Origin of the sequence: Novosphingobium olei (assembly GCF_012927405.1) — a bacterium.
GTDB classification, from domain to species: Bacteria; Pseudomonadota; Alphaproteobacteria; order Sphingomonadales; family Sphingomonadaceae; genus Novosphingobium; species Novosphingobium olei.
In genome coordinates this window covers 331339-387017 of record NZ_JABBGM010000003.1, presented here as the reverse complement: position 1 = coordinate 387017, position 55679 = coordinate 331339, and the positions used below count along the sequence as shown (strand labels likewise).

General features: G+C 65.6%; 52 protein-coding genes and 1 tRNA gene (2 of these 53 only partly in view). 26 read left to right on the top strand and 27 right to left on the bottom strand.

Annotated elements, in window-relative coordinates:
- A protein-coding gene (locus HHL27_RS09765) for a TetR/AcrR family transcriptional regulator (protein ID WP_169493206.1) crosses the window boundary here: on the bottom strand, positions 1-61 show its start. 521 nt of this gene lie to the left of the window's left edge; 61 of the gene's 582 nt are visible here — the first part of the coding sequence; it begins with the start codon at positions 59-61; its stop codon lies off the left edge, out of view.
- Complete coding sequence (locus HHL27_RS09760; protein WP_169493205.1) at positions 58-1686, bottom strand: phytoene desaturase family protein; 1629 nt, start codon at positions 1684-1686, stop codon at positions 58-60. The genes HHL27_RS09765 and HHL27_RS09760 overlap by 4 nt, the downstream gene beginning before the upstream one ends.
- Positions 1687-1863: 177 nt before the next feature.
- Between HHL27_RS09760 and HHL27_RS22210 the strand changes: the two genes are divergently transcribed.
- Both HHL27_RS22210 and HHL27_RS22205 read left to right on the top strand, forming a co-directional pair.
- Positions 1864-2175, top strand: coding sequence for an acyl-CoA dehydrogenase family protein (locus HHL27_RS22210; protein WP_206069491.1), 312 nt, complete (start codon positions 1864-1866; stop codon positions 2173-2175).
- Positions 2176-2228: 53 nt separating this feature from the next.
- Complete coding sequence (locus HHL27_RS22205; RefSeq protein ID WP_206069490.1) at positions 2229-2567, top strand: acyl-CoA dehydrogenase family protein; 339 nt, start codon at positions 2229-2231, stop codon at positions 2565-2567.
- A 193-nt stretch (positions 2568-2760) separates the two neighbouring features.
- Here HHL27_RS22205 and HHL27_RS09750 read toward each other — a convergent pair whose 3' ends face one another.
- Both HHL27_RS09750 and HHL27_RS09745 read right to left on the bottom strand, forming a co-directional pair.
- Positions 2761-4275: an ABC1 kinase family protein gene (locus HHL27_RS09750; RefSeq protein WP_240959602.1), complete on the bottom strand. Its 1515-nt coding sequence runs from the start codon at positions 4273-4275 to the stop codon at positions 2761-2763.
- A gap of 138 nt (positions 4276-4413) precedes the next feature.
- On the bottom strand, positions 4414-5301 hold the full coding sequence (locus HHL27_RS09745; protein WP_169493204.1) for a LysR family transcriptional regulator: 888 nt from the start codon (positions 5299-5301) through the stop codon (positions 4414-4416).
- Positions 5302-5409: 108 nt separating this feature from the next.
- Here HHL27_RS09745 and HHL27_RS09740 point away from each other — a divergent pair, with 108 nt between their 5' ends.
- Positions 5410-5946, top strand: coding sequence for an SRPBCC family protein (locus HHL27_RS09740; protein ID WP_169493293.1), 537 nt, complete (start codon positions 5410-5412; stop codon positions 5944-5946).
- A 1183-nt stretch (positions 5947-7129) separates the two neighbouring features.
- Here the strand turns inward: HHL27_RS09740 and HHL27_RS09735 are convergent.
- Positions 7130-7435 carry a hypothetical protein gene (locus tag HHL27_RS09735; protein ID WP_169493203.1) on the bottom strand — a complete coding sequence of 102 codons (306 nt, stop codon included), beginning with the start codon at positions 7433-7435 and terminating at the stop codon, positions 7130-7132.
- A 175-nt stretch (positions 7436-7610) separates the two neighbouring features.
- Between HHL27_RS09735 and HHL27_RS09730 the strand changes: the two genes are divergently transcribed.
- Positions 7611-10076 (top strand): TonB-dependent receptor domain-containing protein, encoded by a 2466-nt coding sequence (locus HHL27_RS09730; protein WP_240959599.1) that lies wholly within the window; start codon positions 7611-7613, stop codon positions 10074-10076.
- Between the two features lie 194 nt (positions 10077-10270).
- Here HHL27_RS09730 and HHL27_RS09725 read toward each other — a convergent pair whose 3' ends face one another.
- The 4 genes from HHL27_RS09725 to HHL27_RS09710 all read right to left on the bottom strand — a co-directional run bounded on the left by HHL27_RS09725 (position 10271) and on the right by HHL27_RS09710 (position 13200).
- Entirely contained in the window at positions 10271-10483 is a 213-nt protein-coding gene (locus HHL27_RS09725; protein ID WP_169493201.1) for a hypothetical protein, read from the bottom strand.
- A gap of 401 nt (positions 10484-10884) precedes the next feature.
- A tRNA-Thr gene (locus HHL27_RS09720) sits at positions 10885-10959 on the bottom strand.
- A 28-nt stretch (positions 10960-10987) separates the two neighbouring features.
- Positions 10988-11905, bottom strand: coding sequence for a hypothetical protein (locus tag HHL27_RS09715; protein WP_206069489.1), 918 nt, complete (start codon positions 11903-11905; stop codon positions 10988-10990).
- Positions 11872-13200, bottom strand: coding sequence for a replication-associated recombination protein A (locus HHL27_RS09710; protein WP_169493199.1), 1329 nt, complete (start codon positions 13198-13200; stop codon positions 11872-11874). Before HHL27_RS09710 ends, HHL27_RS09715 begins: the two co-directional genes overlap by 34 nt.
- Before the next feature lie 106 nt (positions 13201-13306).
- On the opposite strand from HHL27_RS09710, the gene HHL27_RS09705 reads away from it, so the two are divergent.
- From HHL27_RS09705 to HHL27_RS09695, 3 genes are all read left to right on the top strand, one after another.
- Complete coding sequence (locus tag HHL27_RS09705; protein WP_169493198.1) at positions 13307-13972, top strand: PadR family transcriptional regulator; 666 nt, start codon at positions 13307-13309, stop codon at positions 13970-13972.
- 5 nt (positions 13973-13977) lie between these two features.
- Positions 13978-14313, top strand: a complete 336-nt coding sequence (locus HHL27_RS09700) for a DUF2218 domain-containing protein (protein ID WP_169493197.1) — start codon at positions 13978-13980, stop codon at positions 14311-14313.
- 79 nt (positions 14314-14392) lie between these two features.
- Positions 14393-14839 carry a hypothetical protein gene (locus tag HHL27_RS09695; protein ID WP_169493196.1) on the top strand — a complete coding sequence of 149 codons (447 nt, stop codon included), beginning with the start codon at positions 14393-14395 and terminating at the stop codon, positions 14837-14839.
- A 6-nt stretch (positions 14840-14845) separates the two neighbouring features.
- Here HHL27_RS09695 and HHL27_RS09690 read toward each other — a convergent pair whose 3' ends face one another.
- From HHL27_RS09690 to HHL27_RS09680, 3 genes are all read right to left on the bottom strand, one after another.
- The gene (locus HHL27_RS09690; protein ID WP_206069488.1) at positions 14846-16042 is read right to left on the bottom strand and encodes a glycosyltransferase family 4 protein; all 1197 of its coding nucleotides are present in this window, start codon (positions 16040-16042) and stop codon (positions 14846-14848) included.
- 92 nt (positions 16043-16134) lie between these two features.
- Positions 16135-16536: a hypothetical protein gene (locus HHL27_RS09685; protein ID WP_169493194.1), complete on the bottom strand. Its 402-nt coding sequence runs from the start codon at positions 16534-16536 to the stop codon at positions 16135-16137.
- A 96-nt stretch (positions 16537-16632) separates the two neighbouring features.
- Positions 16633-17631 (bottom strand): hypothetical protein, encoded by a 999-nt coding sequence (locus HHL27_RS09680; protein ID WP_169493193.1) that lies wholly within the window; start codon positions 17629-17631, stop codon positions 16633-16635.
- 421 nt (positions 17632-18052) lie between these two features.
- Here HHL27_RS09680 and HHL27_RS09675 point away from each other — a divergent pair, with 421 nt between their 5' ends.
- Together HHL27_RS09675 and HHL27_RS09670 are read left to right on the top strand one after the other, a co-directional pair.
- On the top strand, positions 18053-19681 hold the full coding sequence (locus tag HHL27_RS09675) for a DUF262 domain-containing protein (RefSeq protein ID WP_169493192.1): 1629 nt from the start codon (positions 18053-18055) through the stop codon (positions 19679-19681).
- Positions 19674-20480, top strand: a complete 807-nt coding sequence (locus HHL27_RS09670; protein ID WP_169493191.1) for a PIN-like domain-containing protein — start codon at positions 19674-19676, stop codon at positions 20478-20480. Before HHL27_RS09675 ends, HHL27_RS09670 begins: the two co-directional genes overlap by 8 nt.
- 218 nt (positions 20481-20698) lie before the next feature.
- Here the strand turns inward: HHL27_RS09670 and HHL27_RS09665 are convergent, their stop codons facing one another.
- A complete protein-coding gene (locus HHL27_RS09665; protein ID WP_169493190.1) occupies positions 20699-22192 on the bottom strand; it encodes a M48 family metalloprotease in 1494 nt (497 codons plus the stop codon).
- 231 nt (positions 22193-22423) lie between these two features.
- Here HHL27_RS09665 and HHL27_RS09660 point away from each other — a divergent pair, with 231 nt between their 5' ends.
- Positions 22424-23356, top strand: a complete 933-nt coding sequence (locus HHL27_RS09660; protein ID WP_206069487.1) for an HWE histidine kinase domain-containing protein — start codon at positions 22424-22426, stop codon at positions 23354-23356.
- Positions 23357-23441: 85 nt separating this feature from the next.
- Here HHL27_RS09660 and typA read toward each other — a convergent pair whose 3' ends face one another.
- The gene (gene typA / locus HHL27_RS09655) at positions 23442-25262 is read right to left on the bottom strand and encodes a translational GTPase TypA (RefSeq protein ID WP_169493292.1); all 1821 of its coding nucleotides are present in this window, start codon (positions 25260-25262) and stop codon (positions 23442-23444) included.
- Between the two features lie 318 nt (positions 25263-25580).
- Between typA and HHL27_RS09650 the strand changes: the two genes are divergently transcribed.
- Positions 25581-28244 carry a TonB-dependent receptor gene (locus HHL27_RS09650; RefSeq protein ID WP_169493188.1) on the top strand — a complete coding sequence of 888 codons (2664 nt, stop codon included), beginning with the start codon at positions 25581-25583 and terminating at the stop codon, positions 28242-28244.
- Between the two features lie 49 nt (positions 28245-28293).
- Here the strand turns inward: HHL27_RS09650 and HHL27_RS09645 are convergent, their stop codons facing one another.
- A complete protein-coding gene (locus tag HHL27_RS09645; RefSeq protein WP_169493187.1) occupies positions 28294-28797 on the bottom strand; it encodes a nucleoside deaminase in 504 nt (167 codons plus the stop codon).
- Positions 28798-28946: 149 nt separating this feature from the next.
- Between HHL27_RS09645 and HHL27_RS09640 the strand changes: the two genes are divergently transcribed.
- The 3 genes from HHL27_RS09640 to HHL27_RS09630 all read left to right on the top strand — a co-directional run bounded on the left by HHL27_RS09640 (position 28947) and on the right by HHL27_RS09630 (position 30858).
- Positions 28947-29903, top strand: a complete 957-nt coding sequence (locus HHL27_RS09640; RefSeq protein ID WP_169493186.1) for an energy transducer TonB — start codon at positions 28947-28949, stop codon at positions 29901-29903.
- 87 nt (positions 29904-29990) lie between these two features.
- The gene (locus HHL27_RS09635; RefSeq protein ID WP_169493185.1) at positions 29991-30407 is read left to right on the top strand and encodes a DUF805 domain-containing protein; all 417 of its coding nucleotides are present in this window, start codon (positions 29991-29993) and stop codon (positions 30405-30407) included.
- A gap of 34 nt (positions 30408-30441) precedes the next feature.
- Positions 30442-30858, top strand: coding sequence for a DUF805 domain-containing protein (locus HHL27_RS09630; RefSeq protein WP_169493184.1), 417 nt, complete (start codon positions 30442-30444; stop codon positions 30856-30858).
- 53 nt (positions 30859-30911) lie between these two features.
- Here the strand turns inward: HHL27_RS09630 and HHL27_RS09625 are convergent, their stop codons facing one another.
- Both HHL27_RS09625 and HHL27_RS09620 read right to left on the bottom strand, forming a co-directional pair.
- Complete coding sequence (locus tag HHL27_RS09625; RefSeq protein ID WP_169493183.1) at positions 30912-32810, bottom strand: DUF885 domain-containing protein; 1899 nt, start codon at positions 32808-32810, stop codon at positions 30912-30914.
- Positions 32811-32863: 53 nt separating this feature from the next.
- Positions 32864-33295 (bottom strand): DUF3597 domain-containing protein, encoded by a 432-nt coding sequence (locus tag HHL27_RS09620; RefSeq protein WP_338642466.1) that lies wholly within the window; start codon positions 33293-33295, stop codon positions 32864-32866.
- A 97-nt stretch (positions 33296-33392) separates the two neighbouring features.
- Here HHL27_RS09620 and HHL27_RS09615 point away from each other — a divergent pair, with 97 nt between their 5' ends.
- Positions 33393-33593, top strand: coding sequence for a hypothetical protein (locus HHL27_RS09615; RefSeq protein WP_169493182.1), 201 nt, complete (start codon positions 33393-33395; stop codon positions 33591-33593).
- A 154-nt stretch (positions 33594-33747) separates the two neighbouring features.
- Here HHL27_RS09615 and HHL27_RS09610 read toward each other — a convergent pair whose 3' ends face one another.
- Positions 33748-34404, bottom strand: coding sequence for an alpha/beta hydrolase (locus tag HHL27_RS09610; protein ID WP_169493181.1), 657 nt, complete (start codon positions 34402-34404; stop codon positions 33748-33750).
- A gap of 160 nt (positions 34405-34564) precedes the next feature.
- Here HHL27_RS09610 and HHL27_RS09605 point away from each other — a divergent pair, with 160 nt between their 5' ends.
- The 3 genes from HHL27_RS09605 to HHL27_RS09595 are packed head-to-tail and all read left to right on the top strand — an operon-like array spanning position 34565 to position 36957.
- A complete protein-coding gene (locus HHL27_RS09605) occupies positions 34565-35545 on the top strand; it encodes a cysteine desulfurase family protein (RefSeq protein WP_240959639.1) in 981 nt (326 codons plus the stop codon).
- Positions 35542-36621: a cysteine desulfurase family protein gene (locus HHL27_RS09600; protein WP_169493179.1), complete on the top strand. Its 1080-nt coding sequence runs from the start codon at positions 35542-35544 to the stop codon at positions 36619-36621. The genes HHL27_RS09605 and HHL27_RS09600 overlap by 4 nt, the downstream gene beginning before the upstream one ends.
- A 3-nt stretch (positions 36622-36624) precedes the next feature.
- Complete coding sequence (locus HHL27_RS09595) at positions 36625-36957, top strand: 2Fe-2S iron-sulfur cluster-binding protein (RefSeq protein ID WP_169493178.1); 333 nt, start codon at positions 36625-36627, stop codon at positions 36955-36957.
- Between the two features lie 127 nt (positions 36958-37084).
- On the opposite strand, the gene HHL27_RS09590 is transcribed toward HHL27_RS09595, so the two are convergent.
- Positions 37085-37675, bottom strand: coding sequence for a type 1 glutamine amidotransferase domain-containing protein (locus tag HHL27_RS09590; RefSeq protein WP_169493177.1), 591 nt, complete (start codon positions 37673-37675; stop codon positions 37085-37087).
- 115 nt (positions 37676-37790) lie between these two features.
- Between HHL27_RS09590 and parC the strand changes: the two genes are divergently transcribed.
- Positions 37791-40076 (top strand): DNA topoisomerase IV subunit A, encoded by a 2286-nt coding sequence (parC, locus tag HHL27_RS09585; protein WP_169493176.1) that lies wholly within the window; start codon positions 37791-37793, stop codon positions 40074-40076.
- Between the two features lie 331 nt (positions 40077-40407).
- On the top strand, positions 40408-41181 hold the full coding sequence (locus HHL27_RS09580; protein ID WP_169493175.1) for an SDR family NAD(P)-dependent oxidoreductase: 774 nt from the start codon (positions 40408-40410) through the stop codon (positions 41179-41181).
- A gap of 114 nt (positions 41182-41295) precedes the next feature.
- On the opposite strand, the gene HHL27_RS09575 is transcribed toward HHL27_RS09580, so the two are convergent.
- Positions 41296-43344 carry a protein-disulfide reductase DsbD family protein gene (locus HHL27_RS09575; protein ID WP_169493174.1) on the bottom strand — a complete coding sequence of 683 codons (2049 nt, stop codon included), beginning with the start codon at positions 43342-43344 and terminating at the stop codon, positions 41296-41298.
- A gap of 134 nt (positions 43345-43478) precedes the next feature.
- Between HHL27_RS09575 and HHL27_RS09570 the strand changes: the two genes are divergently transcribed.
- Both HHL27_RS09570 and HHL27_RS09565 read left to right on the top strand, forming a co-directional pair.
- A complete protein-coding gene (locus HHL27_RS09570; RefSeq protein WP_169493173.1) occupies positions 43479-45269 on the top strand; it encodes an alkaline phosphatase family protein in 1791 nt (596 codons plus the stop codon).
- Complete coding sequence (locus HHL27_RS09565; protein ID WP_277350562.1) at positions 45266-46513, top strand: FAD-dependent monooxygenase; 1248 nt, start codon at positions 45266-45268, stop codon at positions 46511-46513. Before HHL27_RS09570 ends, HHL27_RS09565 begins: the two co-directional genes overlap by 4 nt.
- A gap of 11 nt (positions 46514-46524) precedes the next feature.
- Here the strand turns inward: HHL27_RS09565 and HHL27_RS09560 are convergent, their stop codons facing one another.
- The 3 genes from HHL27_RS09560 to hemC are packed head-to-tail and all read right to left on the bottom strand — an operon-like array spanning position 46525 to position 49151.
- On the bottom strand, positions 46525-47451 hold the full coding sequence (locus tag HHL27_RS09560; protein ID WP_169493171.1) for an MICOS complex subunit MIC60: 927 nt from the start codon (positions 47449-47451) through the stop codon (positions 46525-46527).
- Between the two features lie 30 nt (positions 47452-47481).
- Positions 47482-48159, bottom strand: a complete 678-nt coding sequence (locus tag HHL27_RS09555) for a uroporphyrinogen-III synthase (RefSeq protein ID WP_169493170.1) — start codon at positions 48157-48159, stop codon at positions 47482-47484.
- An 8-nt stretch (positions 48160-48167) separates the two neighbouring features.
- Positions 48168-49151, bottom strand: a complete 984-nt coding sequence (gene hemC / locus HHL27_RS09550) for a hydroxymethylbilane synthase (protein WP_169493169.1) — start codon at positions 49149-49151, stop codon at positions 48168-48170.
- Between the two features lie 45 nt (positions 49152-49196).
- Between hemC and tsaD the strand changes: the two genes are divergently transcribed.
- From tsaD to HHL27_RS09530, 4 genes are read left to right on the top strand one after another with little or no spacing between them, the layout of a single operon-like run.
- Positions 49197-50246, top strand: coding sequence for a tRNA (adenosine(37)-N6)-threonylcarbamoyltransferase complex transferase subunit TsaD (gene tsaD / locus HHL27_RS09545; protein ID WP_169493168.1), 1050 nt, complete (start codon positions 49197-49199; stop codon positions 50244-50246).
- A complete protein-coding gene (locus tag HHL27_RS09540; protein ID WP_169493167.1) occupies positions 50243-51253 on the top strand; it encodes an NAD(P)H-dependent glycerol-3-phosphate dehydrogenase in 1011 nt (336 codons plus the stop codon). Before tsaD ends, HHL27_RS09540 begins: the two co-directional genes overlap by 4 nt.
- A complete protein-coding gene (locus tag HHL27_RS09535; protein ID WP_206069486.1) occupies positions 51246-52742 on the top strand; it encodes a lipopolysaccharide biosynthesis protein in 1497 nt (498 codons plus the stop codon). Before HHL27_RS09540 ends, HHL27_RS09535 begins: the two co-directional genes overlap by 8 nt.
- A gap of 36 nt (positions 52743-52778) precedes the next feature.
- Positions 52779-53360 carry a hypothetical protein gene (locus HHL27_RS09530; protein ID WP_169493166.1) on the top strand — a complete coding sequence of 194 codons (582 nt, stop codon included), beginning with the start codon at positions 52779-52781 and terminating at the stop codon, positions 53358-53360.
- Between the two features lies 1 nt (position 53361).
- Here the strand turns inward: HHL27_RS09530 and HHL27_RS09525 are convergent, their stop codons facing one another.
- The 4 genes from HHL27_RS09525 to uvrB all read right to left on the bottom strand — a co-directional run.
- The gene (locus HHL27_RS09525) at positions 53362-53943 is read right to left on the bottom strand and encodes a hypothetical protein (protein WP_169493165.1); all 582 of its coding nucleotides are present in this window, start codon (positions 53941-53943) and stop codon (positions 53362-53364) included.
- A gap of 6 nt (positions 53944-53949) precedes the next feature.
- Positions 53950-54267, bottom strand: a complete 318-nt coding sequence (locus tag HHL27_RS09520; RefSeq protein ID WP_169493164.1) for a HigA family addiction module antitoxin — start codon at positions 54265-54267, stop codon at positions 53950-53952.
- Positions 54242-54523 (bottom strand): type II toxin-antitoxin system RelE/ParE family toxin, encoded by a 282-nt coding sequence (locus HHL27_RS09515; protein WP_169493163.1) that lies wholly within the window; start codon positions 54521-54523, stop codon positions 54242-54244. Before HHL27_RS09515 ends, HHL27_RS09520 begins: the two co-directional genes overlap by 26 nt.
- 122 nt (positions 54524-54645) lie before the next feature.
- Positions 54646-55679: the 3' portion of an excinuclease ABC subunit UvrB gene (uvrB, locus tag HHL27_RS09510; RefSeq protein ID WP_169493162.1), read on the bottom strand. It continues 1156 nt past the right edge of the window; 1034 of the gene's 2190 nt are visible here — the last part of the coding sequence; its start codon lies beyond the right edge, outside the window; it ends in the stop codon at positions 54646-54648.

The window sequence follows — 55679 nt, the reverse complement described above, 5'->3', positions numbered from 1 at the left end:
GAAAGGATTGCGCTGCAGCTTCCAGGATGCGCCGGGCGGTCTTAACGGTCTCGCGCTTCATTCCCCCGTGGTTAGTGCCGGCACTGCCTGTTCACGAGAGCGAATTTCGGAGACGAGATCTTTTCCGAGCACGGCGGATGCCGCGATGATGCCTCCGAACAGCGCTCCGATCATTCCGTCGTTGGTGACATCCTGCCCGGTGAGGAAGAGGCCCGGAACGGGCGTCCATGCCCCCAGCCATTCCTGCGCATACCGCGATGGGGAGCTCTCTATGCCAAGTATCTCTCCGCGCTCCCTGCGCAGGAACGTCCCATAGCTCACAGGTGTGTGGGTTTCGACATGGCGGACCTTCCCCTTGACCTGCGGAACCAGCCGGTAAAGTTCGGCCAGCAAGCGCTCCATTATCTGTTCCTTCAGCGCATCGTATTCGGCGCCTCGCTTCATCCAGCGCGTGTTTTCCCAGCGCTTGAAATGGCTGTAGTCCGTGAACGCATGAAGCTCGATCGTCGATCGACCGGGGAATTGCTCGTCCCAGGTCGGGTCCTTCGCGGAACCGAACGTGACGAAGCAGAATGGAAAAGGTGCCGAAAAGTCCGACTTGTGTGCAGCCAGGTTGGCCGTGAAGTCCGTGCCGGGATGAGACCATACATTGGCCGGCTCAAGGCCGAGTTCGCCCGCGCTGCCTTCGAGGCCGACGTGAATGCCGACGACAGTCCCGGTCGGCCTCACCTGTTCAAGCTTCTCCACCAGCCCGTATGATTGCGCCACCTGCCGATCGACAAGGCGGCCAAAGGTTGCGTGCATGCCGGCGTTTGAAATGACGGTTTTGCAAGTCACGGTGCTGCCGTCGCCAAGGCGCACGCCGACAACTCGCCCACCCTCGATCAGGATCTGTTCGACAGTTGCGCTGTGCAGGACAAGGCCTCCTGCGCTCTCGATGATCGGGACCATGGCATCGGCGAATGCCCCTCCGCCGCCGATAGGGTAGCTTGCGCCGTTGACGTAATGCTTGAAAAGCATTGCATGCATCGCGAACGAACTTCGCGAGGGCTCGATGCCGTAATCGCCCCAGTTCGCGCAGAGGATGGCGGTCAGCTCGGCGTTGGATGTCAGCTGGCCAATGACATCGCGTGTTATGCGGCGCGCAAGCCGGAAGAAGGGCAGCGCAGCCTCCTGAAGCTGGGCAGGCCGCTGGCCCTCGGGGTAGGCTTTGAGGGCAAAGTATGCCGGAGACGAGCGGGTCACTTCGCTGACCAGTTCCAGGTAGCGGTCGATCGCGCCGCGTTCGTCGGGGAACCATCCGGCGAGCGCCTCGCGATAGGCATCGATCCCCGCCGGAATTGCGTACTGGCGCCCCCCGATATCCATCCGATTGAAGATCGAAGGGAGGTGGGCCCACTCGATCGCATCGTTCGTCGCGTAGTCGAATATCTTGCGCGTCATCGTGTGGGGGCTGGCGACATCCCCGATGTAGTGCATTCCGACCGACCAGCGGTAGCCATTGCGCTCGAACGATTGGGCAAGGCCCCCCACCACATTGTGCTGTTCGAGAAGCAGCACCTTCCTGCCGTTCTTGGCGAGCGCAGATGCCACGCCCATGCCGCCCATTCCCGAGCCGACCACGATGACATCGAAGTCACCTTCGATCCCTGAGCCCTTGCGATAGGCCTTGCCTTGCGTCCTCATGATTTCCTCCCGAATGTATACACATGTATACTTCGTTCCGAATGACCGTCAATCTGGCTTGTGCTGGCGCACACCCGAGCCGGATCGCGATCGATGAACACATAGGTAATGGATGAGCCCTGGCTCTTGCGGGACTTCGGCCGATACCGGAAGTCGTCCGCAGGAGGACGACATCAGATGCGTGCGTTTACGGAAGAACAGGTTCTTTTTCGGGCATCCTATCGCAAGTTCCTTGAGAGCGAGATCGTGCCGCACATGGCCCGCTGGCGCGAGCAGGGGATCGTGGACCGATCGGCCTACGAAGCTGCGGGGCGGCAGGGTATGCTCATGCTGTGGCCGGACAAGAAGTACGGCGGAATTGGGGACAACGACTTCCGCTTCGAACAAGTGATCATCGAAGAGATCGCGCGGGCCGACGTCGGCGAGTTCTATGCGCCGCTCCCTTCGCGGCTTGTCGTTCCTTACTTCAAGCTCGGAACCGAGGAGTAGCGCAAACGATTTCTTCCCGACTGTGTCGCCGCAGGAAGATCCTTGCTGTCGGCATGACCGAAACGGGGGCAGGCAGCGATATGTCCGGGATGCGCACGTATGCACGCGACATGGTCGATGAAGGTGTCCAGCTTCACAGCGGTGCCCGCTACATGAAGGAATATGAGATCTGCCTCATGTTTATGGTTTCGCGGATTAACAGGATCCTGGCGGGATCGCCCGAAGTAATGAAAGACGTTATCGGCGGAGAACTTTATCTCGCTGAAGTATCAAAGTCTGCTGCAGTAAGCGCGGACAATGACGCAATGCTGCAGTGGAGCGGGTGTCGCGAGAACCTGTCGTTGAAGCTCACGGGCCACCAACTTTTTGATCGACCTCGATGCTGGCCTTGATGTCGGGATGATCGGATGGTTCAGCCCGATGTCAGTGATCAGTTCAATGTGCCCATTAACCTCGTCCGCATGAGCATGCCGGACATTGCCAGATCCGGCATGGCTGGCATCGCTCTGCTCACCTTTTGGCACGGCGATCTCAAGCGACTTTGCGGATGCCATGGGTCCGGATGAAAAAGACGGGCTCGTGAACTCAATTCAGTTTTATCGCCACGGCAATGATAAGCGACCCGACTAAGATCGCAGCAGCAATGATGTTTCCTGATCGGCGGATTGCGTTGGTGTTGTCGGGTGCCGGTGCGGCTGGCTCAGCCTCGAGCCGGCGGACGAGACTGCGAACAAGGCGTGGAGCGTCCTCGCCAAGGCGGGACAGTTCCATGCTCAGGGCAGCGCCCAGCGGCAGCCAATAGCCCGGGTCAAGCTTTCGGCGGGATGTCCTTGCAACCGCTCCTTGCATCGCGCTGGTCAGGTCGAAGTCGGGTTGGATCGTGGACAGCACGCCATCCATGGTCAGGAGAGCCTTGAACATCAGCATCAGATCGAGTGGCATAGTCAGCCCCTCGTCCCGCATCAGCGTCATAAAGGAGCGGATCAGCGGGCCGATGATCAACTTGCCGCCATGGCTGGCAATCAGCCTGTCGCTAGCCCGGCGAGCCGCTTCGCGCGATGCGCCGCCCTCGGACGTCCAGCTGTACAACACGTCCGTCAACAATGCAGCGTCGCCGGTTGTCATCGCCTGACCGAACGCGATGAACTCCTCGCGTCGTCTGCGCGATACGTGGCCGATCATACCCAGATCAATCAGCGCTAGCCGGTTGCCGGGAAGGCATAGGAGATTGCCTGGATGGGGGTCGCCATGGAAGCGTCCGTTGACCAGGATCATGTCGAGCACCATGTCCGCGCCGACGGCAGCGATCGTCTCGGGATCGAGGCCGGCGGCTCGAAGCGCAACAGCGTCCCTTGGCGGCATGCCGGCGATGAAATCCATCACCAGCACGGTCGGCGTCGTGAATTGCCAGTGGATCGCCGGCAGGACGACCTGTTCATTCCGGGCAAAGTCGGCCTTCAGCAATTCAGCGTTGCGGGCCTCGCTGGTGAAGTCCAGTTCTTCCAGCAGGGCAGCGGCCAGTTGACGTACCAGTGCCGCTGGCTGAAATTGCCGTGCCGCAGTGCTGGCCTGCTCTATCAACTCGGCCAGCTGCGTCATAAGCCGAAGATCGGCCTCCATTCGCGGGCGGATGCCCGGACGCTGGATCTTTACGACGACAGCCGTGCCGTCCTTCAGGGTTGCGCGGTGGACTTGAGCCATGGAGGCAGCGGCCAGAGGCTGTTCATCAAAAGTCTCAAACGCTTCTTCGGGTGCCATCCCGAGTGCGTCCTCCACGATCGAGCGAAGCTCCACAAAGGGAACTGTCGGGGCCTGGCTGTGCAACTGCTCCAGCTCCGCAATCCATTCCGGCCCCAGCATATCGCTGCGAGTGGCAAGGATCTGCCCCAGCTTGACGAACGTCGGGCCCAGTTCCTCAAGCGCGAGCCGCACCCGGCGCGGCGGGCTGGCCGGATGGACCGCCGCACCGTCGTCGCCGCGCGCGCCTTCGATCCCGAACTTGTTGAGCAGTACGCCCAGACCAAACCGCGAGGCGACCCCGCTCAATTCCTGAAGGCGGTCACGGTCACGCGCGGCAACAGCAAGAGTGGAGATCAACATCGGATATGGCTGCGTCCTGTTCTAAGCTTGGTATCATGTTCGGTCGCGATGGCCGATAGCAAAGCCCCAGCTTTTGCGAAACGGCTGGCTTTCCCTCGTCGCCGTGACGTGACCGATCTTCGAGCAGCTCGGCCGCCATCAGGCGGCTAGTCGCACCAGCTGGTCCCTCAGCCAGATATGCGCGGGATCGTGTTGCATCCGCTCGTGCCAGGTCAGGATTTTGGTGAACCCCTTTAGCGCGATGGGAGGTTCGCGCAGCACGAGGCCGTTTGCACCTGCCGTAAGACGCCGCGGCACAAGCGCGATGGTGTCGGAACCCCGGACGATGTCCATGAGCACCAGAAAGCTCGGCACGGTTGCAATCACCTTGCGGCTGCGGCCGATGCGGTCCAGTGCCACATCAGTGGCGCCCCGAAATCGCGTACCGTCATGCGACATGATGGCATGATCAAGTCCGCAGAATCGATCAAGGTCAAGCTGGTCGGCAGCGGGGTGCCCTGGGCGCAGGATGCAGATGTAATCCTCTTCGAACAACGTGCGTGCGCGCAGCGTGTCAGGTGCCATATCTGGGGTGACGCATGCCACATCGATCCTGCCTTCTGCCAACTCACCGGCAAAATGGGGACCCACTGGGCGAACGGCGAGGCGAATGCCCGGAGCCGCCTTGCGTAGTGCCTTCAGCAGCGGAAGCACGATTGCCGTCTGCGCATAGTCGGTGGCTGCAATCCGAAAGGTCATCTGCGCCTCGTGCGGAATGAATGCGGTGGGCTTTACCAGGGCCTCTAATTCCGTCAGCAGCCGGGCGAGCGGGCCGGACAGCTCAAGTGTGCGCGGCGTGGGCATCAGCCCGTGCTGGCCACGCACGAACAGGGGGTCCCCGAGAGCATCGCGCAGCCGTGCGAGAATGCCGCTCACCGCAGGCTGGCTAAGCCCCAGCCGCTCTGCTGCGCGCGTGACAGAACGCGTCTCGATCAAAGCGTGCAGACCGCGAAGCAGGTTGAGGTCGAGATTTTTGATATTGGTCATGCCGATATCCAAAATTCCACTTATCGATTGGAGTTATGCCGCAGATGGCCCCATTTTGTCAGCATGAAATGGCTGCCGACGATGGCAGCGCGTTGCGGAGGAGCATCCATGTCCGATATCATCTGGCCCGAGGGGTTTGTCCCGGGCTTTACCGACAATTACGTTTCGAACGAAGTGATCGTTGCCGGACTTTCATCCGACGACATCTGGCCTCTTTTGGCCATGCCCACAGCGTGGCCGACTTACTATGACAACGCATCGGACGTCGAGATTTACGATGGCAAAGGGCCAGAACTGGCGCTTGGCGACAGCTTCTTCTTCCGCACCTTCGGCTTCCCCGTTCCTGCCCGCGTCGTCGAATGCGTGCCGCCGGTTGCCGGGCAGCCTGCGCGAATCGCCTGGCACGGCTGGGCCGGCGAAGAAGGCGCCGCAGACCGGCTCGACGTTCATCACGCCTGGCTGATCGAGGATCTCTCGCATGGCCGCGTGCGGATACTGACACAGGAAACGCAGAACGGCGCACCCGCGAAAGAAATGGCTGCGGCACGACCCAACCCCATGATCAACGGCCACCAGGACTGGCTGAACGGCCTGGTCAACGCCGCCTGGGGAGCCCGGCAATCGGCGCGACGCTCCCGCAGCTGATGCTCGTTCCAAGTTTGTGCAGCTCGCGCCAAGGCGCTGCACCCAAGAGCTTCGGGAAATTGCGGTCGTGATGATCTTGGCCCGGTCGCGCACGCCGAGGATGCTCAGTCGCCGGCGACCGCAACTGTGCACCGCGCATATAGAAGTGTGCAATGGTGGCACGGACCCTTGATGATGACGACCGATGAGGTCCCCATTCGGCGAAGGAACCTTCGTGTAGATCGCACCGGAAGCTAGGGTGGAGCGCGCTGATCGCGATGCATTGATCAAGCGCGCGGCCCTCCAGATAAGCGGGGCGTATTGGGCTGTTGGCATGTTGGATAGGCAGGCGGATCGGTCAGCGACTTATGATTGCGGGTCGAGGCGCACCGCTCAAGGTCGAAATCGATGGGACGTCATGTGGTTGTGCGGATGAAGGCTAGCGTTGCCGGTGCCGCTCCGCTCTTATTGCTACACCACAGAAGGCGGCGCTGCCCGCATCACGGCAGTCTGAGTGTTGATCCGGCACTGTAAATGCTGCTTCAAGTGCCGGTGAACGGAAAGCCGATGACCCTTTTCCGTTACGAGGCTGTCTATATCCGCAAATCCGTTCGAAGGACTTCGCAGCAACCTGCGAGGCATAAGGGCCGGGCGGCAGGCCGACATCATCGCTGACGGGGGCGCTCGCCGATCTGCTTGGCTACCCGTCGCATAAAACTTCGTGCCCGAGGGAGCGAGCGCTGCGATCATCCTGAAAGCGAGAGGGGGCTGCTTTGCGAGTGATTTCACGCGCGGGGAGCCGCGAAGTCGGCGCTTCTGTGTCGAGACGAGGTACCAACGAGGTCGGGGCGGCGCTCGCGTCGGGCTATGTCTATGTCGAAATCGGCACCGAAGAAAAGGGGCCTTGGCTCCGGATGGCGCCTCTAACGGCGATGTCTCAACAGCGGAATTTGGTACTGAGGCGGCTTTGTGTTGCCTGTGGCTCAAAGCCGCAAGAATGCGCGATCGGCTGGAGACGCACAATTGAACAGCTCCGAAAATCGAGTCCCCGTCAACTCGTCCGACCATGAACTCAGTCCGTCGAAAACGTCCACAGCCGGGGGTATAATTGGGGGTATTTGCGCAATCCAGAATAATAAATCACGTTATATCAACAAGATATAGTATTTAGTAAATCCCTCCTCCGCTACCACCTTTCAAGCACCTATGATGCATGGCGGTTTCGACTGAAACGAAGTTTACAAAATCCTGTAAACTTTCGCGCGTTTAGGCGTTTGTGCAGCGACACGACCACGCGTTCTTCGTCGAAGTAGCGGCGCTGCGGGCAATCTCCTGATCGATCACGAGAGTGGTGGCGGAAGGTGCCGCGCAGCTCGGGAATGACCGCGATCCCCGCGCGGATCTTGCGCTTGCGGGTGCTGTCGATGACGATGGCCCTCTCCGGGAAATCAACATCGAATTGGCAGAAGTGCTGTGTGATCGGCAACTGACGGATGGTGGCATGTAGCATAACCTATAAGTATGCTAAGCAAACGTTAGCTTATTATATTGCGCCGTATCACTACGTAAATGCGGAATTCATAGCGCTTAACATGCGTCTTCTACTGCGCCTGGGAGGGAAATTTTTGACGAGAAACTAGATGCGCACCTGGACTTTGCTCTCCGCCACGCTTCTGAGCTGTTGCATGGCAACTCCCGCCCTGGCCGAAGACGCGGGCGATACGGGTGAGCCGGCTTCGTCAAAGCTTGCCGAAGGCGTGTCCAAACCCGCGCCGGCAGGAATGACATTCAGCACGGGCGTCGCCAAAGGCCGCGATCTTCTCGACACGGCCATTTCGGCCAGCGTGATCGACGAAGGCGAGCTCGCCAAGCTGTCGGTCAGTTCCATTTCCGGCATCATGCAGAACATCCCCGGCATCCGGTCGCTGACTTCGGATGTCGACGGCTATTCGTCGATCACGGTCCGCGGTCTGCCGCTTGCCGCTGATGGCTCGAAGTACCTGCAACTTCAGGAAGATGGCCTGCCTGTCCTGGAATTCGCCGACATGCAGTTCAACACTGCTGACCGGTTCTTGAGGGCTGACCTGAACATTTCCCAGATCCAGTCCATCCGCGGCGGTTCAGCCTCGACCTTTGCGTCGAACTCGCCCGGCGGCGTCGTGAACTTGATCTCGAAGACGGGAGAAACGGAAGGCGGCAATGTCCAGGTGTCCAGCGGGCTTGGCTACGATCTCAAGCGGCTGGACTTCGACTATGGCAGTCCCCTTGGAGAAAACTGGCGCTTCCACGTCGGCGGGTTCTATCGAGAAGGCGAAGGGCCGCGGGATTACGGATACACCGCGTTCCGCGGCGGACAGGTCAAGCTCAACATTACGCGCAGCTTTGCCGGAGGGTATATTCGCATCTACGGCAAGTACCTTGACGACCGTCAGCCGAACTACGGCACCGAACCGGCCCTCATTGCGGGCACGGATGCATCGCCAACCTTTGCCAGCATCCCTGGTACGCGCCTTGCCAGCGACGGCTTCGGCTCGCCGCTGATCGCGGGCTACCTCGGCACCGACGATCGGAACAATCCGGTAAGCCGCAGTCTCGAAGACGGCATGCACGCCGTGGTCAAGTCCATCGGGCTGGAGACGCAGTTTCAGGTCGCCGACTGGACGGTGAGCGATCGGTTCCGGTTTGCCGATATCAGCGGCAGCTTCAATCAGATCGATTCGATGCTTGCCGCGCCTTCGGCGGTCATCTCGACCATTCTCGCAGGCCCTGGCTCGACGCTGACCTATGCCTCCGGTCCGAATGCTGGCCAGGTGGTCGCGCCCGGCAGCCAGATCAACGGCAATGGCCTTGCCAGCATCAATCTTCTGCTGAACTTCGACCAGAAGTCGGTCAACAACGTCACCAACGATCTCCGCGCCTCGCGCGTCTATGACCTTTCCGGCGGCAAGCTGACCGTCAGCGGCGGCGTCTACCACACGGTTCAGGACTACAAGGCCGACTGGAACTTCACGAATGCCATTTCTGATGTCGTCGGCAATGGCCGGATGGCGCCGCTTGACCTGCGCAACGCCGCAGGCACGCTGCTGAGCCAGAACGGGGTATTCGCTTACGGCTTTGGGTTCGGCCAGCCGCGCGCTTACGGCAATTACTACTACGATGTGCAATACCGCATTACGGCGCCCTATGGCTCGATCAACTTCGCCAAGGGCAAGTTGTCGATCGGTGGAAGCCTGCGCTACGATCGTGGTGATGTCAGCGGCCATGTGCTTACGGATTCGCTGGTCGGCCCCTCCGACATCAACCGCGACGGCGTGATTGCCCCAGTCGAGACGTCGGTTGCGCTGTTGCCGCTGACCAGCCAGATCCCGGTCGGCTACCGCTATGGCTACCTGTCATATTCGGCCGGTGTAAACTATCGCATCGCCCAGCCGGTCTCGGTCTTCGCCCGCTACAGCCGCGGTGGTCGGGCCAGTGCGGACCGCGTGCTTCGGCCCGGATCGCTGAGCAGCACGACCGGCAAGCTTACCAATGACGCGTTGAAGTACGGTCTCGTCAAGCAGGCGGAGGCGGGCGTAAAGTACCGCAAGGACGGTTTCGAACTGTACGTCACCGGCTTCTGGGCATCGACCGAAGAACGCAATACCCAACTTGCCGCGGACAAGAACGGGAATGTCATCGTTCTCGATGTGGTGCGCGAGTATTCGGCCAAGGGCGTGGAGCTCGAAGGGGAAGTCCACCGTGGGCCCTTCAGGCTGGCCATCGGGGGAACCTGGACCAAGGCGAAGATCGCCAAGGACGCCGATTTCCCTGAGCTGGTGGGCAACGTTCCTCGCTACATTCCGTCTCTTTCCTTCAACGCCCGGCCGTCCGTCGAATTCGACACCATTGCCGTGGGCGCCGTGATCAATGCCACGACCAGCAGTTATGCGCAGGATAGCAACCAGCTCAAGCTGCCGGGCTATGTCCTCGTGAGCCCGTTCGTGCAGTTCCGGCCTGCCGAAAAGCTCACGCTCGCCGTCAATGCATTCAACGTCTTCGACAAGCTGGCGGTCTACGCCGCATCGGCCTCGACGATCCCCGCATCGGGTATCGCCAACATCCGGACGATGAACCGTCGAACGGTGACCGGTTCGATCCGGTATAGTTTCTGATCGCTTGAGGCTCGCCCGCAGCTGGGCGAGCCACACCGCTGCAAAGCGCAGCAAGCCCTGGAAGGGAGGCCACCGGTCAGCCCTCGATATTTCGGTCCGGATGATCTTCCGCTTTTCGGAGGCGCGATGGCGGTACCTGCCGGGGTTCGACTGGCGACGCTTTATCAGTGCGGAAGCCGTTTATCGAAGCCGGGTCAGCTCTCTCGCCTTTGACCCGAAAGGAAAGCGTGCACGGCGCTGTCGCTCCCATCGGGCAGCATGCCGCAGTCGACCAGGAACTGGTCCATCTCGTCCTGGTCCTCGGCGTCGGTGCCCGCGCAGCCACAGCGCTCGCACCCGCCGTGGAGCGCCGCCGGTTCCACGTCCGCGCCACACGCTGTGCAGATGGGCTTGCGTTCAACGACCACGCTTTTCCTCCTCGCCGCCTGGCAGGTCGGGCATCGAACAGGGTCATGCACCTGATCATCCAGCTTGGCCGTGGCGGAGCGATGAACTTGCGGCAATGATCGGACAGATTGATGAAACGAACGTCGTTGGTGCTGGCTGAGGGATTTGAACCCCGCAGCGGAGCCGCTTGCGGCGTAGCGCATCAGAAGACTCAGGGGGTTTCTCAAAGCTGAGGTCGCTGGTGCCGGCTGAGGGATTTGAACCCCACAGCGGAGCCGCTTGCGGCGGAGCGCATCAAGGACTCGGGGATTCCCGGAGACAGCATCGAATGGTGCCGGCTGAGGGATTTGAACCCCGCAGCGGAGCCGCTTGCGGCGTAGCGCATCAGAAGACTCAGGGGGTTCTCAGAGCTGAGGTCGCATGGTGCCGGCTGAGGGATTTGAACCCCCGACCTTCGGTTTACAAAACCGCTGCACTACCACTGTGCTAAGCCGGCCCACCAAACGCGCTGATCGCGCATAGCCTTACCGGGCGCCGAACGTCCAGCCCTCGGTGCGGGCAATTTCTTCGGTCAGGCCAGCCGGTTTCCACAAGCCGGGATCGTGCGCGGCGGTGCGCAGCCAGGCAGAGGTAAGGATCGCGTCGCTGCGATGGTCGTCGATCGCGCCCATGTGCCCGAACGCGCGGCTGCCCAGCGCGGCGAGCGCCACGTCGAGTTCGCCCCCATCGCGGATCTTCGATCGTTGCGCGGTGCGGCCCGCCGCCATCGCTGCGATCGTGGTGTAGATCTCGCACGCCACCGATCCATGCGCGGGCAGGGGATCGACCGGCCAGACCGGCAGCCGCCCCGCCAGGCGGTGCAGCACGCGCATCCCCGAAAGGCTCGATTTGCCCACTTGCGCCGCGCCGACGAGGTTGAAGTTGGAGTAGGGCTTGCACCCCATCGCCTCCTGCGCGCGCTCTGTCACGCGAAAGCGCCCCCGGCCGCCGCGCGTGCCGTTGTCGGCAAAATGCGCGCCCTCGCGCCCGCCGTGGCGGCGAAAGTGCGGGGCAATGGCGGGATGATCGACGAAGCTCGAAACGCCAAGGTGCGGGTCATCGGCGCACGTCGCATCGACCAGCGCCCACAGTGCGCGCGCATCGGCCGGGCTTTCCGCCCAGCCGGGCAGGAACGCGCCACGGTCGGCAAAAGCCAGGCTGATGCCAAGGTCCATGCCCACCAGCGTATCGCGGGGCAGGGCGCCTGCCAGCCAGTCGAGCACTTCGGCGCGCGACCAGCGATGGCCGGCGCGCACCAGTTCGGGCGCCTGATCGCCTGCGCTGCAGATCGCCACCGCAATCCCGGCATGGCGCTCGCCCGCCGCGCCCGACCAGTCGATCGCGGCGAAATGCCGGAACCGGTCGGGCCTCACCCCCGCTCCCGGCGCTTCTTGTCCCACCATTCGAGCCGCTTGCTCACCTCGCGCTCGAACCCGCGTTCCACCGGGCGGTAGAAGGTCTGCGGCGCCATGTCCTCCGGCCAGTAGTTCGCGCCCGAAAAGCCGTCCTCGGCATCGTGGTCGTAGGCGTAGTCCTTGCCATAGCCGATGTCCTTCATCAGCTTGGTCGGCGCGTTGAGGATGTTGGCGGGCGGGCTCAGCGATCCGGTATCGCGCGCCGACTTCCACGCCGCCTTCTGCGCGGTGTAGGCGGCGTTCGATTTGGGCGCGGTGGCAAGGTAGAGGCAGGCCTGCACGATCGCCAGTTCGCCTTCGGGGCTGCCGAGGAAGTCGTAGGCGTCCTTGGCGGCAAGGCACTGCACCAGCGCCTGCGGATCGGCCAGGCCCACGTCCTCGCTCGCAAAGCGCACCAGCCGCCGCAGGACGTAGAGCGGCTCCTCGCCCGCCACCAGCATCCGCGCCAGGTAATAGAGCGCCGCCTGCGGGTCCGATCCGCGCAGGGATTTGTGCAGCGCGCTGATCAGGTTGTAGTGCCCGTCGCGATCCTTGTCGTAGACCGCCACGCGACGCATCAGGAACTTCGACAGCCCAGCGGGGTCGAGCGGTTCGGGCAGCGATACGTCGAACAGCGTTTCGGCCTGCCCCAGCAGGAAGCGCCCGTCGCCATCGGCCGAAGCGATCAGCGCGTCGCGCGCCGCCGGGGTCAGCGGCAGGCGCAGGCCGGTGTGCTCCTCGGCGCGAGACAGCAGCGCGCCCAGCGCCTCCGCGTCCAGCCGGTGAAGGATCAGCACTTGCGCACGGGAAAGGAGCGCGGCGTTCAGCGCAAAGCTCGGGTTCTCGGTCGTCGCGCCGACCAGCGTCACCGTGCCCTTTTCGACGAAGGGCAGGAAGCCGTCCTGCTGCGCGCGGTTGAAGCGGTGGATCTCGTCCACGAACAGCAGCGTCTTGCGGCCGGCGCCCCCGCCCATTTGGGCCATCGCCTCGGCCTCGGCGAACACCTTCTTCAGGTCGGCCACGCCCGAAAACACGGCGCTGATTGCCACATAGCGCATGCCCACCGCATCGGCGAGCAGGCGGGCGATGCTGGTCTTGCCGGTGCCGGGCGGGCCCCACAGGATCATGCTCGAAAGCTTGCCCGCCGCCACCATCCGCCCGATCGCGCCTTCCGCGCCGGTCAGGTGTTCCTGCCCGATCACTTCTGAAAGTTCGCGCGGGCGCAGCCGGTCGGCCAGCGGGCCGGCCTCGTCGGCGGCGGGGCGGGGCGTATCCTGCGGGGGCGGGGCGAAAAGGTCGGCCATGGCGTCCTCTCCCACATAGGGCCTGCGATAGAGAATTGCATCCTTGCCCTTGCAAAGAGCGTTTAAAGATATATCTTAGAGCCATCGAATCGAATTAGGAGTTATCATGCGTTTCGAACACGGCGGACATCCGCGCCACGGCCATTTCGGCCACAGGATGATGAAGAAGATGGCCATGGCCGGTGGCTTTGGCGGTGGACGCTTCAACGATGACGGGGACGGCTTCGGAGGGGGCTTTGGCGGGGGCTTCGGCTTCGGCGGCGGGCGTCACGGCGGCCGCCATGGCGGTGGTCCGCGCGGCGGTGGCCGCATGGGCCGCATGTTCGCGCCCGGTGAACTGCGCCTGTTCCTGCTCCACCTGCTTGGTGAACAGCAGCGGCACGGCTACGAGCTGATCAAGGCGATCGAGGAACTGACCGGCGGCACTTATGCGCCGAGCCCGGGCGTGGTGTACCCCACGCTCAACCTGCTCGTCGACGAAGGGCTGATCGCCGAAGTCCCGGGCGAAGGCGCGCGCAAGGCCTTTGCCGCCACCGACGAAGGCCGCGCCGAACTCGCGGGCAAGGATGAAGCCATCGCCGCGATCCGCGCCCGGCTCGAAGGCCTTGCCGAAATGCGCGGCCGCGAAGCCAGCCCGCCGGTGCTGCGCGCGATGAGCAACCTCAAGCTCGCGCTGCGCCAGCGCGCCTTTGCCGGCGCGCTCGACAAGGACACCGCCCACCAGATTGCCGACATCATCGACGATGCGGCGCGCAAGATCGAAAGGCTATGAAAGACATGACCGATACCACTTCCACTTTTGCCAGCACGGCCCGCGTGCCCACCGCCAGCGGCTCGCGCTATCTCCAGCAGCTTTGCAAGCACTGGGCCCACAACCTTGCCGTCGAATTCGATGCGCAGCATGGCAAGGTGACGTTCCCCCGCGATGCGCGCGGCGCCAGCTGGGCGGGCGATGCCGTCGTCACCTTCGATGCCGAACCCGACGTGCTCGTCTGCCGGATCGAAGCCAGCGAACCGGGCCAGCGCGACGGGCTCAAGGGTGCGGTCGCCCGCCACGTCGACCGCTTCGCCTTCCGCGAAGCGCCGCTGCCGTTCGAATGGGTCGACGCCTGAGCCCCATTGCACGGCTCGGTTGCGCCGCTGGCCGGACAGGCGTATCCTCGGCGCATTGTCGCACGGGGGGAGACCTGCGATGGCCAGCACTGCACCTGCCGAAACCCGCCCTTCCGCGCCGTGGCACCTCTGGGCCATCGGCACGATCGGCCTCTTGTGGAACGCGTTCGGCTGCTACGACTACGTGATGAGCAAGCTGTCGCCCGACACCTACTTCGCGGAGATGGGGCTGGGGCCGGACATGGTCGCCTACATGGCGGCGTTCCCGGCCTGGCTCACCGCGTTCTGGGCGCTGGGCGTGTGGGGCTCGCTCGCAGGCTCGATCCTGCTGCTCGCCCGGTCGAGGCTGGCGGTGCCGGCCTTCGCGCTCTCGCTGCTCGGCCTCGCCGTCAGCCAGGGCGCGCAGATGCTCTGGCTGCACCCGCCGCAGGATCCGCCCGCGGCGATCGTGGTAACGATCTGGGGCGCGCTCGCCTTCTTCCTGATCTACGCGATGCGGATGAAGCGCGAAGGAGTGCTAGGCTGAAAGCCTTCAGCCGCCCGCCATCCGCTGCTTCTTCTGCCGGATCAGCCGCAGGTAGGTGTCGGCCACCGCCTGGTTGATGCGGTCCCAGCTGAATTCCAGGCTGCGCGCTTCGCCCGCGGCGCCGTGGGCGGTGCGCAGGTCCGCGTCCTCGACATAGCAGCGCAGCGCCTCGGCGAACTGGCGCACCGCGCCCGGCGTGATCAGCCGGCCCGAGATGTGATCGTCGACCAGGCTCTGGCTGCCGGTGGCGGCGGCGGCGACGACGGGGACACCGCAAGCCATCGCCTCAAGTGTCACGTTGCCGAACGTCTCGGTGATCGAGGGGTTGAACAGCACGTCCATGCTGGCGACCGCCCGACCGAGATCGGCACCGCCCTGGAACCCGGCGAACACCGCGTCGGGCAGGCGCGCGGTGAACCAGTCGCGGGCAGGGCCTTCGCCGATCACCAGCACCTTGTGCGCGATGCCGCGGCGGGAGAGCTGGTCGATCGCGTCGGAAAAGACGTCGAGCCCCTTTTCCATCACCAGCCGGCCGAGGAAGCCGATCACAACGTCATCGTCGGCAAGCCCCAAGCTGCGCCGCCAGGAAAGATCGCGGCGGCGGGGGTTGAACACGTCGCGATCGACGCCGCGCGACCAGATGTCGATATCGTAGTTCATGCGCTGATCGCGCAGCACCTGGGCGAAGCTTTCCGACGGGGCGACCAGCGCATCGCAGCGGCGGTAGAACCGGCGGAGCAGGGCGGTGAGGGCGGGTTCGAGCCAGGCCATGTTGTAATAGCGCGGGTAGGTATCGAACCGGGTGTGCACCGAGGCAAGGATCGGCAGGCCGCGGCGGCGGGCCCAGCTGACGGCGCGGTGCGCGGCAATGTCGGGCGAGGAAACGTGGACGACCTGCGGCGCGAAGGCGGCGAGATCGCGGCGGACGCGGGGCGAGAGCGCGCTGGGCAGGCGGTATTCGGCGCGGCCGGGAATGGCGAACGAGGGCACCGAGACGAGATCGCCGGTGGGCTCGAACGCCGGATTGGCGACCGTGGGGGCATAGACCCGGACCTGCGCGCCCTGGCGCAAAAGGTAGCCGACCAGCCGGTTGAGCGCGCGGTTGGCGCCATCGACGGTGACGTTGTAGTTGCCGCTGAACAGCGCGACGCGCAGGCCGCTGAGGGGCGCCACCGACGTGTTGGATTCTGGGATCGGGTCCATCGCGCGTGCCATAGACCCGCTTGTGCAACTTGGCGAGAGGGCGGCGGCAGGCGCTTTCCCGCCGCCGCCCTTCTTCAACGTTCCGTCAGGCCTTACCAGCCGCGACGGTGATCGCGCCAGCCGTCCCGGTCGCGATCATGGCCCCAGCCGCCGCGATAGTGATCATAGCGGCGATAGCGGTCGTAATCGCGATAGCGATCATAGCCGCGATAGGCCGGATAGGCGTTGTAGTTGTAGTTGTAATAGTACCCGCCGCCGCGATAGGCGCGGGGGTAGTAGTACCCATCGCGGTAATAGTACCCATCGCGATCGCGGTGGTCCGAAGCGATGGCCGCGCCCACGGCGAGGCCGATGATGCCCGCGCCGATGGCGATCGCGGCATCATCGCCGCCGCCGCCGTGGCGGTAGTAATCACGCGCCTGCGCCGGAGCGGCTGCGGTGAGCGCCGAGGCAGCGAGGCCGAGCGCAAGGGCGCCCTTCTTCACAAGGTTCATAACGTCTCTCCGTGGCGCCGGCGATGCCTGCGGGCAAAGGCGCGCAGGGGCCGGAGCGAACTGGACACACTATGACACGCAGCGCTGAACCCCGGCTTAAATGTTTGTTAATAGGCGAGGGCGCCGATCACGCTTCGTCGCAGGCGAGGGGCGGTAGGGCGCTGCGCCAGCCAACCCTCGCGAAGGGTGCGACGGGCGCCCAAGTTGACGAAGTTGACAGTGTTCATGCGACTTGAATTCGAGCGGGGGGAAGGCGGTTTTGTGCCCGGTTTCCTGGGCCTCCAGGGGCTCGGGGGAGAGCGGCCTGGGTGCCTGGAGGAGGGCGATCCCAGCCTTCGCTGGGATGACGGTTACTTCTGCATCAACATCATCATCATCGTCATCCGGCGCTTCGAGCACCGCGTCGAGGCGGGCGAGGCGGTCGGCGCGGTCTTCGTGCCATAGGGCGCTGGCTTCTTCGCGGGCGGCGTGCGTCGCCTCTTCAAAGGCGATGTCGACGATGTCGCGCTCCTCCAGCGCATCGGGATCGTGGGCGGGATCGGACAGGATGCGCTGGACCACGGCTTCGTCGAGATCCTCGACATGGCCGGGGAAGTCCTCGTTCACCGCGCTCGCGGCCTGGTCCATCGCCTCATCGCGAGTGGGGAAAGGCTTTTCCGGATCGAGATCGCCATCGAGCAGCGCGGCAAGGTAATCGTCGAAGCGCCCCGCCAGCTGGTGCGCGGCGGGATTGGCGGCGCGGGCATCGAGCCGGGCGAGCCAGGCCAGCTGGAGCCGCGCATCGAAGCGGATGCGTTCGCCCACGACCTCACCCCGATACCAGATCTGTTCGCGATAGCCTTCGGTTGCGTGGGCGGCGAGCACCTGTTCGGCCTGTTCCAGCCCCAGCACCATCGCCGCATCCCACCCGGCGGCAAACGACGCATCGCGCCGCCGCGCCATGTAGGCCGCCTGCGGCGACACCCCGACCTGCGCGCAGGCCTTGCGCACATGGCCGTGCCCGGCCAGCTCCGACAGGAAGCGCACGCGGCGCGCAAGGGTGAAGCTGCGGCAGGAAGCGGAAGGCGCGGAAGCGGCGGCGTTCGTCTGGTCCATGAGGCGAGTCCCACAAGAACAAAAAGGGGCCGAGGACTACCGCAGGTGGGGGTGTGTAGGAAATGGGGGGCGACCAGACGTAGTAATGCAAAATTTCTTTCGTTAAAGTCAGCTCCAAAAATTTGCAGTCAACTAACTACTGCGAAGCCAGCTTTTCGGTAATCGCCCCAAGCGCCGTTGCTGAGTGCTGCACGAAACAAGATAATCACCCGACGAGATAAAACATCAATCGGAGTTGAAGTGAAATTTGTTGGGTTAAAGCATTAATTGATATAATAAAATCTGATTGCGGCTTGCCTCAAATATTCAAGAGTAGCGTATATTTAATGCAGATCAACTTTCATACGAGACCCCGGTTGATCATTCAAGGTGAGCGTGCGATGCTCCCGTCAAGGCCTATCCGCCGTTAGAGGATTTTGCATTGGATATCCCGTTAAATGCGTCGGCAAATAGCGCGGGCGCGATTTTTTCGAATAACGTCTTTGAAATACCGCGTTTTCAGCGTGAGTACTCATGGGGAAGCGATGAGGTTAATGATTTCTGGACCGACCTGCAAAGCAGCTTGGACGCTGAGTCGTACTTTCTTGGGCTGATCATTTTAACGAGCCCGCACGCCGATGCTGCGGCAGGTCGCAAGCAAGTTGTTGACGGTCAACAGCGGATAATTACCCTCAGCCTCCTTGCAAATGCGATCTACCACGAGGCGATGCGCAGCGATCGCAAGGCGTTGGCTGACCGGATCCAAGCCAGTTTTCTCCGGTCCATTGATTTCCACACCGATGAGCAAGTGTCGCGAGTCAAATTGGCTGACGAGGCGGATAACGCAACTTTTCAGGCCATTCTTGCAACCGGTAATCGTCCCCAGGGCGACCTAGCACCCGATTCAGTGTCTGCGAGGATGGCTGCTTCGAACGATCTGCTGGTCAAACATCTTAGAGAAGATCTCAAATCTGATCCTTTTAAACGCCTTGGAAAATGGACTGACCTTCTAACAAATAGGTTGTATTTTGCTGTTTTTGTCCATCCAAGTTCTGACGCTGCTTATCAAGTATATGAAGTAGTCAACACTCGTGGGCGTGATCTCACTACTGCCGATCTCCTTAAAAATTACGTTCTTAGCCAATCAGGTGCGAATCAAGCTTATCGTTACGAACAGTGGCAGTCTATTGCGAAACAATTCTCAACTGACGGGGCCAACAATTTTGTTCAATATATTCGGCATGTGGTAACGGTTAAGAGTGGTTACATATTGCCGAAAGATCTGTATGGATTTCTCGCAAATCGAAAGAAAATGGGGGATCGTCAGCCGCCTCGACCGAATGAGTTAATGGGGATCCTCGAGCAGTATCTTCCGCTGTATCAGCAGATGATCGATCCAACCTCTGCGGGGCCAGCAGACGCAGAAGCGCTTGGCGTCTTCTCCGCGTTGAACAGCCTGAGCGTTTTGACTGTTAGGCCAATCCTATTGGCTTGTTCAGAGGTCGAGGGAGCGCAGCGAGGGATGGAATGGATCCTAAAGCTCGTGGTTCGCCGCATCGTTGTAGGCAACCTTGGTACAGGGAATGTCGAGCGACGGTTCGGCGAAGCAGCCAAGGCGATTCATGATGCGAAGAAGTGGGAGGTAATGATTGATCTGCTTCGGGATTTAAATCCGACTCAAGAGGATTTTGTTAGTCAACTAAGAAAGCGGTCGCTTAACAAGCAGGTACTGACATTTCTCCGCCGTTCAGTCATCCAACAATCTATTACCCCGAACCCCCATGGTTTCCTTCATTTCATTTGGGTGAAGTCTCCGCCTTTTGGCGGCATGGGAGAGGATGAAGGCGCGTACTGGGCGTCTACGCTCGGTAACACGATCATATCAAGCGTTGAGAAGAGGCCCCGAGCTGTACTCGACTGGGGAACTTTTAAAGACACAATGCTTGCCACCGCGGCCGATGGCGAATGGAGCAATCAATTGAATCATGTGGTAGAGTGGGATGCGCAAGCGGTTGAACGTGTGGGCGCCGACTTGGCTGCGGAAGCTGGTCGGATTTGGTATGATGCCTGATGCGCTAGCCGTCCGAGGGGGATGTATAGACCAAGTTTGCGCGTTGTTGGATCGAAAGGTCGATATCAGTGCGTTATCCTCGCTTTCGGGAGCACTCAAATTCGAGCCACCTAACTGTGATCTCGCCCAGACTGTTATCGCCTTCGACGCAAACGTTGTGTTGCGTTTGAGCAAACACACAAAATGTGATGATATTGTCGACTATCTTCGGGCTGAATTTCCTGGCCACCTCGTTCTTCCCGGGCAAGTGATTCAAGAATTTTGGAACAATCAATTTCTAGCGATCGATTCGATATCATCATCTGTGCAAAAAAAATTTAAAGAATTAAGCGAAGCCATCGGGAGTTTTGATGAGAGATTTGCGGATTATTCGATCCGATTCCAGTCATTGATGGATGAATTTAACGAAAATTACGGATACGTTTTTGACGAACAAACGGCGCGCAAAACGAAGCTTTTTGTGGACCTTTTGCTAGAAAAAGCGCGAGTTCCATTCGTGCCGAGAACGTTAATTGCCGCATCGGCGGAGGTGCGCAAGAAGTCCAAAACTCCCCCGGGTTTCAAGGACGGGGGGGACGGCGACTTCTTCGTGTGGGCAGATCTTTTACTCGCGCTCGCGGAACTGAAGAGCGAAGATGTCAGATACGAAAGAGTCACGCTAGTGACGCTCGACAAAAAAATTGATTGGAGCCGAGGTGGAATCCCGCACCCTATCCTGTCAGCTGAGATACACGCGATTTGCGGCGCGAAATTCGAAACAGTAACTGTCGATACCTTGGCAAGGCGACTCTTAGATTAATTGGCGCGCGTGCAGGTGTCTGCCCTCGTTGTCTGAGGCGTCGGGTTGGGAGTGTCGTTCGCGGTGGGGGTGTGGTGGCGTTGTGGCGCTGCCCCTCCGCGGCGCGCTTTGCGGGGCCGGCGCGTTGCCGCGCCGGGCTCGGCGGGCGGACTGCCCCCGGCAGTCCGCTATCTCCGCCTCCGCCCCCTTCCCCCGGTGGGGGAGGTTTTCACGCTGGCTCAGTAGGTGACGAGTTTGACCTTGGTGCCGGTGGGGAGGCGGGTGGTTTCGGTCAGGCCGTTGAGGACGAGGAAGCGTTGCAGCGGCGCGTCGGTGTATGCCATGCGGGCGGCGAGGGTGCGGACGGTGTCGCCGGCCTTGACGGTGACGATGCGCAGGCGGCGGGGGCGGATCTGGCTCGCTTCGGTCGTGGAGATGCGGCGCAGCGAGCGGTACATCGGATCGAAGGCGCCGCCGCGTCCGGCAGGGGCGATGGTGACGAAGTGGTAGGCCTGTCCTTGCGCGAAGGCATAGGCGAAGACGGTGACGTCGACCGGGCCGTCGCTGGTGGTGACGCGGGCCTGGCCATAGGCGGCGGGGATGCCGTTGACGGTGGTGCGCTCGATCTGGGTGGGGGCGAGCTGGGCTTGCGAGCTGAGCTTGCCGAAGACGGCGCGCACGTACGTATCGAGATCGCCCGAGAAGGGGGCCGAGGTGAACTGGCCTTGCCCGTTCTTGCCGCCGATGGACACGGCCTGCGTGCCGTTGGCGAGGAACGACCCGGCGGGCGCGGTGAAGGTCAGCTTCATTTCGGGGTGGGTGAAGGTGCGGCCTTCGACCATGCCCTGGCGCGGATCGTCGCCGTACATCAGGCCGTCGATGCGGGTGAGGTAGGCGTCGCGGTTGGTGATGCCGCGCGCCTGGCCTGCTAGCGCGAGGGCAGTGCGGACGCGGGCGGCGGGCTCGGGGTGGGTGGAGGCCCAGGTGGGGGTGCTGTCGCTGGTGCCCTGGAGCTGCGCATCGAGCGCGTTCTGCGCGGCGAGGCGCTGGAGGATGGCGCCGAGCGCGGTGGGATCGTAGCCGGCGCGCTTGAGGTAGGTGACGGCGAGCTGGTCGGCCTCGCTTTCCTGCGCGCGGGAGAACTTGAGCGTGAGCAGCTGCGAGCCGCTGGAGAACAGCTGCTGGCCCAGCTGGCCCAGGCCCGTGTTGCCCAGCACCACGCCGCTGAGGATCGAGCCGATCGCGCCGATGATCGAGTTGCGCTGTGCCGCGCTCTGCCGCTTGGCCGAATGGCGCGCGGCGACGTGGCCGACTTCGTGGCCGAGCACGGCGGCCAGCTCCGCCTCGTTGTTGGCGAGCGCGGCGAGCTGGCGGGTGAGGTAGATGTAGCCGCCGGGGTTGGCGAAGGCGTTCTCTACGGGTGAGTTGAGCACGGTGACGGTGAAGTCGGTCTTCGCGCTGCCGAGGCCGGACTGGACGGCGATGTTCTTGCCGATGGATTCGATATAGGGGACCTGCGGGCCGGAATAGGGGCCGCCGTATTCGGCCAGCAGCTGGCGGTGGGCCTTGGCGCCTTCCTGCCGGTCTGCCGCGGTAATGGGCAGGGCTGTGGGATTCTGGGTCTGGGTGGTGGCGCGCGGCTGGTATTGCGGCTGGGCCTGTGCGGCGGCGGGCGTCGCGGCGAGGAGAAGGCCGGAAAGCGCGGCGGTGGCGAGCCGGGTGGTGATGGTCATGGCAGGTGGTCCCCTGTTGGTTTGCCCGAATACGCTTCCTTGTCCTATCCGGTTCCAGAACGCATTATGAATGCGCGCACGGACGTGTGTTCCTGCGGGAACCGATCGGGCAGAGACGCGTTGAAGTGACGCCGGTACCCTGCGTCCTGGGCACAGCTTGAGCGCCAAGCCATTGCCAGCTGTCAGCAAGTGGCGGAAAATCGTGGGGGGTTCGTGCAGGCTTCAATCCAGTTGCGCGACATTTTCGAGGCGCTGGGCGATGGCGTGTTCGTCGCCAATGCGCAGGGGCGCTATCTCGAGGTCAACCCGGCGGGCTGCCGGATGCTGGGCTATACGCTGGAGGAATTTCGCACGCTGACGCTGGTCGACGTGGTCGATCCCGGGGAACTGGCGCGGCTCGACGCGGTGGTGACCGAAATGGCGGACATGCAAATCCATCGCAGCGAATGGCTGTTCCGGCGCAAGGACGGATCGACCTTCGTGGGCGAACTGGTCGGCGGGCAATTGCCGGACGGCCGGCTGCAGAGCATCGTGCGGGACGTGACCGAGCGGCGTGAGCGCGAGGAGTTCGAGCGCACGCTGCGACGCGAGGCGGCGCATCGCACCAAGAACGTGCTGGCGGTCGTGCAGGCGATCCTGAAGCAGAGCCAGCGATCGAGGCCGGACGACTTCGTGGGGGGCTTCGAAGAACGGATGCGGGGCCTTGTCCTGTCGCATGACCTGTTCGTGCGAGGGGAGTGGGCGCAGGTCGACCTGGTCGATCTGGTGACGGCGCAGATGCAGCCGTTCGGCGGCGCGGCGGGCACGCAGATCGCGATCCAGGGGCCGTCCGTGTCGATGGGACCGGCGGCGGCGCAGGCGCTGGGTCTGGCGCTGCACGAGCTGGGGACGAACGCGGTGAAATACGGCGCGCTGTCGGTCGACACGGGGCGGGTGGACATCGCCTGGCGCATCGAGGACGGTGCAAAGGGCCCGGAATTGCGCATGACATGGCGCGAGATCGGCGGCCCGCAGGTGACGGCGCCCGAACGGACCGGGTTCGGTTCGGCGCTGATCGGCAAGCTGACACAGCGATCGTTGCGCGGCGAGACGTGCATGTCGTTCGCGCCGACGGGGGTGCAATGGTCGCTGACGTGCGAACTGGCCCACCTGGTTGACGCGTAGGAGCGGCGTGGACGGCGCGCGCTGAACGGGCGCGGGGCAGGGGATACGAAAAAGGGCGGCCCGTTGGGACCGCCCTTTCGCTGTTTCAGGCCGCTTCCTTCTTCCGCGAGGCCTTCTTGCGCTCGTTCGGATCGAGGATCGCCTTGCGCAGGCGGATCGACTTGGGCGTGACTTCGACCATTTCATCATCGTCGATGTAGGCGATGGCCTGTTCGAGCGTCATGATCTTGGGCGGGGTCAGGCGGATGGCATCGTCCTTGCCGCTGGAACGGAAGTTCGTCAGCTGCTTGGACTTCATCGGGTTGACTTCGAGGTCTTCGGGCTTGGCGTTTTCGCCGATGATCATGCCTTCATACAGCGGGGTGCCGACGCCAACGAAGAGGATGCCGCGCTCTTCGAGGGGGCCGAGGGCATAGGCGACGGCTTCGCCGGTGCCGTTCGAGATCAGCACGCCGTTCTTGCGGCCTTCGATCTTGCCCTTGTGGGGGCCGTACTTTTCAAACAGGCGGTTCATGATGCCGGTGCCGCGCGTGTCCGACAGGAATTCGCCGTGGTAGCCGATGAGGCCGCGCGAGGGAGCCGAGAAGGTGATGCGGGTCTTGCCGCCGCCCGAGGGGCGCATGTCGGTCAGCTCTGCCTTGCGGATGGCCATCTTGTCGACGACGGTACCCGAGTGTTCGTCGTCCACGTCGATCATGACGGTTTCGTACGGTTCGAGCAGGTTGCCGTCTTCGTCCTTCTGGAACAGCACGCGCGGGCGGCTGATGCCGAGTTCGAAGCCTTCGCGGCGCATCGTTTCGATCAGCACGCCGAGCTGGAGTTCGCCACGGCCGGCGACTTCGAAGCTGTCCTTGTCGGCGCTTTCGGTGATGCGGATAGCGACGTTGGATTCGGCTTCGCGCTCCAGACGATCACGGATCATGCGGCTGGTGACCTTGCTGCCTTCGCGGCCGGCCATCGGCGAATCGTTCACCGCAAAGCGCATCGACAGGGTCGGCGGGTCGATCGGCTGGGCCTTGATCGGCACGGTGACTTCCGGCGCGGCGATGGTGTTCGACACGGTGGCGATGGTCATCCCGGCGATCGAGATGATGTCGCCTGCGCGGGCTTCATCGACCGGCACGCGGTCGAGGCCGCGGAAGGTCATGATCTTCGACGCACGGCCGGTTTCGATGATCTTGCCATCCATGTCGAGCGCGCGGATCGGATCGTTGACGCGGATCACGCCCGACTGGACGCGGCCGGTGAGCACACGGCCAAGGAAGTTGTCGCGATCGAGCAGCGTGGCCAGGAAGCTGAACGGTGCGTCGGCATCGAGACTGGGCGGGGGCACGTGATCGACGATCAGCTGGAACATCGGTTCGAGCGTGCCTTCGCGGCGATCGGGATCGGTGCTGGCATAGCCGTTGCGGCCCGAAGCGTAGAGCACCGGGAATTCGAGCTGTTCGTCGTTGGCATCGAGCGTGACGAAGAGGTCGAACACTTCGTCGAGCACTTCCTGGATGCGTTCGTCGGGACGGTCGACCTTGTTGACCACCACGATCGGACGCAGGCCGAGCGCGAGCGCCTTGCCGGTGACGAACTTGGTCTGCGGCATCGCGCCTTCCGAGCTGTCGACCAGCAGGATCACGCCGTCGACCATGCTGAGGATGCGCTCCACTTCACCACCGAAGTCGGCGTGGCCGGGGGTGTCGACGATGTTGATGCGGATGCCGTTCCATTCGATCGACGTCGGCTTCGCAAGGATGGTGATCCCGCGTTCCTTTTCGAGGTCGTTCGAATCCATCGCGCGCTCTTCAACGCGCTGGTTGTCGCGGAACGTGCCGGACTGACGGAAGAGCTGGTCGACCAGCGTGGTCTTGCCATGGTCGACGTGGGCGATGATCGCGATATTGCGCAGGGGCAACGACATGGTGTGCTTTCGGTTGAGAATCGGGTCAGTGCCCCAAGCGCAAGGCAAAGCCTGGAATGCGGGGCGATACGGGCGCGCGCCTACACGTAATTGTGCGCTGCGGCAAGGCTGGAGCGGCAGGGCGGTGTCCCGATCTGTGCCTTTGTGGCAACTAGGGCCAGACCGCCGAGATCGCTCCGTCGCAGTGCGGATTGTTTCGCCCCATGGCTGCGGCTAGGGCGAAGGTTCGTGGCGGTTGGCGCGTTCAGGCCGGAAAGGCCGAACGCTGGTGCCTCCCCACGTGCATACAAAGAACAGGGGAAGCATACCGTAATGACCGCCGTTTCGATTGCGCCGCGCGCGCTGCTGCTTGCTGGCGCCGCCTTCGCGTTGCCGGGCATCGCCTTTGCGCAAGATGCCACGACCGCCGCGCCAGGAACCGATCAGGTTGAGGAAATGGCGCAGCCGGCGACCGAGGAAGCCCAGCCCGCCCGGGATGCGGCGGCGGGCGACAGCGACCAGATCATCGTGACCGCCACCAAGCGCGAGCAGACGCTGCAGAACGTGCCGATCGCGGTCAGCGTGACCAGCGGCAAGACCATCGAGCAGGCGCAGATCCGCGACATCAAGGACCTTTCGAGCCTGGTGCCGTCGCTGCAGGTGCGCCAGCTGCAATCGAGCGCGAATACCAACTTCTTCATCCGCGGCTTCGGCAACGGCGCCAACAACCCCGGCATCGAACCTTCGGTCGGCGTGTTCATCGATGGCGTGTACCGTTCGCGTTCGTCCGCGCAGATCGGCGACTTCCCCGACGTGTCGCGCATCGAAGTGCTGCGCGGCCCGCAATCGACGCTGTTCGGCAAGAACGCCAGCGCGGGCGTCGTCTCGATCGTGACGGCCAAACCGAGTTTCACCTTCGGCGGCAGCGGCGAGCTGAGCTATGGCAACTATAATGCCGTGGTGGCCAAGGGCGTGGTGACCGGCCCGATCAGCGACAAGGTCGCGGTGAGCCTGGCGGGCGGGTACAACCGCCGCGATGGCTATGTGAAGGATCTGGGCACCGATACCGACATCAACGACCGCAACCGCTGGTTCGTGCGCGGGCAGATCTATGCCGAGCCGACCACGGGCCTGCGCGTGCGCGTGATCGGCGATTATTCGCGGATCAACGAGCTGTGCTGCGCGACGGTCAACCTGCGCCGTTCGAGCGCGACGGGCGCGATCGCGCTGCTGGGCGGGCAGGTGAACGATCCCAGCGCGATCTATGACGACAAGGTCTATTCCAGCTACAAGCCCACCAACGACATCCGCAACTATGGCGTGTCGGGCCAGGTCGACTATGACTTCGGGCCGCTGACGTTCACGTCGATCACCTCGTACCGCAAGGGCAAGAACAAATCGGACACCGATGCCGACTTCACCAGCGCGGACCTGATCGGCACGTTCGCCAACGACACGAAGATCGACACCTTCACGCAGGAACTGCGCGTTGCCACCAACATCGAAGGGCCGCTGAACTTCCTGGCGGGCGCGTACTACTTCAACGAGAAGATCGACCAGGCCAACGCGCTGAAGTGGGGTGCGGACGCGCGCGGCTATGCCGACGTGCTGGTGCGCGGGATCAGCAGCAACGCGATCACGCTCAATGGGCTGGAGACGCTGTTCAGCGGGCTTTCGGGCCGGAACTACATCGGCCGGTTCTTCGCCGACGGGCAGGGGCTGGACGAACGCTATCGCCTGAAGAACGATGCGATTTCGCTGTTCGGGCAGGCCGATTTCAAGATCGGTGACCGCGTGACGCTGACCGGCGGGGTGAACTACACCCGCGACAAGAAGCGCTTTTCGACCGACGTGCAGACCAGCGACGTGTTCGCGCAGCTGAACATCGCCTCGCTGCGCACCGCCGCGGCGAACTTTGGCATCGCGCAGTACATCGGCCAGACCTTCTTCGGCGTGCCGCTGGCTTCGGCGGCGCAGGTGCAGGGCTTTGCCGCCGCCAACCCGGCGGCCTTCGCGCAGATCAACACCGCCGCGCAGCGCACCACCGCGCCGCTGCTGGGGCTGACCAAGCTGCAGTACCTGCCCGCGTTCCTGAACGTGCCCAACGCGGTGGAGCCGGGCAAGACGCGCGACAGCAAGGTGAGCTGGACGGCGCGCGTCGCCTTCGACGTGACCGACGAGATCAACCTCTACGCAAGCTATGCCACCGGCTTCAAGGCCAGCTCGATCAACCTGTCGCGCGACAGCCGGCCGAGCGGGGCCGACCAGAACGCGATCGAGAGCGCCGGCATCCAGGTGGTGAACCAGACCTATGGTTCGCGCTTTGCGGGGCCGGAATATTCGAAGGTCTATGAAATCGGGCTGAAGGCGGACTGGAAGGTCGCCACCGCGAACATCGCGCTGTTCCAGCAATCGATCGAAGGCTTCCAGTCGAACGTGTTCACCGGCAGCGGCTTCGTGCTGGCGAACGCGGGCAAGGAAACGGTCAAGGGCATCGAGTTCGAAGGCACGGTGAAGCCGGCGCAGGGGTGGCTGTTCTCGGTATCGTTCACCTATCTCGACGCGCGCTACGACAGCTTCAAGCTTTCGGCGGTGGGCGATCTTTCGGGCACGGACCCGGCGGGCATCCCGTCGCTTTCGACCACGTTCGCGGCGCAGAAGGACTTCGCGCTGCCGGGCGGCGACCACCTGATCGTGCGGGGCGACTATCACTACGAAAGCCCGTCGCAGATCGTGGAAGGCATGCCTGCGTTCCTCGATCTGGGCGTTGCCGCCGCCATCAACGCCGCGCGCCCCTATCGCCGCGAAGTGAGCGAGGCCAACGCCTCGATCACCTATGCCATGGCGATGGGGCTGGAACTGACGCTGTGGGGCCGCAACATCACCAACAACCGTTACCTGCTGAACGCGTTCGACAGTCCGGCGCAGCCCTACTCGATCAGCGGCTACACCAACCAGCCGCGCACCTGGGGCGGCACGGTGCGGTACCGGTTCTGATCGATCGCTTCCTACGTCACCCCGGCCGTGCGCGGGGGTGACGTGGGGGTCAGATATTTCCCTGCTGCTCTTCCGGCACGTCGTCGTCGGGGCCATAGTAGAGCCTGGCGCATTCGGCGGCGAGGCAGCCGCCGGCGATCTCGATATCGTCGCGATAGGCATCCGCGATGAAATCGAGCGTGTTGATGTGGCGGTCCTCGAAATACATGCGGTGCACGTCGCCACGCCCGGCGCCGTAGACGACGCGGCCGACCTTGGACCAGATCGAGGCCATCGTGCACATGCCGCACGGTTGCAGCGTGGAATAGAGCGTCGCGCCGCGCAGCTCCATGTCGCCGATCCCTTCGCAGGCGCGGCGAATCGCCATCATCTCGGCGTGCGCGGTGGCATCGGGCAGTTCCTGCGTCTGGTTGCGTTCGGCCCCCAGCACCGCGCCATCGCGCACGATCACGCAGCCGAGCGGCGAAGTCGACGGGTCCGAACCCTTCGACCGGGCGATGTCGATCGCCATGCGCATCCACTTTTCGTCTTCGGCGGTGATCTTCGATGGCATCTGCGGGCCTCCTGTTGCGCATCGCATAACGCGCGAAAGGCGGTTCGGGTGCGGCTGTCCGCTGGGGCAGGGGGAACCGTCTTGGCAACGACGGCGGCTTTGCTAGGTCATGGCCTATGCATTCCCCGATCCGCACCTGGGTAACTTCGATGGCGGCGATGGCCGCGACGCTGCTGACGACGGCAAGTCCGGCGCTGGCCGGGGCGCCGCCCGCGCCTGTGCCTGCCACGACCGACTGGAGCCTGAGCGCCGAGCCCGAGCGGTGCGTGCTGTCGCGCGATTTCGGTGCCGGCAAGACATTCGTGCGCCTGCGCCTGACGTCGTACGGCGCGGGCGAGTGGTTCGAAGTGGACGCTTTTGGCAATATGCATGGCGTAAGCGTCGCCTCCTTTCGCTTTCTGCCCGATGGCAAGCCGACGCCGCGGATCGCTGCGGCTTGGGGGAGCACGCCGTACAACCGCCGGTCGTTGGGGGGATGGATGATCGGCGGGTCGGACCTGCTGGGCCGGGTGGCGGACATGAACGAGGTCTTGCCCCTCGTCACTGCGGTACAGGCCGAGGCGCAGCACGCCCTGGCCATCGACATCGGGACAAAGCGGTTCGTCCTCGACACGGGGCCAATGGCGGCTCCGCTCGAGCAGTTGCGCGCATGCAGGGCGGACATGGTGCGCGGCTGGGGCCTCGATCCCGAAGTGCAATCGCGGCTGAAATCGCGGCCGCAACCGGTGAACGATCGGACGCGGTGGTTTACCACGGCCGATTTTCCGTCGTTTGGCGCCAGCGGCATTCAGAGCGGGCAGGTGTTCTTCCGCCTGATGGTCGACGAACAGGGGCAGGCGACATCGTGCCACGTGCAGAACGAAGCCGCTGAAGAGCGCCTCGGCCAGCTCACCTGCAAGCTCGCGCTGCGGCGGGCGAAGTTGCAGCCGGCGATCGGCGCGGACGGTGCAGCGGTGGCGAGCACCTACGCCGGCGTCGTGACCTGGGGCGGCGTGGTGCTGCGCGTTTCAGGCGGGGAGGCGGCGCCGGTCGGCGGAGAATCCGCGACGGTGGTGACGGCACCGGTATGGGACCGGCCGCCGCTCGAGCCGATCAAGCGCCCCTGAACCGCGAACCGCTTGCGCAACGCGGCGTTTGGTGGCTCAATCGGACGGCTGGCCTTGCGCGGGATGCGGGCCAAGGGGGGCAGACTTATGGAATGGATGCTGATGCCGTACCGTCGCTATGCCGATTTTTCGGGGCGTTCGCGGCGCAAGGAATACTGGATGTTCGTGCTGTTCACGTTCATCGTCGCGATTGTCTGCGGCGGTCTGATGATCGCAGGCGGACTGCAGAACGAAGTGGACGGCAGCGGCCAGCCGGGCGGGCTGTTCTGGCTTGGCGTCGGGCTGCTGGCGGTGTGGGGCATCGGCAGCTTCATCCCATCGATCGCGGTGCAGGTGCGGCGCTTCCACGACCAGAACCGGTCAGGCTGGATGGTGCTGCTGGGCTTCGTGCCCTATGTCGGCGGGATCATCGTGCTGGTGTTCATGTGCCTTGAAGGCACGCGCGGGGCGAACCGTTTTGGTCCGGACCCGAAGGACCCCGGCGGCGTTTCGATCTTTTCGTGAAGCCCGTGGCCCTGGCCTGCAAGGACGATCTGACATGAACTGGATGCTGCTGCCCTATCGCCGCTATGCCGAGTTTTCCGGTCGGTCGCGGCGGCGCGAGTACTGGATGTTCGCGCTGTTCTACTTCCTGGTGCTGGTGGCGCTGAACGCGGCGTTCGGCACCAACGAGGTGCAGCGCGGGGCGGGCACCTTCGTCTATGGTTCGCGGCTGGTAGGCGCGGGCAACTGGGTGGGCGGGCTGTTCTGGCTGGCCTCGCTGATCCCCAGCCTTGCCGTGTCGGTGCGGCGGCTGCACGACCAGGACCGCACGGGCTGGCTGCTGCTGCTGATGTTCATCCCGTTCCTGGGATGGTTCGCGCTGTTGGTGCTGATGTGCCTTGAAGGCACGCGCGGGCCCAACCGCTTCGGTCCGGACCCGAAGAACCCGGTGCCTTCGGACGTGTTCGCCTGAAGGGCGGGCGAGGGTGGGCGCAAGCGCCCACCCTGCCTTGAACCGCGCGGCCTTCAGGCCCTGGTCGTGCGGATGTATTCGGTGATGTTGTCGGCCAGTACATCGAGCGGCACGTTGCCGCCGCCGACCACCGCATCGTCGAAGCTGCGCAAATCGTAAGCCTTGCCCAGTTCGGCCTGTGCCCGCGTGCGCTGGCGCAGGATTTCGGTGTGGCCGATCTTGTAGCCGCAGGCCTGGCCCGGCCAGCTGCAGTAGCGATCGACTTCGGGGGCCACTTCGGCCACGCTGGAGCCGTTGGTTTCGGCGAACCACTTCACCGCCTGTTCGCGGGTCCAGCGCTTGGCGTGCAGGCCGGTATCGACGACCAGGCGGCAGGCGCGGAACGCGATGGATTGCAGGTAGCCGAGCTGTCCGACCGGATCGCCATCATAGGCGCCGAGTTCATCGCCCAGCGTTTCCGAATAGAGCGCCCAGCCTTCGGAATAGGCGTTGAAGGCCAGCATCGAGCGGATCAGCGGCAGGGTCTGCGCATATTCGCCCTGCCACACGTGGCCGGGGATCGCTTCGTGGTGGACGAGCGTGGGCAGGCTGAACTTGTTGTGCAGCTTGGTGGTCCCGAGGTTGATCCACATGCGCCCCGGAATCTTGCCGTCGATCGAGCCGGGACCGCCATAGGCGCCGGGTGCGCCGGGTTCCTCCTCGGGCGGCAGGCGGCGCACTTCGACGTTGCCGCGCGTCAGCTTGCCGAAGGCGCGCGGCATCTGCGCGCGGATGTAATCGAGCCGCTTCTGGATGAAGGCCATGATCTGCGCGCGGCCTTCGTCGTTGTCGGGGAAGGCGAAGCGCGGATCATCGCCCAGCGCGGTCATGCGCTGGCCGACCGACCCTTGCGTATAGCCCAGCGATCGCAGGATCGGGTCCATGCGCGCGTGGAGCGCCTTCAATTCATCGAGGCCGATCTGGTGGATCTGTTCGGGCGAAAGCGTGGTTGTCGTGCTGGCCTTGAGCGCCCAGGCATAGAAGGCATCGCCGCCGGGACGCGCCCACATGCCGGCGTCGGACTTGGCAAGGGCGCGCTGGCGAGTGAGTTCGGCGACCTGGCGGCCGAGCGCCGCGACCACGGGGCCGGTGGCGAGCGTGCGGGCGCGGGCCTCCCAATCGCCGGGGATGCCCTTGGCCTTGGTGCGGCGGGCGATGGATTCGACCAGGCCGCCGCCGCTCTGCGCCCCGGCGAGCGAGGCCTTGAGCTGGACCATTGCCTTGTCGATGAGGAAATCGGGCGCAATCACACCCTGCGCGGCGGTGGCTTTCAGGCGCTCCGTCTCACCATCGAGCACGCCGGGGTAGGCGGCAAGACGAGCGAGGTAGGCTTCGGCATCGGCGGCGGTGTCAATCGGATGGTCGCTATCGAGGAAGCGCGGAATGTCGAGATAGGCGCCGACGTTCTGGATCACGACGTAGGGCGTGTTGCGATAGCCGCCCACCGCGACATCGCCATAGGGGAGCGCGAAGCCTTCGAGCGCGGTCTTGTAGGCGCTGCGGATCACGGCGAAGCTGGTGCGGGTGGAATGATCGAGCGCGGAGGCGTCAAACGCTTCGACGCGGGCAAGATCGGCGCGGACTTGCGCGGCGATGGCGCGCTGGCCGGCGGCGGAGCGGTCGGTGAGGCGGCTGCGCAAGTCGGCATGCGCGCCGGTATCGACGCCAAGGCTGGTCGCGCCTTCGGGCGAGAGCGCGAGCATGTTCCACGCGACCGCGTCAAGCAGCGCCTTGGCGCCTTCCGCCGTGGCGGGCGGGGGCGGGGCGCTGGCGATGCCGGCGGCGGTCGGCGCGCAGGCATTGAGGGCGAGGGCGGAGCTGCCAGCGGCGAGGGAGCCGAGGGCCTGGCGGCGGGAGAGGGTGTGGCCTGATGAGGGCAGCGGGGCGAGCGCGTTCGTTTCGGGTGCAACCATGGCGCGCACCCTGTCCGGGCGCGCGCCACCTGTCAAATGGGCTGTCGGCTGGCTCAGTCGGTCATGCTGGCGGGAACCTTGCCGCCGTTTTCGGCAAGCTTGCGCATCGTCGCCTTGTGCAGCCAGATATTCATTTCGGCAGAGCCATCGAGCGCGCCGGTATAGCCGAGTTCGCGGGCGAGTTCCTTGCGGTTGTCGAGGCTCGAATCGATCCCGACGAGCTTCATCAGATCGACGATCGAGCTTTGCCAGTTGAGGTTCTTGCCCTGCGCCAGCTGAGCGAGCTGGGCTTCGACATCGACATCCTGGAGCACCGGGGCGGCGGTGGCGGGCGGCACGGCCGGGGCGGGGGCAGCCTGCGGCGCGGCGCCGGCGGCCGAGGGGACGGGCGCGGCTTGCGCCGGGGCATCGTGATGCTGGCCGGTCTGGGTGGGGCGGGTGCCCTTGAACGAGATGGCGTCCATGATCTTGGAGAAAATGCTCACGGCGATAAGGCTCCTGTGGTTTTGCAGGAGCAACCGGCAGGGAGCGGGAGCGGTTCCGGCCTTGCGCCGCAGCCTTTAGCCGGACTAACGCGAAACGATGCTCGACACCGCTCTATCGCTGCTGATGCTCGCCTCGATCGCCCTGCTGGTGGGCGCTGCGTTCCTGTGGCGGCGCGGCGAGCGGCAGCGGCCGGTGCTGATGCTGGTGCTGGCCGCGATCATGCTGGGGAACCTGGTGATCTGGACCCTGCCGACGCGCCAGGGCGGTACGCTGGTGCAGGCAGCGGCGGGCAAATAGTTGTCACCGTCATGCCAGCGCAGGCTGGCATCGCTTCCGGTTGGCGGAGCGGTTCCGCAAGGACGCCAGCGATCCCAGCCTTCGCTGGGATGACGGTGAGGGCGTGGGCGTGGCGGGGGCAGCCGCGCAGTTGGCGCGCGGCTGCCCGCGCCTGTCACTTGATCGGGCAGTCCGGCGAGAGGCGCATGTCGAGGTAGTTGTCGACCGCGCGCATCATGTCGTCCATCTCGTTTTCGAAGAAGTGGTTCGCGCGCGGCACTTCGTCGTGGTGGATGGTGATGTGCTTCTGCGTGCGCAGCTTGTCGACCAGCTTCTGCACCGCGTTGGGCGTGACGACCGTATCGGCCGAACCCTGCACGATGATGCCGCTTGCCGGGCACGGCGCGAGGAAGCTGAAGTCGTACATGTTGGCGGGCGGGGCAACGGAGATGAAGCCGCGGATCTCCGGGCGGCGCATCAGCAGCTGCATGCCGATCAGCGCGCCGAACGAATAGCCGGCGATCCACGTGGTGCTGGCTTCGGGATGGATCGACTGCACCCAGTCGAGCGCGGCGGCGGCATCGGACAGTTCGCCGATGCCGTTGTCGAAGCTGCCCTGGCTGCGGCCGACGCCGCGGAAGTTGAAGCGCAGCGTGGCAAAGCCGCGCGCCACGAACGTCTTGTAGAGCGCCTGGGTGATGCGATCGTTCATCGTCCCGCCCGCCTGCGGGTGCGGGTGGAGGATCATCGCAACCGGTGCGCGCGGACGCGAAGCGGGCTGGAAACGGCCTTCGAGACGGCCTTCGGGACCGGGGAAGATGACGGCTGGCATCGTGTGTCCTGGTGAACCTTGCTGGGAAGCCACGCCGGCGAGGATGCGCCGGGGCTTGGGAAATGAAGCAAGCGCTATATAGAAACGAGCGCTCCAAAAGCAATGTTTCCGGGATCAGCCATTGTCTCCGATTTATCTGGACCACGCCGCGACCACGCCGATGCTGCCGCAAGCGCAGGCGGCGATGGCCGAAGGCTTCAGGATCTGGGCCAATCCATCGAGCCCGCACAAGGCCGGCCGCGCGGCGCGCGCGGCGCTGGAAGAAGCACGCGGGCGGGTGAAGGCGCTGCTCGGCTGGAGTGGCGAAGTGGTGTTCACCAGCGGCGCAAGTGAAGCGCTGGGGGTCGCGATATCGCGTTCAATCAAGCCCTTGGTGGCGGTATCTCAAGTCGAGCATGAAGCCGTGCTGCGGCTGGCGGGCGATGCGGTGCGGCTGCCGGTCGATGCGGGCGGGATCCTTGCCGCTGCGCCCGAAGCGGGCGGGCTGGTCGCGGTGCAGCAGGTCAACAACGAGACCGGGGTGATCCAGCCGCTGGACGCGCTGGCGGCCAGCGTGCGCGAAGGCGGCGGCTGGCTGCTGGCCGATTGCGCGCAGGGCGCAGGCAAGATCGCGCTGCCCCAAGCGGACCTGATCGCGCTGTCGGCGCACAAGTTCGGCGGGCCGATCGGGGTCGGCGCGCTGCTGGTCAGGGACTGGGCGATGCTGAAGCCCACCGGCGGGCAGGAGCGCGGCTATCGCCCCGGCACCGAGAACCTGCCCGGCGTGCTGGCGATGGTCGCCGCGCTGGAAGCGGGCAGCGGCTGGATGGAACAGGCCGCGACCTTGCGCAAATCGCTGGAAGATCAGCTGGTTGCGAGCGGATGTGAAGTGATTGCCGCAGGATCGCCGCGCCTGCCGACGATCGGCGCCTATCGCATGCCGGGGCGGTCCGCCAATGCGCAGCTGATCCGCTTCGACGGCATGGGCTTTGCGGTTTCGGCGGGGAGCGCGTGCTCTTCGGGATCGCTCAAGGCGAGCCACGTGCTGACCGCGATGGGCGTGGAGGGGGCGGGCGAAGTGATCCGCGTGTCGATCGGGCGCGAAACGACCGCAGCCGAGATCGACGCCTTCGTGGCGGCATGGCGGGAGATCGCGGCATGATCTACCTCGATTACCAGGCGACGACGCCGCTGGCGCCCGAAGCGCGCGAGGCGATGCTGCCCTGGCTGGGCGGGCCGGAGGGCGCAGGCTTTGCCAACCCGCACAGTTCACATCGCGCCGGGCGTGGGGCGGCGGCGGCGGTGGAAGTGGCGCGCGAACAGGTCGCCGCGCTGTTGCCGCCGGGCGGGCGGGTGATCTTCACCTCGGGCGCGACCGAGGCGATCAACCTCGCGATCGTCGGATCAGGGCGCGAACGGCTGGCCGTCTCCGCGATCGAGCATGCGGCGGTGCTCGATACCGCGCGCTTCGTCGATCCCGGTGTGGCGCTGCTGCCAGTGAATGCGGGCGGACTGGTGGCGGCGGACGTGGCCATTCCCGAAGGCACCGGCCTTGTCGCGGTGATGCAGGTCAACAACGAAATCGGCACGATCCAGCCGGTAGAGGCGCTGGCGGCGCGGGCGCGGGCAATGGGCGCGCTGTTCCTGTGCGATGCGGTGCAGGGCGCGGGCAAGATCGCCGCGCCGGAGGGCGCCGACCTGATCGCGGTTTCGGCGCACAAGATGTACGGCCCCAAGGGCATCGGCGCGCTGTGGGTGCGCGATGGGGTGGATCTGGCACCGCTGGTCCACGGCGGCGGGCAGGAGGGAGGCCTTAGATCGGGTACGCTGTCTCCGGCGCTGTGCGCAGGGTTCGGCGCGGCGGCGGCCCTGTGCAAAACATGGTGGGAAAGCGATGGACAACATGTCGAAAGGCTGTGGACCAAAGCGCGCGCGCTGTTCGCCGACTGGACGCTGAACGGCAGCGAGGAGCAGCGCTGGCACGGCAACCTGAACATCCGGCGCGCGGGGCTGGACGTGGCGCGACTGTTGTCCGAATGCCGCAGCGTGGCGATTTCGGCAGGTTCGGCCTGCGCCAGCGGCTCTGGCAGGCCAAGCCATGTCTTGCGCGCCATCGGCTTGTCGGACAAGGATGCGCGCAACGCGATCCGGCTGGGGTTCGGACGATATACGGGGGAAGAGGAGCTGGAACGGGCCGCCGTGGCGATAAACGCCGCGGTGCGGGCGCAAGGAGTCTAGCCGATGGTACGAGTGACGTTCGTGAACGCGGAAGGCGCACGCATCGAGACGACGGGCGAGGCCGGCCAGCGCCTGCTCGAGGTCGGCCAGAACGCCGGTCTGCCGCTGGAAGGCACCTGCGAGGGGCAGATGGCGTGCTCCACCTGCCACGTGATCGTGGCGCCCGATTGGTTCGACCGTCTGAAGCCCGCGGTGGAGGACGAGGAAGACATGCTCGACCTGGCCGCCGGGGTCACCCGCACCAGCCGCCTTGCCTGCCAGATTGCACTGACGGCCGAGCTTGACGGGCTGGAAGTGCGCGTGCCCGAAGAGGCGCACGACATGCAGCGGGGCTGATCGGCAAGAGCACGGCTGCGCGTGCCGCGTATGTCCGGCATTGCTGCCGGCGATCCCAGACTTTGCCGGGACGATGGTTCTTGAGGGTATAGCCCCTCCCGCATGGCAGGAGGGGATTGGAACGGACTTAGAGTTCTTCGACTTCGTCGTCTTCTTCCTCGTCTTCGTCGTCGAGCTCTTCCTCTTCTTCTTCCTGCGCTTCGAGCGCGTCGATCAGCGCCTGGGCGAAGGCGGGGATGTCGTCGGGCTTGCGGCTGGTGATGAGGTTGTCGTCGATGGCGACTTCCTCGTCGACCACGTCGGCACCGGCGTTTTCAAGATCGGTGCGGATCGAGGGCCAGCCGGTGACGGTGCGACCGTCGATGATGTCGGCTTCCACCAGCAGCCAGGGGCCGTGGCAGATCGCCGCGATCGGCTTGCCGAGATCGTCGAATTCCTCGACCAGCGCGACGGCGCGTTCGTCCATGCGCAGGATATCGGGGTTCATCTGCCCGCCCGGCAGCATGAGCGCGTCGAAATCCTCGGCCGAAACGTCGTCGAGATCGGCGTCGACGGGAACGCTCTGGCCCCAGTCGCCGTGGTTCCAGCCCTTGATTTCGCCGACCTTGGGGCTGGCGACGACCGTCTTGTAGCCTGCTGCTTCGAGCAGCTTCTTGGGTTCGATAAGTTCCGACTGCTCGAAGCCGTCGGTGGCGATGATGAGCACGCGCTTGGCCATCTTGTTGAAACTCCGTGGGGAAAGGGAGGGGGGGATTCGCCCCGCCATAATGAGCAGAGGGGTGGACAGTTCCTCAGTTCCCCACGGACCAACTCGTTGCTAAGACGTTCCGTCTATGGCCAGCACCACGTCAGAGCCCGATCCCTTCGACGCCATCGTCGATGCGCCGTTCGATTCCGCGCTTTCCGAGCGCTACCTCGTCTACGCCCTTTCGACGATCACGGCGCGGTCGCTGCCCGACCTGCGCGACGGGCTGAAGCCGGTGCACCGCCGCCTGCTGTGGGCGATGCGGCAATTGAAGCTCAACCCCACCGACGCGTTCAAGAAATCGGCGCGCGTGGTGGGCGACGTGATCGGCAAGTACCACCCGCACGGCGATGCCTCGGTCTACGATGCGATGGTGCGCCTCGCCCAGGACTGGTCGCTGCGCTACCCGCTGGTCGAGGGCCAAGGCAACTTCGGCAACGTCGACGGCGATAACGCCGCCGCCTACCGCTACACCGAGGCGCGGCTGACGCGCACCGCGATGCAGCTGATGGCGGGGCTCGACGAAGGCACCGTCAATTTCGTTCCGACCTACAACGGCGAGGACGAGGAGCCGGAAATCTTTCCGGGGCTGTTCCCCAACCTGCTCGCCAACGGGGCCAGCGGGATCGCGGTGGGCATGGCGACCAACATTCCCAGCCACAACGTGGCCGAGATCGTCGATGCGACGCTGCTGCTGATCGACAATCCCGCCGTCGAACATGCCCAGCTGATGCAGGTGTTCCATGGGCCGGACCTGCCGACCGGCGGCGTGGTGGTGGACAGCCCGGCGGTGATCTCCGCCGCCTATGAAACCGGGCGCGGCGCGATCCGGGTGCGCGGACGGTTCTCCACCGGAAAGGGAGAAGGCGGCAGCTGGGAAGAGACGGGGATCGAAAAGCTGGGCAGCGGGCAATGGCAGCTCGTGGTCAGCGAAATCCCCTACATGGTGCAGAAGAGCAAGCTGATCGAACAGATCGCCGCGCTGATCGCCGACAAGAAGCTGCCGATCCTGGAAGACGTGCGCGATGAATCGGACGAACAGATCCGCATCGTGCTGGTGCCCAAGAGCCGCAACGTCGATCCCGAGCTGCTCAAGGAATCGCTCTATCGCCTGACCGATCTGGAAACGCGGTTCGGCCTCAACCTCAACGTGCTCGACGCGCACCGCACGCCCGGCGTGCTGGGGCTGAAGCTGCTGCTGCAGGAATGGGTGATCAGCCAGATCGACATCCTGCTGCGCCGGTCGCGCCACCGGCTGGAGAAGATCGCCGCGCGGCTGGAGCTGCTTGAAGGCTACATCATCGCCTTCCTCAACCTCGACCGGATCATCGAGATCATCCGCACTGAGGACGAGCCCAAGCCGGTGATGATGGCCGAGTTCGGCCTGACCGACCGGCAGGCCGAGGCGATCCTCAACATGCGGCTGCGGTCTTTGCGCAAGCTCGAGGAAATGGAGCTGCGCAAGGAGCGCGACGAACTGCTGGCCGAGCAGGCCGACTTGCAGGCCCTGCTCGACGATCCGAAGCTTCAGAAGCGGCGGCTCAAGGCCGACTTGCGCGCGCTGCGCAAGGAATACGGGCCGGAGACCGCGCTCGGCCGCCGTCGCACCACGATTGCCGAGGCCGCGCCGACGCGCGAGTTCAACATGGACGCGATGATCGAGAAGGAGCCGGTGACGGTGATCCTGTCCGCCAAGGGCTGGATCCGCGCGGCCAAGGGTCATGTGCCGCTCGACAGCGACTTCAAGTTCAAGGAAGGCGATGGCCCGGCCTTCGCGCTCCATGCGCAGACCACCGACAAGCTGCTGGTGGCAGCGGACAACGGGCGGTTCTACACGCTGGGCGCCGACAAGCTGCCCGGCGCGCGCGGCTTTGGCGAACCGATCCGCACGATGGTCGACATCGATCCCGAAGCGCACATCGTCGCCATTCTGCCGTGGAAGGCCAAGGGCCAGCTGCTGCTCGCCAGCAACACAGGCCGTGGCTTCACGGCGGAAATGGACGAACTGCTCGCCGAAACGCGAAAGGGGCGCGGCGTGGTTTCGACCAAGCCGGGGGTGAAGCTGACCCACGTGCGCGAAATCGCGCCCGAGCACGACCACGTCGCGGTGATCGGCGACAACCGCAAGCTGGTGATCTTCGCACTGTCCGAAGTGCCGATCCTCGGCAAGGGGCAGGGGGTGACGCTGCAGCGCTACAAGGACGGGGGGATGGCCGACCTCGTCACGCTGAAGTTCGAGGATGGCCTTACCTGGACGATGGGCGGCGAAAGCGGGCGCGTGCGGGTGGAAAAGGACCTGCTGCCGTGGAAGGTGGCGCGCGGTGCGGCCGGGCGGTTGCCGCCCAATGGTTTTCCAAGGGACAACAAGTTTTGACTTCTGTCTTGCGTAGTGCCCGGAAGAAGAGGGCTGCCCTTCGACAGGCTCAGGGCCGGCGGGTTGGGGGACCGTTCCTTTTCCCCCGCATGTCCTGAACCTGTCGAAGGACCGTTCTTGTTCTTGAGCCTTGCGCCTTGCCGGGAAGAGTAAGGGCGGCCCTTCGACAAGCTCAGGGCAGCGGGGTTCGGAGGTTTGGCCCATTCGCCGCGTATTCCGAGCCTGTCGAAGGATCGCCTTTCCTTTCTCCGCGCCTCTTCAAAATCGGACTCGACCTTGTTCACAGGTCTGTTAAGCGCCCGCTTAATCGTTCGGTGATGGGAGAGAGATGATGGACAAGCCCCGCTATTCGCTCGAAGGCCGCGTGGCGCTGATCACGGGCGCATCCTCGGGCCTTGGCGCGCGGTTTGCGCGTCTGTTCGCGGCGGCGGGCGCGGCGGTGGTGATCGGCGCGCGGCGCGCCGAGCGGATCGCCAGCCTTGCGGCAGAGATCGAGGCCGCGGGCGGGCGCTGCCTTGCCGTGTCGATGGACGTCACCGACGAAACCTCGATCATCGCAGCTTTCGATGCCGCCGAAGCCGCGTTCGGCGCGCCCGACGTGGTGGTCGCCAACGCCGGCATAGCCGAGGCGGGGCGCTCGGTCGATCTTCCGGCGGACGCGATGCGCCGCGTGGTCGACACCAACTTCAACGGCGTGTGGCTGACCGCGCGCGAAGGCGCGCGGCGGATGATCAAGGCGGGATCGAAGGAAAGCCGGCGCGGGCGGATCATCCTGACCGGATCGATCACGGCCGAGATGACCGGCCAGGGCGATGCCGCCTATGCCGCGAGCAAGGCCGGCGTGGTGCATCTGGGCCGCCAGTTCGCCCGCGAATGGGCGCGGCTGGGCATCAACGTCAACACCGTGCAGCCGGGCTACATCCGCACCGAGATCGACGGCGAATGGTTCGACAGCGAAGGCGGCGCCAAGCAGATCGCCAGCTGGCCGCGCCGCCGCCTGACCGACATCAGCGCGCTCGACGATCCAATGCTGTTCTTCGCCTCGGACGCGTCGGAATACGTGACCGGTTCGCACATTACGGTGGACGACGGGCAGAGCCTGTAGGCCGGAGAGAACAAGAACAGCCCTTCGACAGGCTCAGGGCGGACGGGATTGGAGGAGGTTTTGTCCTCATCCCGCCTGTCCTGAGCTTGTCGAAGGACTGCCTTTCCTGGTCCTCTACTTCCCCGCCGCCAGCCCCGGCAGCGTTTCGGGCGTCAGCACTTGCGGCAGTTTCTGCGGCTCGCCGTTCGCCGGATACCACAGATAGAGCGGCACGCCCGCGACGCCTTGCGCGGTGAGGAAGCGGGTGATCGCTTCGTCGCGGCGGGTCCAGTCGCCGACGAGGACGACGACGCCCGCCTTGGCGAAGGCGTCGCGGGTGGCCTCGCGCTCGATCGAGGTGCTTTCGTTGACCTTGCACGACAGGCACCAGTCGGCGGTGAAGTAGACGAAGACCGGCTTGCCCGAAGCGCGCGCCTTGGCGAGCGCTTCCTCGCTGAAAGGCTGGGCAGCGAGCAGGCTCGCCTCTTGCGCGGCGGCGGGCCTGGCGGGCGGCAGGCCCACGACGCCGCCGATCGCGATCACGGCGGCGATGGCGAAGAGCAGGGCCACGGGTTTGCCCTTGCGCTGCGTGACGCCGACGGCAGCGAGCGCGCCCAGCAGCAGCACGGCCGTTCCGGCCAGCACGGCGAGGAAGGTCGGCCCGCCGACGCGCCAGGCGAGCCAGCCCAATGCCAGCGCGGTCAGGCCCATCGGCACGGCCATGAAGCGGCGGAACTTTTCCATCCAGCCGCCGGGCTTGGGTAGAAGGCGGCGCAAGGGCGGGATGAAGCCGAGCGCGAGGAACGGCAAGGCTAGACCGAGGCCGAGCGCGGCAAAGACGGCGAGCGCGGCCCACGTCGGCAGCAGCAGCGCCGCGCCCATCGCCGCGGCCATGAACGGCCCGGTGCACGGCGTTGCGACGAAGGCCGCAAGCAGCCCGGTGCCGAACGCGCCCATTGGGCCCGAGCCGCGCTCGACCGAGAGGCCGGGCAGTTCGAAGAGGCCGGCGAAGTTGGCAGTGATCGCCGCTGCGAGAAGCAGCAGCACGGCGACGACGCGCGGGTCCTGCAGCTGGAACGCCCAGCCGACCTGTTCGCCCGCCGCACGCAGGGCGAGCATCGCCGCGCCCAGTGCGAGGCAGGCGAGGACGACGCCGGCGGTGTAGGCGAGGCCTTCGCTGCGGGCGTGGGCGGAATTGCCGCGTGCCAGCGCCAGCGCCTTGAGGCTGAGGATCGGGAAGACGCAGGGCATCACGTTGAGGATCAGCCCGCCGGCGAGCGCGCCGAGCACGGCGGCGATCAGCGCGGCGGCGGAGAAGGCGGGCGCGGCGCTTCCGGCAAGCGGGGTGCCGCCATCGGGCACGGGCCCTGTGTTGGCGGTGAGCGCGATGCCGCCGCGTGCCTGGCCCAGCGAGAGCACGCCCGAAACCATCGTCGGCTGTTCGGCGCTCGGCACCTTGGCGCGGGCCATGTCGACGATCAGCAGGTCGCCCTTGCGGCGGAAGGCCTGCGGCGCGGCGTAATCGATCAGGCCATCGCCGGCGATGAAGAAGTGCGGATTTTCGAGCGTGGCGGAGGCAGGGAAGGGGATGGCGAGGCTGATCCCCTTGGCCGTGCTGGCGAAGGTGCCGGCGCGATCGAGCGGGGCGGGCAGGGCGGCGCGCCAGGCCGAAAAGCGCGGATCGGAAGCGCCTTCGCCGACCACAACGGTGCCTTGCAGCGTGGCCTGTTCGGGTACGCAGATTGCTTCGGTGCAGGCGAGCCATTGCGCCTTGGCGCTGATCGGCAGGGTGGTGCCCGGCTTTGCGTCCGCCGGCAGGGTCAGCGGCACGAGCACGGCATAGGCGTGTTCGTAGACGTGATTCATCAGCCCCTGAACGAGCAGCGTCTGCGGCACGGGATATTGCAGGTCGCCCGCCTTGGCGCCCTTAGGCAGAGTCCAGTCGAGCGTGAGGCCGAGGCCGGCATCGCCCGGGTTGACCCAGTAGCCATGCCAGCCCTGTTCGGGCTGCATGGCGATCGCCAGCATGACCTCACCCCCCGGCGCGCCCGGCTTTTCGGCGACGAGCGAGGCGGCGATGTGGTTCGCCTGCGCCGAAGCGGGCAGGCTGAGCGCTGCAACGAGCGAAAGAACGACCGCAAGCAACCGTGCGGTCACATTCGCGGCTAAAGTGCTGGCGCGCATGGACGATCTGGCCCTTCCGGCTGGCGCGGCCCCTTGCGCCATTGGGCTGGCGGGGCCAAACCCCGCGCTTAAGGGCGCATTGTACCTGAGTCCAGTGCAGCCCATAGTGCATGACCCATAGGAACACGTCCCAGATGATCCGGCCCCTGATCCGCTCCAAAGCCCTGCTTCTTCTCGCCGCCGCGATGCTGCCGATGGCTGCAAACGCCAAGCCTGCCGCGCCGGCCAAGGCCGGTCCCGGCACCAGCCAGCCGCGCCCGCAGGTGCAGCCAGCGGGGCCGGTGAAGGGCGCGCCGCGCCTGCTGGTGGCGATTTCGGTGGACCAGTTCTCTGCCGATCTGTTCGCACAGTATCGCAGCCACTTCGTGGCGGGGCTGGGGCGTCTGGCAGGCGGCATGGTGTTCCCTGCGGGCTACCAGAGCCACGCCGCGACCGAGACTTGCCCCGGCCATTCGACGATCCTGACCGGCATGCGGCCAGCGCACACCGGGATCATCGCCAACACCTGGATCGACCAGTCGGCGGCGCGACCGAAGAAGGCGATCTACTGCGCCGAGGATGAAACCAAGCAGGCGGCGGACCCGAAGGACTATGTCGCCTCGGTCGATCATCTGCTGGTGCCGACGCTGGGCGAGATGATCAAGCGCCAGTGGCCGACGAGCCGCAACGTCGCCGTTTCGGGCAAGGATCGCGCCGCGCTGATGATGGGCGGGCACGTGATCGATCAGGTCTATTGGTGGAAGGGCAAGGGCTTCACCACGCTCGATGGCCGCACGCTGGGGCCCGAGGCCGTGGCCGAGAACAAGAGCCTTGAAAGCGTGCTGGCGCAGGGTGCACCAGCGATGACCATGCCCGCATGGTGCGGCCCGCACGACCACGCGATCGCGCTGGGCGGCGGCGCGCCGGCCAGCGGCGGGATCGGCATTGCCAACTCGCTCGCCACGGCCGCGCCTGCACCGACGGCGAGCGGCTTTACCGTGGGCACCGGCCACTTCGCGCTGGCGCCGAACGATGCCAACGCCTTCCGCGCCTCGCCCCGGCTCGACCGCGCGACGCTCGACCTGGCGACCGAACTGGTGGACAGCATGAAGCTGGGCAAGGGGGCGACGCCCGACATGCTGGCGGTGAGCCTTTCGGCCACCGACTATGTCGGCCATGCCACGGGCACCGAAGGCGCCGAGATGTGCATCCAGATGCAGCAGCTCGACCTGGCGCTGGGCGATTTCTTCAAGGCGCTGGATGACCGCCACATCGATTATGCCGTGGTGCTGACCGCCGACCATGGCGGGTTCGACCTTCCCGAACGCCTGCGCGAACAGGCGCTGCCGAGCGCCGAGCGCGCCGCGCCCGCGCTGCTGCCCGATCAGGTTTCGGCCGTTGTCGGCGCGAAGCTCGGGATGGAGCCCAAGGACCTGATCCTGGGCGATGGCGCGTTCGGCGACTTCTGGATCAACAAGGCGGTGCCGGCCGATCAGAAGACAAAGGTGATCGACGCGGCCAAGGCGGTGTTCCTGTCGCAGCCGCAGGTGCAGGCGGTGTTCACCGCGAGCGAGCTTGCCGCGGCGCCGATGCCCACCGGCACGCCCGATACGTGGAGCCTGCTCGACCGCGCGCGCGCCTCTTTCTATGCGCCGCGTTCGGGCGATCTGGTGGTGATCCTGAAGCGCGGGGTGGTGCCGATCGTGCGCCCGATGCCGGGAATCGTGGCGACGCACGGCTCGGCCTGGGACTATGACCGCCGCGTGCCGATCCTGTTCTGGCGCGCCGGGATGACCCCGTTCGAACAGCCGAGCGCGGTAGAGACGGTGGACATCGCCCCCAGCCTTGCCGCATTGATCGCGCTCAAGGAACCGGCGGGCACTTTCGATGGACGATGCCTCGATCTCGATGCCGGCCCCGGCACCACGTGTGGAGCAACCAATTGAGCGACGTTAACGGCGAAGTTTCGGCCCGCGGACCCAATGCCCGGGCAGACGTGGTCATCCTTGGCGGTGGCCTCGTCGGCATGACGCTGGCGATCGGGCTTGCCAAGCAGGGGCTGACCAGCGTGGTGGTCGACAGTTCGGACCCGGCGGCGCAGACGGCGCAAGGGTTCGACGGCCGCGCCTCGGCGATCTCGACCGCGAGCTGGAACCTCTACGTCAATCTCGGCATGGCGGGCGATCTGGTCGACAAGGGCTGCCCGATCGACGCGATCGCGGTGACCGACGCGATGAAGCCGGGGCGGATCGATTTCCGCCCCAACGCCGACGAAGGCTCGCTGGGGCGGATGTACGCCAATCGCGACTTGCGCATCGCGATGTACGCCGCCGCCGCGCGTGAAGAGGCGATCACCTTCATCACCAACGCCCGTGTCGCCAGCCGGGAGCGGGGGCCTCACGGGGTGACGGTGACGCTGAGCGACGGGCGGGTGCTGGCCGGCAGCCTGCTGGTCGGCGCCGAAGGTCGGCAATCGCCCACCCGCGACGAGGCGGGCTTCACCCCGGCGCGCTGGGACTATGGCCATCGCGCGATCATCAGCGGGCTGTGGCACGAAAAGCCGCACGACAACGTCGCGTGGGAAATCTTCTATCCGGCGGGGCCGTTCGCGCTGCTGCCGCTGCTCGATGAGGACGGGCGTCATCGTTCGGCCCTGGTCTGGACGGTGGCGGAAAAGGATGCGGCCGGCGTGCTCGCCCTGCCCGAGGGCGCGTTCCTGTCCGAAGTCGCGCGGCGGATGGACGGGATCTTCGGCAAGATCGAGTTGGCCAGCCCGCGCACGTCCTATCCGCTCAATTTCCACCACACTGCCAAGGTCGTGTCCGACCGGCTGGCCTTGGTCGGCGATGCCGCGCACGGGATGCACCCGATCGCGGGGCAGGGCCTCAACGTGGGCCTGCGCGACGTGGCGGCGCTGGTCGAAGTGCTGGCCGAAGGCGCGCGGCTGGGGCTGGAGCCCGGCGATGCGCAGCTGCTGGCCCGCTATGAACGCTGGCGCGCGCTCGATACGTTCATGGTGGCGGGCGCCACCGACGTGCTGACACGACTGTTCGGCCTGCCGGGGCGGATTCCTTCGGCGATCCGCCGCTTCGGCATGGCCGGCGTGCAGCGCAGCCCCACGCTCAAGCGCTTCTTCATGGACGAGGCGCGGGGGATGAGCGGGAAGCTGCCCGCGCTGCTGCAGGCCTGACGCCGGGTGTTTTAAGGCGCGGTGCTGGCCTGCGCGGCCGGTGCCGGCGTCGCCGCCGCGCTGGCTGACGCGCTTGGGCCCGGCATGGAGGTCGCGGCGGGCGTTGCCACCTGCACCGGATCGGGCAGGGTGAGCGCCGAGGTTTCGAGCTGGTCGAGCGCGCGCTGGGTCATGACCCAATCGCGGGCGTGCGACAGCCAGTCGACCGCGACATCGCGGCCGGGCATGCGTTCGACTTCGGCGATGGCAGCGTCGATGCGGCCGCCGGCAATGGCATAGCGTGCCCGTTCGATCCGGCTTTCGGGCGTGGGCGAGGGCGAATCGTCGTGGCGGATGACGACGAGCGAGCCGATCTGGCGCTTGAGCCAGTCCCAGTTGCCTTCGTCCTGACGGCCACCGGCAAGGCGCGGGGCGATGCGTTCGAATTCTTCATCGAGCGAGGTGAGCGTGACGGGCTTCTGGCTGGCCATCAGCAGGCGGTCGACCGCGCCGGGCTGGCTTTGGCCAAAGCGCAGGCGCAGCTGGTTTTCGAGATAGCCGAGCGGCGCGCCGCGTTCGACCGCGCGACGGGCGGCGACTGCCAGCAGCAGCGCTTCGGCATGGGTCGCCTGGCCCGAAGCGGCGATGGCTTGCTGGTTCAATTCCGCGAGGCGCTGTTCCAGCGCCGAAACCTTGGCTGCAGCACCGGCCAGCGCGGCTTCGGTGGCGACGCGGTCGGCTATCAGCTGGGTGTTCTGGACCGGCACCGCGCTGGCCGTGGCGGCGGGCTTGCCATCGAGCGAGAGGTGGAGCCAGCCTTCACGCCAGCCGAGCCAGGTTGCCGCGGCGAGCACGCCCAGCAGCATGATCAACACCAGAACGGCCACCACTGCGCGGTTGCCGCGTCCCCGGCTTGCCGCCCGGGACGGGCCCGGTTCGGGATAAGTCGTGTCCTGCATGCGCCTTTTTTCTTGTTGGTGGCCCTAGGGTCACACTGTCTGGCACATTTGTGCGGCGAGCGCCAGCAAGGCCTGATCGGTTCTGGCGCCAGCGATTTCAACGCTTTGCCAGCCTTCGCCCGCCTTTGTTGCGATTCGGGACGCCAGGCAGGCGAGCGAAACCCGTTCGCGCGATAGTTTCAGCCGCACACATTCGGCGGCAAAGTGGCCCGCGGCTTCGCCCGAATGGAGCGCCACGACCGCGCCTTCGGCCAGCGTGGCGGCCAGTGCTGGCGGCAGCGGCAGGCCGCGCGCGGCGTAGACCACCCGGGTGTCGACCTCTACCCCCGGGGGCGGCATCAACGGCACGTGGCGTTCGCCGGCAATGCGCAAGTAGCGGCCCGGTGGAAGCTGCGCGACGAGCGGCTCCATTCCGCCTTCGCCAATGCCCGCGATCGCGAAGCCCGACCCTTGCGCCACTGCAGCGGTCGTCTCCCCCACGGCATGGACCGGAAGGCTGCGCAGCGCATCGAGCCCGGCGCCACCCAGCCGGAACAGCGCGGCACTTCCGGCGAGGATGGCGTCGAATTCGGATGCAGGCGGAACAACCCATGGCACCGGCGCCATCGCGAACAGCGGATGCGCGTGGACGATCAGCTCCAGCGCGCGCGCCGCCTCGGCCGTCGCGGTGTTGCCCGGTTCGGGCCGCAGCACGACCAGCGGGCGCATCGGGCGGTTCAGTCCTTGGCCGGGCCGGAGAAATGGACGGTGATCGCCTCGGGCGCCTGTGCCAGCAGTACCTCGGCAAGCGCCGCGGGGGCTGCGGCATCGTCGGGCGCAAAGCGGGCGCTTGCTTCGACCCGCTCGGCTCCGTCAGGGCTGTAGAGCGCGGCACGCAGGCTGAGCGTGTCGCCCTCGATCCGGCTCAACACCGCGATCGGGCTGTGGCAATTGCCGCCGAGCGCCAGCAGCAGCGCGCGCTCGGCGCGGATCGCGGCGTGGCTGGGCGCATGGTCGATCGCGGCGAGCCATTGGCGCACCTCGGTGCGTTCGGTCAGGCATTCGATGCCGATCGCGCCCTGCGCCGGGGCGGGCAGCCATTCGTCCTCGCCGAGCGGATGGCCGACGCCGGTTTCGCCAAGGCGCTGAAGGCCCGCGGCGGCGAGCAGGGTGACGTCGGCTTCGCCCGCCTGCAGCTTGGCAAGGCGCGTCGCGACATTGCCGCGGAACGATACGACCGAAAGATCCGGCCGGGCGTGGAGCATCTGCGCGGCGCGGCGCGGGGCGCTGGTGCCGACGCGCGCACCGGGCGGGATCGCTGCAACGGTCGCTGCGCCGACCAGCACGTCGCGCACGTCGGCGCGCGGCAGAACGGCGGCGATGGTCAGCGTGTCGGGCCGGATCGTTTCGACGTCCTTCATCGAATGGACCGCGAAATCGATCTCGCCCGAATGCAGCCAGGCGTCGAGCTCCTTGGTCCACAGCGCCTTGCCGCCGACTTCGGCGAGCGGGCGGTCCTGCACCTTGTCGCCGCTGGCGGTCACGGGCACCAGCTCGACCAGCGACTGGTCCCAGCCGTGCGCGGCGCAGAGCCGGTCGCGCGCTTCCTCGGCCTGTGCCATGGCGAGCGGCGAGCGGCGCGTGCCGAGCCTGAGCGGACGGTCCGGCGCGGGGGCGGGCGCGGAGCCTGGCGCAGCGGTATGCAAGTTCGGGGCGTTCATGCCCGGTTGCCGTAACGCCGATTATCTCTAAGGGGAAGCGCTCCCATGGCACTGATCCTCGGCATCGAATCCTCCTGCGACGAAACCGCCGCCGCGGTGATCGACAGCAACGGCGAAACGCTCGCCGCGCGCATCGTCGCGCAGCGGATCGCCTCGCAGGACGAAATGCACCGCCCCTATGGCGGCGTGGTGCCCGAAATCGCGGCCCGCGCGCATGTCGAGGTGCTGGGCCCGATGATCGGGCAGGTGCTGGCCGATGCCGGGCTGACGCTGGACGACATGGACGCGATCGCCGCGACGGCAGGCCCCGGCCTGATCGGCGGGGTGATGGTCGGCCTCGTCACCGGCAAGGCGCTGGCGATGGCAGCCGACAAGCCGCTGATCGCGATCAACCATCTGGAAGGGCACGCGCTTTCCCCGCGCCTTGCAGAACCCTCGCTCGCCTATCCCTACCTGCTGCTGCTGGTCTCGGGCGGGCACTGCCAGATCCTGGAAGTGCGCGGTCTTGGCGATTATCGCCGGCTCGCCACCACGATCGACGATGCGCTGGGCGAAGCGTTCGACAAGACCGCCAAGATCCTGGGCCTCGGCTATCCCGGTGGCCCGGCGGTCGAACGGCTGGCGCGCGAGGGCGATGCCAAGGCCGTGCCATTGCCGCGCCCGCTGGTGGGCAGCGGCGAACCGCACTTCTCGTTCGCAGGGCTCAAGAGCGCGGTGATGCGCGCCAAACAGGCGGGCACGCATCGCGATGCCGACATCGCCGCCTCGTTCCAGCAGGCCGCGCTCGATTGCGTGATCGACCGAACGCGGATCGCGCTTGGCGCCTGCGGGCCGGTGACCGCGCTAGTAGTGGCGGGCGGGGTCGCCGCCAATGCCGCGCTGCGCGGGGCGCTGGAGGAGCTGGCGTCGGGCGCGGGCCTGCCGCTGGTCGCGCCACCGCCCAAGCTTTGCACAGATAATGCGGCGATGATCGGCTGGGCGGGGGCGGAACGCTTCGCGATGGGTTATAGCGACGCGCTCGACGTGGCGGCGCGCCCGCGCTGGCCGCTCGATGCCAATGCCGCGCCAGTACGCGGCGCAGGGGTGAAGGGATGAGCGAGGGCAATTTCGCCACGGTGGGCGTTGTCGGTGCGGGCGCCTGGGGCACCGCGCTGGCGCAGATGCTCGCCAGCGACGGGCGCGAGGTGCTGCTCTGGGTACGCGAGAGCGAACTGGTGGCGCAGATCAACGAAGAGCGGCGCAACGGCCTGTTCCTGCCATCGGCCGAACTTCACCCGACCATTCGCGCCACGGGCAACCTGGCCGACCTGGCCCAAGTGCCGGTGCTGCTGATGGTGACGCCGGCGCAGCACCTTGGCGCGGTGCTTTCGGGTATCGGTCGTCGCGGCGATGGCGATCTGGTGCTTTGCTCGAAAGGCATCGAGGCGGGCACCGGGCGTCTGATGGCCGACGTGGCGCGCGATGCGGCCCCCGGCGCCAGCCTTGCCGTGCTGTCCGGTCCGACGTTCGCGCACGAAGTCGCGGCGGGGCTTCCGACCGCGGTAACGCTCGCCTGCGCCGGCGGCGAAGCGCAATGGCGCAGGCTTTCGGCGGCGATCGCGCGGCCGACCTTCCGCCCTTATTACTCCGACGACGTTGCCGGGGCCGAGATCGGCGGCGCGGTCAAGAACGTGCTCGCGATCGCCTGCGGCGTGGTCGAAGGCCTGCGGCTGGGCCAGAACGCCCGCGCCGCGCTGATCAGCCGGGGCTTTGCCGAAATGCAGCGCTTCGGTCTTGCCATGGGGGCACAAGCGGAAACGCTTTCGGGTCTTTCGGGGTTGGGAGACCTTGTGCTGACCTGTTCCTCCACGTCCAGCCGCAACTTCTCGCTGGGCAAGGCGCTGGGCGAAGGCGCGAGCGCGGCCGCCATCCTGGCCGACCGGGCGACGGTGGCCGAAGGCGCCTTCACCGCGCCGGTGCTGGCCGAGATCGCACGGGCGCGCGGCGTATCGATGCCGATCGTCGAGGCGGTAACGCTGCTGCTCGAAGGCAAGGCGCCTGCGCATCAGGTCGTCGCGCAGCTGCTGGCACGGCCGCTCAGGGCGGAAGCGCTGCTTGGCTGACGCCGCCGCCTTGCCTTCGCGCAGCCCCGAGCAGCAGGACATCGCCGCGCTCGCCAAGGGCGGGCGGACGAACTTCCTCGGCTTCGTGCTGCGGCTGGGCGGCACCGCGCCGTTCCTGTTCATCGCCGGCCGGTTCTATGGGGTAGAAGCGCTGGGGCGCTATGCCTCGGCTCTCGTCATCGTCGAACTGGTGAGCCAGGTCTGCAGCCTTGGCCAGCGGCGCGGCCTTGCCCAGCGGCTGGCCAACGATACGCGCGATGCCGCGCACAGCGTGGCCGATGCGATGACGCTGTCGCTGGTCGTCTCCCTGCTCGCCGCCGTGCTGCTTTATGCGGTCCCTGCGCCGATGTTCCCCAGTGGCGAATTCAACGCGTTTGACCGCCTGCTGCCGTTCGCGCTGATCGCCAACACGCTGACCGACGTGGCGCTGGCGGCGCTCGCCTATCGCTACAACGTGGGCGCCACCGTGCGGGCGCGTTCGCTGGTCGAACCCTGGGCACAGACGCTGGCGGCGGTCGGCTTCCTGTTCGTGCTGCCGCAGGCCGGGCTTGCGCTTGCCTACATCATCTCCAAGGTGGCCGCGCTGATCGTCGCCTGCGTGCCACTGGTGCGCAGCTACGGCGCGCCGCAGCGCTGGTCGCCCAGCCCGACGCGGCTGGCGCGGCTTGCCTTGACCTCAGCGCCGCTTGCCGGGGCGGACATGATCGAATGGGGCACGCGGAAGCTCGACATCGCGCTGCTCGGCTTCTTCACCTCTCCGGCGGCGGTCGGCATCTACTACGCCGCGCAACAGGTTGCTACGCTGCCGCAGAAGCTCAAGACCAGTTTCGAGCCGATCCTGGGCCCGGTGATCACGCGCAACCTGAAGGAAGGCAACTACGCCGCGATCGCGCAGCAGGTGTGTCAGGTGGGCTTCTGGATCACCGCGGCGCAGGCGGGAATCGCGCTGGCGCTGGGCATTCCGGGCCGGGGCGTGATGGGGCTGGTCGGCCCCAACTTCGTTGCCGGCACCGGCGCGCTGGCGCTGCTGCTGACCGCCGAAGTGGTCGCCGCGCCCGCCGTGGTGAGCGAGGCGGCCCTGATCTACATGGCGCGCATGCGCAACCTGTGGATCAGCATCGGCGCGATCGCGACGCAGGGCGTGCTGACGGTTGCGCTGATGCTGCTGGCCCGCCGCGCCCACGCCAATCCGCTGCAGCAGGCAGAGGCTGCGGCTTTCGCGCTCGCGGTCGGGCTCGCGCTGTCGTCGCTGATCAAGTCGAAGCTGCTCGGCCGCATTCTCGGCGCGCGGATCACCAATTTGCGCTGGCCGCTGATCTGGGCGGCAGCGCCCGCCGCGCTGGTCGGTTTTGCCGCCAAGCTGCTGCCCGAATGGCTCGAACTTTCGGTCGGCATCCCGGCGATCCTGGGCGTCTATGGCTTCGTCATCTGGCGCTTCGGGTTCGGCCCGGAAGACCGGCTGTTGTTCCGCAAGCAGCGCGTGGGCTAAGGCGCGCTTTCAAGTTTAATCAAAGGGCGTGCTGGCATGCTGCAGATGATCGAAGCCAACTGGATTGCCGTGACCGCACTGGTCGTGCTGGTGCTGCTGGTGGCCTGGCTGTTGTGGGGACGCAAGAAGCCGGCGCCCGCCAGACGCGAATATCGCGACGTGCTGTCCGAAGGCGCAGGCCCCGCGCAGCGCAACAACGCGCTGATCGATGCGCCCCCAGCCGCCGCCATCCCACCGATCGTACCCCCGATCGTTCCGGCGCCCGCCGCCGGGATCATGGCGGGCGTAGCCGAAGTGGTGGCGCACGAAGCGCAAGAGGAAGTGGAAGCCGCCCCGGTGGTCGCTGCTGCACCTGCCGCCGCACCCGCGGAGGCGGGCAGCGCCGACGACCTTACCCGGATCAAGGGCGTGGGCCCCAAGCTCAACGCGCGATTGAAGGAACTGGGCGTCACCCGCTTTGCCCAGATCGCCGCGTGGAGCGAGGCGGACCTGGCCGCGATCGACGCGCAACTGGGGGCGTTCGCCGGCCGCCCCAAACGCGATGCCTGGATCGAACAGGCGACGCTGCTCGCAGGCGGCGATACCGGCGCCTACGAAGCGAAGTTCGGCAAGCTCTGACTTATTCGGAAGCCGGTGCGTCGGTCCCGCCAAGGGGCGTGACCGGCGCGGCGGCAGCCGGGTTGGCCTTGCACCGGCGCAGCACCTCGCGCATCGGTTCACCCGCGGTGACCTTGATCATCCCGCCGCCGGGCAGGGTGCCGTTGAAGGCGCTCTGAAACACCGCCGCGCCCGGATCGCCGGGGGCAAGCGAGCCCTGCCAGATATAGCCGCGCTGACCGGGGATGGCGGTCGCATCGACCGGAAGCCGCAGGATGCGCCCGCCGCCCTGCAACGCAAACAGCGCCTGCGCCCCGACTTCGGCGGGCGAATGGCGCGTGACCATCAGCAGGCCCGACCGGCAGGCGACGGTCAGCAAGGGCGGCTGCCCGGCATAGCCGAACGTTGCCGAAGCGCCATCGGGCGCAGCGATCCAGCTACCCTTGGCCTTGGGATCGATCGCGGAAAATCCGGCGCCGTCGCTCTGCGGCATGGCAAGGCGCACGGCATCGACCGGCGCGTTGTCGGGCGCGGGCAGGGCTGAAGACCTGGAGCAGCCGGCGAGGGCAAGCGCGGCGAGGGCGATGGGATATGCGATCTTCATGGGCGGTCAGGCGGCGCGGGGCACGATCCGGTCGAGGTCGTCGTGCAGGTTGCGCTTGGCTTCGCGCAGTTCGAACTGGTCCTGAAGGCGCAAGAAGAAGCCCTCGCTCATCCGGAAATACCGTGCGAGGCGAAGATCGAGTTCGCCGTCGATGCGAGCGCGCCCTTCGATTACATCAAGCAAGCGCGTGACATCGACGCCGATCGCGGATGCGAGTTCGGACGGGGCGAGCGCCAGTGGCTCGAGAAACTCCGAAGCGAGCAGTTCGCCCGCATGGGGGTTGTGCAATTCGTCCATCTCAGTGGTAGTCGGCGATTTCGACATCGTGGGCGTTTCCGTCCTTCCAGACGAAACATATGCGCCATTGCATGTTAATGGAAATGGAATGTTGGCCCGCGCGATCCCGCTGGAGTTCGTGCAGGCGGTTGCTCGGCGGGTTGCGCAAGTCGTCGAGATCGGCGGCCGCGTCCAGCATGGCAAGCTTGGCAAGGGCCCGCTGCTGAATTTCCGACGGCAGCTTGCGGCTGCGCCTTCCCGACCAGACGAGTTCGGTTTCCTTGTCGGCAAATGAGGCGAGCATGGCTGCAGTTCCGTTTGGGCAGCCATCTATTAATCGTGCTTTTTCGCGGTGCGCTACAGTATAGTACGATGCGCGTTACGCCGCTGTGCAAAACTCATCGCATCTTCCACCCTATTGACAGCCTACTTCCCCCACTTCGTCTTCTGGCTCTTCCCAAACCGCGTCTTCCTGGTCCCCGGCTTGCCTTCGTTGCTGCGGCCGACGATCGGCGCCTTGCGCTCGTCCTCTGGCAGGCCCAGCTCCGTTGCTTCGAGCTTGCGGATCTCGTCGCGCAGGCGGCCGGCTTCCTCGAATTCGAGGTCGGCGGCGGCGGCGCGCATCTTGCGTTCGAGCTCCTCGATGTAGGCGCGCAGGTTGTGTCCGACGAGGTTGTTGCTGCCTTCGGCATCGATGTCGACCAGCACGCCGTCGCGGCTGGCGGTGTCGGCGACGATGTCGTGGATGTTGCGCTTGATCGTCTGCGGCGTGATGCCGTGGAGTTCGTTGTATTCCTGCTGCTTGGCGCGGCGGCGGTCGGTTTCGGCGATGGCGCGCTCCATGCTGCCTGTCATGCGGTCGGCATAGAGAATCACGCGCCCGTCGACGTTGCGCGCGGCACGGCCGATGGTCTGGATCAGCGAGGTTTCGCTGCGCAGGAAGCCTTCCTTGTCGGCATCGAGGATGCAGACGAGGCCGCATTCGGGAATGTCGAGCCCTTCGCGCAGCAGGTTGATGCCGACCAGCACGTCATAGACGCCAAGGCGCAGGTCGCGGATCAGTTCGATGCGCTCCAGCGTCTCGACGTCCGAATGCATGTAGCGGACCTTCAAGCTTGCTTCGTGCATGAACTCGGTCAGGTCCTCGGCCATGCGCTTGGTCAGCGTGGTGACGAGCGTGCGATAGCCCTTGGCCGCGGTTTCGCGGCATTCGTTGATGCAGTCCTGCACCTGGTCCTCGACCGGGCGGATGAGGACCGGCGGGTCGATCAGGCCGGTGGGGCGGATCACCTGTTCGGCGAACACGCCGCCCGCCTGCTCCATCTCCCACTGCGCGGGCGTTGCCGAAACCGCGATCGTCTGCGGGCGCATCGCGTCCCATTCGTTGAAGCGCAGCGGGCGGTTGTCGATGCAGCTGGGCAGGCGGAAGCCGTATTCGGCCAGCGTCAGCTTGCGCCGGT

Bases quoted from the DNA above. Each gene is read 5' to 3' on its own strand.
- HHL27_RS09760 (WP_169493205.1), bottom strand. From the start codon at position 1,686: ATGAGGACGCAAGGCAAGGCCTATCGCAAGGGCTCAGGGATCGAAGGT.
- HHL27_RS22210 (WP_206069491.1), top strand. From the start codon at position 1,864: ATGCGTGCGTTTACGGAAGAACAGGTTCTTTTTCGGGCATCCTATCGC.
- HHL27_RS22205 (WP_206069490.1), top strand. From the start codon at position 2,229: ATGACCGAAACGGGGGCAGGCAGCGATATGTCCGGGATGCGCACGTAT.
- HHL27_RS09750 (WP_240959602.1), bottom strand. From the start codon at position 4,275: ATGTTGATCTCCACTCTTGCTGTTGCCGCGCGTGACCGTGACCGCCTT.
- HHL27_RS09745 (WP_169493204.1), bottom strand. From the start codon at position 5,301: ATGACCAATATCAAAAATCTCGACCTCAACCTGCTTCGCGGTCTGCAC.
- HHL27_RS09740 (WP_169493293.1), top strand. From the start codon at position 5,410: ATGTCCGATATCATCTGGCCCGAGGGGTTTGTCCCGGGCTTTACCGAC.
- HHL27_RS09735 (WP_169493203.1), bottom strand. From the start codon at position 7,435: ATGCTACATGCCACCATCCGTCAGTTGCCGATCACACAGCACTTCTGC.
- HHL27_RS09730 (WP_240959599.1), top strand. From the start codon at position 7,611: ATGGCAACTCCCGCCCTGGCCGAAGACGCGGGCGATACGGGTGAGCCG.
- HHL27_RS09715 (WP_206069489.1), bottom strand. From the start codon at position 11,905: ATGGTGGGACAAGAAGCGCCGGGAGCGGGGGTGAGGCCCGACCGGTTC.
- HHL27_RS09710 (WP_169493199.1), bottom strand. From the start codon at position 13,200: ATGGCCGACCTTTTCGCCCCGCCCCCGCAGGATACGCCCCGCCCCGCC.
- HHL27_RS09705 (WP_169493198.1), top strand. From the start codon at position 13,307: ATGCGTTTCGAACACGGCGGACATCCGCGCCACGGCCATTTCGGCCAC.
- HHL27_RS09700 (WP_169493197.1), top strand. From the start codon at position 13,978: ATGACCGATACCACTTCCACTTTTGCCAGCACGGCCCGCGTGCCCACC.
- HHL27_RS09695 (WP_169493196.1), top strand. From the start codon at position 14,393: ATGGCCAGCACTGCACCTGCCGAAACCCGCCCTTCCGCGCCGTGGCAC.
- HHL27_RS09690 (WP_206069488.1), bottom strand. From the start codon at position 16,042: ATGGACCCGATCCCAGAATCCAACACGTCGGTGGCGCCCCTCAGCGGC.
- HHL27_RS09685 (WP_169493194.1), bottom strand. From the start codon at position 16,536: ATGAACCTTGTGAAGAAGGGCGCCCTTGCGCTCGGCCTCGCTGCCTCG.
- HHL27_RS09680 (WP_169493193.1), bottom strand. From the start codon at position 17,631: ATGGACCAGACGAACGCCGCCGCTTCCGCGCCTTCCGCTTCCTGCCGC.
- HHL27_RS09670 (WP_169493191.1), top strand. From the start codon at position 19,674: ATGCCTGATGCGCTAGCCGTCCGAGGGGGATGTATAGACCAAGTTTGC.
- HHL27_RS09665 (WP_169493190.1), bottom strand. From the start codon at position 22,192: ATGACCATCACCACCCGGCTCGCCACCGCCGCGCTTTCCGGCCTTCTC.
- HHL27_RS09650 (WP_169493188.1), top strand. From the start codon at position 25,581: ATGACCGCCGTTTCGATTGCGCCGCGCGCGCTGCTGCTTGCTGGCGCC.
- HHL27_RS09645 (WP_169493187.1), bottom strand. From the start codon at position 28,797: ATGCCATCGAAGATCACCGCCGAAGACGAAAAGTGGATGCGCATGGCG.
- HHL27_RS09640 (WP_169493186.1), top strand. From the start codon at position 28,947: ATGGCGGCGATGGCCGCGACGCTGCTGACGACGGCAAGTCCGGCGCTG.
- HHL27_RS09635 (WP_169493185.1), top strand. From the start codon at position 29,991: ATGGAATGGATGCTGATGCCGTACCGTCGCTATGCCGATTTTTCGGGG.
- HHL27_RS09630 (WP_169493184.1), top strand. From the start codon at position 30,442: ATGAACTGGATGCTGCTGCCCTATCGCCGCTATGCCGAGTTTTCCGGT.
- HHL27_RS09625 (WP_169493183.1), bottom strand. From the start codon at position 32,810: ATGGTTGCACCCGAAACGAACGCGCTCGCCCCGCTGCCCTCATCAGGC.
- HHL27_RS09615 (WP_169493182.1), top strand. From the start codon at position 33,393: ATGCTCGACACCGCTCTATCGCTGCTGATGCTCGCCTCGATCGCCCTG.
- HHL27_RS09610 (WP_169493181.1), bottom strand. From the start codon at position 34,404: ATGCCAGCCGTCATCTTCCCCGGTCCCGAAGGCCGTCTCGAAGGCCGT.
- HHL27_RS09605 (WP_240959639.1), top strand. From the start codon at position 34,565: ATGCTGCCGCAAGCGCAGGCGGCGATGGCCGAAGGCTTCAGGATCTGG.
- HHL27_RS09600 (WP_169493179.1), top strand. From the start codon at position 35,542: ATGATCTACCTCGATTACCAGGCGACGACGCCGCTGGCGCCCGAAGCG.
- HHL27_RS09595 (WP_169493178.1), top strand. From the start codon at position 36,625: ATGGTACGAGTGACGTTCGTGAACGCGGAAGGCGCACGCATCGAGACG.
- HHL27_RS09590 (WP_169493177.1), bottom strand. From the start codon at position 37,675: ATGGCCAAGCGCGTGCTCATCATCGCCACCGACGGCTTCGAGCAGTCG.
- parC (WP_169493176.1), top strand. From the start codon at position 37,791: ATGGCCAGCACCACGTCAGAGCCCGATCCCTTCGACGCCATCGTCGAT.
- HHL27_RS09580 (WP_169493175.1), top strand. From the start codon at position 40,408: ATGGACAAGCCCCGCTATTCGCTCGAAGGCCGCGTGGCGCTGATCACG.
- HHL27_RS09575 (WP_169493174.1), bottom strand. From the start codon at position 43,344: ATGCGCGCCAGCACTTTAGCCGCGAATGTGACCGCACGGTTGCTTGCG.
- HHL27_RS09570 (WP_169493173.1), top strand. From the start codon at position 43,479: ATGATCCGGCCCCTGATCCGCTCCAAAGCCCTGCTTCTTCTCGCCGCC.
- HHL27_RS09560 (WP_169493171.1), bottom strand. From the start codon at position 47,451: ATGCAGGACACGACTTATCCCGAACCGGGCCCGTCCCGGGCGGCAAGC.
- HHL27_RS09555 (WP_169493170.1), bottom strand. From the start codon at position 48,159: ATGCGCCCGCTGGTCGTGCTGCGGCCCGAACCGGGCAACACCGCGACG.
- hemC (WP_169493169.1), bottom strand. From the start codon at position 49,151: ATGAACGCCCCGAACTTGCATACCGCTGCGCCAGGCTCCGCGCCCGCC.
- tsaD (WP_169493168.1), top strand. From the start codon at position 49,197: ATGGCACTGATCCTCGGCATCGAATCCTCCTGCGACGAAACCGCCGCC.
- HHL27_RS09540 (WP_169493167.1), top strand. From the start codon at position 50,243: ATGAGCGAGGGCAATTTCGCCACGGTGGGCGTTGTCGGTGCGGGCGCC.
- HHL27_RS09530 (WP_169493166.1), top strand. From the start codon at position 52,779: ATGCTGCAGATGATCGAAGCCAACTGGATTGCCGTGACCGCACTGGTC.
- HHL27_RS09525 (WP_169493165.1), bottom strand. From the start codon at position 53,943: ATGAAGATCGCATATCCCATCGCCCTCGCCGCGCTTGCCCTCGCCGGC.
- HHL27_RS09520 (WP_169493164.1), bottom strand. From the start codon at position 54,267: ATGTCGAAATCGCCGACTACCACTGAGATGGACGAATTGCACAACCCC.
- HHL27_RS09515 (WP_169493163.1), bottom strand. From the start codon at position 54,523: ATGCTCGCCTCATTTGCCGACAAGGAAACCGAACTCGTCTGGTCGGGA.